This window comes from Burkholderia sp. JPY481 (genome assembly GCF_038900515.1).
GTDB classification, from domain to species: Bacteria; Pseudomonadota; Gammaproteobacteria; order Burkholderiales; family Burkholderiaceae; genus Paraburkholderia; species Paraburkholderia youngii.
On sequence record NZ_JAYMRT010000022.1, the window covers coordinates 1 to 57671 of the forward strand.

50 protein-coding genes and 3 pseudogenes (1 of these 53 running past the window's edge) are annotated in these 57671 nt (G+C 64.4%); 25 read left to right on the forward strand and 28 right to left on the reverse strand.

Annotation, left to right across the window (positions count from 1 at the left end):
* Positions 1 to 904: 904 nt before the first annotated feature.
* The 4 genes and pseudogenes from VSR82_RS33155 to VSR82_RS33170 form a co-directional block, all read left to right on the forward strand.
* Complete coding sequence (locus VSR82_RS33155; protein WP_498858438.1) at positions 905 to 1546, forward strand: glutathione S-transferase family protein; 642 nt, start codon at positions 905 to 907, stop codon at positions 1544 to 1546.
* A 229-nt stretch (positions 1547 to 1775) separates the two neighbouring features.
* The gene (locus tag VSR82_RS33160) at positions 1776 to 2348 is read left to right on the forward strand and encodes a TetR/AcrR family transcriptional regulator (RefSeq protein WP_498858439.1); all 573 of its coding nucleotides are present in this window, start codon (positions 1776 to 1778) and stop codon (positions 2346 to 2348) included.
* A gap of 34 nt (positions 2349 to 2382) precedes the next feature.
* Positions 2383 to 3297, forward strand: a complete 915-nt coding sequence (locus VSR82_RS33165; RefSeq protein ID WP_498858440.1) for an alpha/beta fold hydrolase — start codon at positions 2383 to 2385, stop codon at positions 3295 to 3297.
* Positions 3298 to 3454: 157 nt separating this feature from the next.
* A pseudogene (locus VSR82_RS33170) lies at positions 3455 to 3670 on the forward strand (SDR family NAD(P)-dependent oxidoreductase); the annotation flags it as partial.
* 462 nt (positions 3671 to 4132) lie between these two features.
* Here VSR82_RS33170 and VSR82_RS33175 read toward each other — a convergent pair.
* On the reverse strand, positions 4133 to 4510 hold the full coding sequence (locus VSR82_RS33175) for a hypothetical protein (protein ID WP_410853000.1): 378 nt from the start codon (positions 4508 to 4510) through the stop codon (positions 4133 to 4135).
* Between the two features lie 345 nt (positions 4511 to 4855).
* On the opposite strand from VSR82_RS33175, the gene VSR82_RS33180 reads away from it, so the two are divergent.
* The 3 genes from VSR82_RS33180 (at position 4856) to VSR82_RS33190 (ending at position 7069) form a co-directional block, all read left to right on the forward strand.
* On the forward strand, positions 4856 to 5314 hold the full coding sequence (locus VSR82_RS33180) for a hypothetical protein (RefSeq protein ID WP_498858441.1): 459 nt from the start codon (positions 4856 to 4858) through the stop codon (positions 5312 to 5314).
* A gap of 360 nt (positions 5315 to 5674) precedes the next feature.
* Complete coding sequence (locus tag VSR82_RS33185; protein ID WP_429455872.1) at positions 5675 to 6058, forward strand: nuclear transport factor 2 family protein; 384 nt, start codon at positions 5675 to 5677, stop codon at positions 6056 to 6058.
* Positions 6059 to 6442: 384 nt separating this feature from the next.
* Positions 6443 to 7069, forward strand: coding sequence for a tyrosine-type recombinase/integrase (locus VSR82_RS33190; protein WP_429455873.1), 627 nt, complete (start codon positions 6443 to 6445; stop codon positions 7067 to 7069).
* 977 nt (positions 7070 to 8046) lie between these two features.
* On the opposite strand, the pseudogene VSR82_RS33195 reads toward VSR82_RS33190, so the two are convergent.
* The 9 genes and pseudogenes from VSR82_RS33195 to glnT form a co-directional block, all read right to left on the reverse strand.
* Positions 8047 to 8310 (reverse strand): annotated as a pseudogene (locus VSR82_RS33195) (ISKra4-like element ISBte2 family transposase); the annotation flags it as partial.
* Positions 8311 to 8898: 588 nt separating this feature from the next.
* On the reverse strand, positions 8899 to 9096 hold the full coding sequence (locus VSR82_RS33200) for a hypothetical protein (protein ID WP_429455875.1): 198 nt from the start codon (positions 9094 to 9096) through the stop codon (positions 8899 to 8901).
* A 191-nt stretch (positions 9097 to 9287) separates the two neighbouring features.
* Positions 9288 to 10081 (reverse strand): annotated as a pseudogene (locus tag VSR82_RS33205) (ABC transporter substrate-binding protein); the annotation flags it as partial.
* Positions 10082 to 10220: 139 nt separating this feature from the next.
* Positions 10221 to 11963 (reverse strand): bifunctional protein-serine/threonine kinase/phosphatase, encoded by a 1743-nt coding sequence (locus VSR82_RS33210; RefSeq protein ID WP_429455876.1) that lies wholly within the window; start codon positions 11961 to 11963, stop codon positions 10221 to 10223.
* A complete protein-coding gene (locus tag VSR82_RS33215) occupies positions 11960 to 13393 on the reverse strand; it encodes an APC family permease (protein WP_368587659.1) in 1434 nt (477 codons plus the stop codon). The genes VSR82_RS33210 and VSR82_RS33215 overlap by 4 nt, the downstream gene beginning before the upstream one ends.
* A gap of 28 nt (positions 13394 to 13421) precedes the next feature.
* Entirely contained in the window at positions 13422 to 14783 is a 1362-nt protein-coding gene (locus VSR82_RS33220; RefSeq protein WP_410851826.1) for an FMN-binding glutamate synthase family protein, read from the reverse strand.
* Between the two features lie 27 nt (positions 14784 to 14810).
* A complete protein-coding gene (locus VSR82_RS33225; RefSeq protein WP_410851825.1) occupies positions 14811 to 15500 on the reverse strand; it encodes a GltB/FmdC/FwdC-like GXGXG domain-containing protein in 690 nt (229 codons plus the stop codon).
* On the reverse strand, positions 15488 to 16396 hold the full coding sequence (locus tag VSR82_RS33230; protein WP_429455878.1) for a class II glutamine amidotransferase: 909 nt from the start codon (positions 16394 to 16396) through the stop codon (positions 15488 to 15490). The genes VSR82_RS33225 and VSR82_RS33230 overlap by 13 nt, the downstream gene beginning before the upstream one ends.
* A gap of 11 nt (positions 16397 to 16407) precedes the next feature.
* The gene (gene glnT / locus VSR82_RS33235) at positions 16408 to 17802 is read right to left on the reverse strand and encodes a type III glutamate--ammonia ligase (protein ID WP_429455879.1); all 1395 of its coding nucleotides are present in this window, start codon (positions 17800 to 17802) and stop codon (positions 16408 to 16410) included.
* 161 nt (positions 17803 to 17963) lie between these two features.
* Between glnT and VSR82_RS33240 the strand changes: the two genes are divergently transcribed.
* Complete coding sequence (locus VSR82_RS33240) at positions 17964 to 18566, forward strand: helix-turn-helix domain-containing protein (RefSeq protein ID WP_410851823.1); 603 nt, start codon at positions 17964 to 17966, stop codon at positions 18564 to 18566.
* 250 nt (positions 18567 to 18816) lie between these two features.
* Here the strand turns inward: VSR82_RS33240 and hutG are convergent, their stop codons facing one another.
* The gene (gene hutG / locus VSR82_RS33245) at positions 18817 to 19611 is read right to left on the reverse strand and encodes an N-formylglutamate deformylase (RefSeq protein ID WP_429455880.1); all 795 of its coding nucleotides are present in this window, start codon (positions 19609 to 19611) and stop codon (positions 18817 to 18819) included.
* Between the two features lie 26 nt (positions 19612 to 19637).
* Positions 19638 to 20603 (reverse strand): LysR family transcriptional regulator, encoded by a 966-nt coding sequence (locus VSR82_RS33250; RefSeq protein WP_429455881.1) that lies wholly within the window; start codon positions 20601 to 20603, stop codon positions 19638 to 19640.
* 192 nt (positions 20604 to 20795) lie between these two features.
* Here VSR82_RS33250 and VSR82_RS33255 point away from each other — a divergent pair, with 192 nt between their 5' ends.
* Genes VSR82_RS33255 through VSR82_RS33270 form a run of 4 tightly spaced genes read left to right on the forward strand, consistent with a single transcriptional unit; the run spans position 20796 to position 25632 of the window.
* Positions 20796 to 21983 carry an NAD(P)/FAD-dependent oxidoreductase gene (locus tag VSR82_RS33255; RefSeq protein WP_429455882.1) on the forward strand — a complete coding sequence of 396 codons (1188 nt, stop codon included), beginning with the start codon at positions 20796 to 20798 and terminating at the stop codon, positions 21981 to 21983.
* A gap of 21 nt (positions 21984 to 22004) precedes the next feature.
* Positions 22005 to 22793, forward strand: a complete 789-nt coding sequence (locus VSR82_RS33260) for an electron transfer flavoprotein subunit beta/FixA family protein (RefSeq protein WP_429457714.1) — start codon at positions 22005 to 22007, stop codon at positions 22791 to 22793.
* Positions 22790 to 23722 carry an electron transfer flavoprotein subunit alpha/FixB family protein gene (locus tag VSR82_RS33265; protein WP_429455883.1) on the forward strand — a complete coding sequence of 311 codons (933 nt, stop codon included), beginning with the start codon at positions 22790 to 22792 and terminating at the stop codon, positions 23720 to 23722. The genes VSR82_RS33260 and VSR82_RS33265 overlap by 4 nt, the downstream gene beginning before the upstream one ends.
* The gene (locus tag VSR82_RS33270) at positions 23719 to 25632 is read left to right on the forward strand and encodes a HutD family protein (protein WP_498858442.1); all 1914 of its coding nucleotides are present in this window, start codon (positions 23719 to 23721) and stop codon (positions 25630 to 25632) included. The genes VSR82_RS33265 and VSR82_RS33270 overlap by 4 nt, the downstream gene beginning before the upstream one ends.
* 15 nt (positions 25633 to 25647) lie before the next feature.
* On the opposite strand, the gene VSR82_RS33275 is transcribed toward VSR82_RS33270, so the two are convergent.
* From VSR82_RS33275 to VSR82_RS33295, 5 genes are all read right to left on the reverse strand, one after another.
* Positions 25648 to 26028 (reverse strand): helix-turn-helix domain-containing protein, encoded by a 381-nt coding sequence (locus VSR82_RS33275; RefSeq protein ID WP_368624218.1) that lies wholly within the window; start codon positions 26026 to 26028, stop codon positions 25648 to 25650.
* 94 nt (positions 26029 to 26122) lie between these two features.
* Entirely contained in the window at positions 26123 to 28081 is a 1959-nt protein-coding gene (locus tag VSR82_RS33280) for an ABC transporter ATP-binding protein (protein ID WP_429455885.1), read from the reverse strand.
* Positions 28081 to 29073: an ABC transporter permease gene (locus tag VSR82_RS33285; protein ID WP_429455886.1), complete on the reverse strand. Its 993-nt coding sequence runs from the start codon at positions 29071 to 29073 to the stop codon at positions 28081 to 28083. Before VSR82_RS33285 ends, VSR82_RS33280 begins: the two co-directional genes overlap by 1 nt.
* On the reverse strand, positions 29070 to 30023 hold the full coding sequence (locus tag VSR82_RS33290) for an ABC transporter permease (protein ID WP_176110762.1): 954 nt from the start codon (positions 30021 to 30023) through the stop codon (positions 29070 to 29072). Before VSR82_RS33290 ends, VSR82_RS33285 begins: the two co-directional genes overlap by 4 nt.
* Before the next feature lie 74 nt (positions 30024 to 30097).
* The gene (locus VSR82_RS33295) at positions 30098 to 31678 is read right to left on the reverse strand and encodes an ABC transporter substrate-binding protein (protein WP_429455887.1); all 1581 of its coding nucleotides are present in this window, start codon (positions 31676 to 31678) and stop codon (positions 30098 to 30100) included.
* Between the two features lie 495 nt (positions 31679 to 32173).
* Here VSR82_RS33295 and VSR82_RS33300 point away from each other — a divergent pair, with 495 nt between their 5' ends.
* The 3 genes from VSR82_RS33300 to VSR82_RS33310 all read left to right on the forward strand — a co-directional run bounded on the left by VSR82_RS33300 (position 32174) and on the right by VSR82_RS33310 (position 35252).
* Positions 32174 to 33064, forward strand: coding sequence for a GNAT family N-acetyltransferase (locus VSR82_RS33300; protein ID WP_429455888.1), 891 nt, complete (start codon positions 32174 to 32176; stop codon positions 33062 to 33064).
* 195 nt (positions 33065 to 33259) lie between these two features.
* Positions 33260 to 34660, forward strand: a complete 1401-nt coding sequence (locus VSR82_RS33305) for an aspartate aminotransferase family protein (RefSeq protein ID WP_429455889.1) — start codon at positions 33260 to 33262, stop codon at positions 34658 to 34660.
* A gap of 88 nt (positions 34661 to 34748) precedes the next feature.
* On the forward strand, positions 34749 to 35252 hold the full coding sequence (locus VSR82_RS33310; RefSeq protein ID WP_176110758.1) for an Lrp/AsnC family transcriptional regulator: 504 nt from the start codon (positions 34749 to 34751) through the stop codon (positions 35250 to 35252).
* Positions 35253 to 35287: 35 nt separating this feature from the next.
* On the opposite strand, the gene VSR82_RS33315 is transcribed toward VSR82_RS33310, so the two are convergent.
* The 11 genes from VSR82_RS33315 to VSR82_RS33365 all read right to left on the reverse strand — a co-directional run bounded on the left by VSR82_RS33315 (position 35288) and on the right by VSR82_RS33365 (position 45687).
* Positions 35288 to 35692: a helix-turn-helix domain-containing protein gene (locus tag VSR82_RS33315; RefSeq protein ID WP_429455890.1), complete on the reverse strand. Its 405-nt coding sequence runs from the start codon at positions 35690 to 35692 to the stop codon at positions 35288 to 35290.
* 11 nt (positions 35693 to 35703) lie between these two features.
* A complete protein-coding gene (locus VSR82_RS33320) occupies positions 35704 to 36876 on the reverse strand; it encodes an NAD(P)/FAD-dependent oxidoreductase (protein WP_498858443.1) in 1173 nt (390 codons plus the stop codon).
* The gene (locus tag VSR82_RS33325) at positions 36873 to 38249 is read right to left on the reverse strand and encodes an FAD/NAD(P)-dependent oxidoreductase (protein WP_498858444.1); all 1377 of its coding nucleotides are present in this window, start codon (positions 38247 to 38249) and stop codon (positions 36873 to 36875) included. The genes VSR82_RS33320 and VSR82_RS33325 overlap by 4 nt, the downstream gene beginning before the upstream one ends.
* The gene (locus VSR82_RS33330) at positions 38228 to 38539 is read right to left on the reverse strand and encodes a (2Fe-2S)-binding protein (protein ID WP_368585188.1); all 312 of its coding nucleotides are present in this window, start codon (positions 38537 to 38539) and stop codon (positions 38228 to 38230) included. The genes VSR82_RS33325 and VSR82_RS33330 overlap by 22 nt, the downstream gene beginning before the upstream one ends.
* Complete coding sequence (locus VSR82_RS33335) at positions 38536 to 39312, reverse strand: amino acid ABC transporter ATP-binding protein (RefSeq protein WP_018435684.1); 777 nt, start codon at positions 39310 to 39312, stop codon at positions 38536 to 38538. The genes VSR82_RS33330 and VSR82_RS33335 overlap by 4 nt, the downstream gene beginning before the upstream one ends.
* 18 nt (positions 39313 to 39330) lie before the next feature.
* Positions 39331 to 39987, reverse strand: a complete 657-nt coding sequence (locus tag VSR82_RS33340) for an amino acid ABC transporter permease (RefSeq protein ID WP_368585186.1) — start codon at positions 39985 to 39987, stop codon at positions 39331 to 39333.
* A gap of 114 nt (positions 39988 to 40101) precedes the next feature.
* On the reverse strand, positions 40102 to 40914 hold the full coding sequence (locus VSR82_RS33345) for a substrate-binding periplasmic protein (protein ID WP_368585185.1): 813 nt from the start codon (positions 40912 to 40914) through the stop codon (positions 40102 to 40104).
* Positions 40915 to 40989: 75 nt separating this feature from the next.
* Positions 40990 to 42267: an NAD(P)/FAD-dependent oxidoreductase gene (locus VSR82_RS33350; protein WP_368585184.1), complete on the reverse strand. Its 1278-nt coding sequence runs from the start codon at positions 42265 to 42267 to the stop codon at positions 40990 to 40992.
* 79 nt (positions 42268 to 42346) lie between these two features.
* On the reverse strand, positions 42347 to 43015 hold the full coding sequence (locus VSR82_RS33355) for a haloacid dehalogenase type II (protein WP_368585183.1): 669 nt from the start codon (positions 43013 to 43015) through the stop codon (positions 42347 to 42349).
* Between the two features lie 105 nt (positions 43016 to 43120).
* Positions 43121 to 44614 carry an aldehyde dehydrogenase family protein gene (locus VSR82_RS33360; RefSeq protein ID WP_429455894.1) on the reverse strand — a complete coding sequence of 498 codons (1494 nt, stop codon included), beginning with the start codon at positions 44612 to 44614 and terminating at the stop codon, positions 43121 to 43123.
* A gap of 458 nt (positions 44615 to 45072) precedes the next feature.
* Positions 45073 to 45687, reverse strand: a complete 615-nt coding sequence (locus tag VSR82_RS33365; protein WP_368585181.1) for a cupin domain-containing protein — start codon at positions 45685 to 45687, stop codon at positions 45073 to 45075.
* Between the two features lie 290 nt (positions 45688 to 45977).
* Here VSR82_RS33365 and VSR82_RS33370 point away from each other — a divergent pair, with 290 nt between their 5' ends.
* The 10 genes from VSR82_RS33370 to VSR82_RS33415 form a co-directional block, all read left to right on the forward strand.
* Complete coding sequence (locus VSR82_RS33370; protein WP_429455895.1) at positions 45978 to 46859, forward strand: GNAT family N-acetyltransferase; 882 nt, start codon at positions 45978 to 45980, stop codon at positions 46857 to 46859.
* Between the two features lie 6 nt (positions 46860 to 46865).
* Positions 46866 to 47789, forward strand: a complete 924-nt coding sequence (locus VSR82_RS33375; protein ID WP_368585179.1) for a 2-hydroxyacid dehydrogenase — start codon at positions 46866 to 46868, stop codon at positions 47787 to 47789.
* Between the two features lie 93 nt (positions 47790 to 47882).
* Positions 47883 to 48977: a tartrate dehydrogenase gene (locus tag VSR82_RS33380; RefSeq protein WP_429455896.1), complete on the forward strand. Its 1095-nt coding sequence runs from the start codon at positions 47883 to 47885 to the stop codon at positions 48975 to 48977.
* Positions 48978 to 49066: 89 nt separating this feature from the next.
* Positions 49067 to 50545, forward strand: coding sequence for an NAD-dependent succinate-semialdehyde dehydrogenase (locus VSR82_RS33385; RefSeq protein ID WP_429455897.1), 1479 nt, complete (start codon positions 49067 to 49069; stop codon positions 50543 to 50545).
* A gap of 2 nt (positions 50546 to 50547) precedes the next feature.
* The gene (locus VSR82_RS33390) at positions 50548 to 51540 is read left to right on the forward strand and encodes a M14 family metallopeptidase (protein ID WP_429455898.1); all 993 of its coding nucleotides are present in this window, start codon (positions 50548 to 50550) and stop codon (positions 51538 to 51540) included.
* Positions 51537 to 51881: a cupin domain-containing protein gene (locus tag VSR82_RS33395; RefSeq protein ID WP_018435672.1), complete on the forward strand. Its 345-nt coding sequence runs from the start codon at positions 51537 to 51539 to the stop codon at positions 51879 to 51881. Before VSR82_RS33390 ends, VSR82_RS33395 begins: the two co-directional genes overlap by 4 nt.
* 55 nt (positions 51882 to 51936) lie before the next feature.
* Positions 51937 to 53265: an NAD(P)/FAD-dependent oxidoreductase gene (locus tag VSR82_RS33400; protein WP_429455899.1), complete on the forward strand. Its 1329-nt coding sequence runs from the start codon at positions 51937 to 51939 to the stop codon at positions 53263 to 53265.
* Between the two features lie 116 nt (positions 53266 to 53381).
* A complete protein-coding gene (locus tag VSR82_RS33405; protein WP_429455900.1) occupies positions 53382 to 55421 on the forward strand; it encodes a hydantoinase/oxoprolinase family protein in 2040 nt (679 codons plus the stop codon).
* A 30-nt stretch (positions 55422 to 55451) separates the two neighbouring features.
* Positions 55452 to 57461: a hydantoinase B/oxoprolinase family protein gene (locus VSR82_RS33410; RefSeq protein ID WP_429455901.1), complete on the forward strand. Its 2010-nt coding sequence runs from the start codon at positions 55452 to 55454 to the stop codon at positions 57459 to 57461.
* A gap of 94 nt (positions 57462 to 57555) precedes the next feature.
* Positions 57556 to 57671, forward strand: partial view of a P-loop NTPase family protein gene (locus VSR82_RS33415; RefSeq protein WP_429455902.1) — the 5' portion only. Its footprint extends 64 nt past the window's final position; only the first 116 of its 180 coding nucleotides appear in the window; the start codon lies at positions 57556 to 57558; its stop codon lies off the right edge, out of view.

Consider the following 57671-nt stretch of genomic DNA (forward strand, 5'->3'; position numbering starts at 1 on the left):
TGTTCCAGTACCATTCGCACAGCCCGCTCACGAACTTCCGGCGAGTACCTCGGGGACTTCTTCTTCGTGTTTTCCATAGCTCCATTTTCTCAAGAAGTGGAGTCTCCGGAAAACCCGGGGCGCTTCACTGCCTGACAATGCGGCCTACTTGACACGTGAGCAGATCAAGCAAGCTGAAGCCGCAGCTGCCGTCTGGAAAACAGGAAAAGACGTCGAACTCGCACCGGAACCGCCGGGATACGTCGGACTGGGTGGGGGCAAGTGAGCTTCTTTCGATCAAGAGCGCGAAGGACCGTTGTCCAAGGCCTAGCAGCCGACCGAATGGTCCTTGGCAGGCGGAGCTCAATGGCATCTCCTGGCCGATTGGGTTAAGTCGCCGACGGTCGTTTATGGGCACTCCGGTTGACAGAAACTGAACTTAGTTGACTGACCGGTGTGGAGAAGGTCATCTGACAGGAGTGGGTCGCGTGCGGCCGATCGCCGTCAGGCGACTCGAACGGGTCGTGTCCTGCGGAACCGCCCCAAGGCAGGACCCGGCCACCAACGCCATTCAACACTGTCGCCACGAGGTCATTCGAGCGGCAATCTCACTCTTGGAGCGGACCTTCACGGATGCGAAAATCCCCCGCAGCCCGCACATACGCGCTGCGCGCGTGCGGATTACGGATCGCCGAAGCGCGGGTGGCCGGCCCGGTCATCCGCTACAACCTAGGGGCGCTAGCTGAGCTCTGCCAATCCAGCAGCGGAAAGCTCGCAATTCACCATTTTCTGCCCGCGAATGACCGTTGTACGGCCGGCGAAGCAGCGTAAACTGGGTGACGACAACGGGTTGCGCCGACCGGCGCCCCTCCCCTCGGCCGCCTGAAATCGGCCAGTGTTTGCCGGTGGCCTAGCGTGAGGCAGCATGGACCCAAATGAGGCAGGGCGCATTTTGCAAGGTTCGATCGAACTGTATGGAGCGTTGACTGGCAACTGTATCCGTGCCGCGATCGCGCTTGACGAGGCGGACCTCCTCTACACGGTCAGGCGGAGCAACCTGGCTGCGGGCGAACAGCGCAGCGAGCAACATCGCGTCCTGAATGCCTTCGGCAAGGTTCCGGTACTTGTCGAGTACCGGAACGGCGGCAATTTCGTGTTGACGCAGTCGAATGCCATCATGCTGTTTGCGGCCGAGCGCTCCAAGAACAAGCTCCTGCCCGCCGATCCGGTGGCACGCGCCAAGGTCTATGAGCGCTTTTTCTATTTTCTGACTGAGGTGATCGCGGTAAGTCACAGTGCATTCCGGCTTGAGCAAACCGGCGCGAGCGCCCAGGCCTCGCACATCCATGAACTAGCAAGAGCTGCACTCATCGAAGCGGAGCAATTCCTGGCGTCGACGGCATTCATGGCTGGCGATGCGTTTTCGCTTGCCGACATTGCGGCGTTCACCATCGCCCGTGCGCTCAGCGGCAATATTCAGTGGCCAGATCACCCGGCCCTGATGCGGTGGTTTCAGGCTGTCGCGCAGCGTCCTGCCGTAGTGAAGGGACTGCAGGCCTTCGAATAGGATGCTCTTCCGCCTCGTCTTGCTGCGCGCATCGCAATAAAAGCGCCGCAGCGGCTACTTTCTCCGCCTGAAATCCGACGGCAGCCGCTAGGCGGGTCCGTGCCCTCTCGTGCTCCTGCAGTTCCAAGACCGCGATCCCGCAGGTTTCTTTCTTGACTTCTGTTTAGATGTTACCTACCATCTAAATAAGATGGTTAGCGACCACGCAAAAACGACACGGAGCAAGCTGATGCGCAAGTCCAAGGTTGAAGCAGCGGATACCCGCCGCCGCATTGTCGAGGCCGCAGCGCGAGAGTTCCGGCTCCACGGCATCCAGGCGACGGGATTGAACGACGTGATGTTGCCGTTAGGCCTCACGCAGGGTGGGTTTTATCGGCATTTTTCGTCGAAGGATCAATTGGTCGCAGAAGCGTGTTTGCAGTCGATGACCGAGGTCATCGACGGGCTCGAGGCCGCCGCGCGAGATAGCGATGCGGACAGCGGACTTTCCGCTGTCGTAAATGCCTATGTCTCTGAGGACCACCGCGACACGCAGACAGGCGGGTGTCCGCTGGCAGCGATGGGGAGCGAACTCGCCAGGGCTGATGAGCAGACGCGGGCAGCCGCCGCGCAAGGTTTTGAAGAGCTGGTCGATGTACTGGCGAAGCGTATGGGCGGTCAGCCGCCAAAGGCCGCCAGGTCGTCCGCTGTGTTCGCAGTGGCGGCCATGATTGGGGCCGTAACGATGTCAAGAGTCGTTGAAGATTCCGACGCTTCAACGGCGATTCTGGAGGATGTGAAGCAGCACCTCAGGGCGATTTAAACCTGTCGGACACATTCACAGATTGGAGCAACTCATGGAACAGCGTAAAAATCTCATCACTGGCGCCACCGGGAAGACCGGGGTCCACGAGCTTCGCATCGAGAAAGCAGGTCAGTCCATCTACGTGAAAGACTATCCCGGTGCGGAGCCGGCAATGGTCATGGTTCATGGCTTTCCAGACAACCATCGAATTTATGACGAGTTGGCGCCCATCCTTTCCGAGCGCGGCCAACGTGTCATCACGTTTGATTTCCTAGGCTTTGGAGATTCGGAAAAATCAGGCACCTTCCAGTATTCATTTGACCAGCAGGAATCCGATCTTGCGGCGGTCGCCGACGCATTGCACCTGAAGTCCTTCATTCCAGTGGCACATGACGCAGGTGGCCCGGCGGTGATCAACTACGCACGCAAGCACCAAGACCGTGTCAGCGCGATCGTCCTGCTCAACACCTACTACGCCGATACGCCGACCCTGAAGCTGCCGCAGTTGATCCGACTGAGTTCTACTGGATGGCTCAAGCCCGCCGCCGAAGCAGTCATGAGCAACACGACTCTACGGAACTGGCTGTTGAGCTACCAGGCCAACCAATTCGTGGCGGATGCGCCTGAAAAAATCCGAACAAAATTGAAGAGCAGTTTGCTACCGATGATCGAAGACAACTTCGAAAAACTCGATTCGATCCGTGGATTTAACTTGATGACCGGAGACCTGAACAAGAACGTTGAGGAGAACCGCAAAGCAGTGGACAAACTGGCAAGCCTCGAAATGCCCGTGACCCTGATTTGGGGTGAAGGCGATCCGTTCCTAAACGTAGGTGTTGCCAAAGACTTAGCCAAACAGTTCAAGCACGCCGAACTTCACCTTCTGCCGCTTAACCACTGGCCTCAAGTTGATGACCCGAAAGCAGTTGCCGACATTCTTTCGCCTGGGGCGGCGGTTAGCCATTGAACCCCGTCAGGTTGGAGTTTCAAAATGTCCAAGCCACTCGTTGTTTTCGTCACAGGGGTTTCCTCAGGGATTGGCCGAGCCACAGCGAAGCAATTCGCCGACCGCGAGCATATGGTCTTTGGCTCTGTACCGCAGGACTACGCGAACTGGACACAGATTCCTGCCAGCGCCCTATATGGGCCTCTACTCGGCAACTAAACACTCCATCGAAGGGATGTCGGAGAGCCTGGACCATGAGACCCGACAGTTTGGCGTGCGAGTGGTCCTGGTCGAGCCTTCGTGCACCCGGACGAATCGTGAACTGAATGCCCCGAAGGCAGCGGGGCTCTTGACCGCATATGACACCGAGCGTCGCGCGGCAACAAGCTCTGTGGCAAACCACGTCAACACGGCCTCAGATCCAAGGCTCGTCGCCGATGCTACGGCAGATTGAATACTGCGCGTGACTGCACCTCGGTCTAACCTGTTTCTCACCAACGGCCTCTCATCGAGTGGAAAGTCCGATGGCGGCGCACGACCGCTACGGCAGAGCATTTGCCGTCCGGGCCGACGACTTGACGGGCCGTAATACCTTGGAAGCGGCCTTCCGCCTGTCGCGACCGCGTATGACCGCTCGGGGTCGGTTTGGTGCATTCCCCGGCGCGGCGGCGGCGGCCGGGAGCCAGCGTTGGCCGGCTGGCAGGACCCGGCCACTTTCTGCCGCCGAAGGCGTGCAGTCGTCACTCGAACGGCCGACGTACTCTGAAACTCGGCAGATGCGCGACGCGCGCTCGTCGGTCACGGCTAACAAATGTGCTTTGACGCTGGCATGCCTGCTTACGGCTTGACTGTCCTATCAGGACCAGCCTGCGCCATGACGATGCGTGATGTATTCACCGCAAACTGCCAATATTTTTTTGACGTCGGCTTTGCGATAGTCAAGACGGTTCAGGGCCAAGATCATTTGAATTAAACTCGCTTCATCGTCGAACGGCGGCAAGCCGACAAACTGTTCAGCCGCGGCGACCGAAAGCCGCGACAACTCAGAGCGTTCCCGGGCACCGCAATTGCCATCATTAGCCGAGAGCCAAAGCAGTACAGATTCGCAGACATCCGCTGCTTCAAGCCATTGCCCCGTGCTTGCTCGCGCGATGAGTTGAGCAACCACTAGATACCCTAGCAGTTCCGTTCGCGCTTCATCGTCCAGATTGTAGTGCTGAAGCCGCATTTCCATTGCGCCGTTTTCTGTCGCGTCACTTCGATGAAGCCTTCGACAGCCGGACGGAGTTATCAAACTGATAATTTACCCGCCTTTTCCCTGAACAACGGGAGACCTGCGACCGTCCCCAACCGGTGCCCAACCGAACGACTGCCTCCCTTGGCGTGCAGTCATTGCCGCCGCGAGACATCAGAAGTCCGCTCAGGCCGGGTACGGCCGACCGCACGGGCGGCGGTCGGCCATGACCGGCCGGTCGACGTACCTGCACGAATCGCTGACAATTTGGCTACTTCACATACCGGAAGGCTAGCGATGAAATGTCGGATATGTGGGCGGTCACTCGACCAGCCCGACGACCCCTTGTCGATGAACTGCGGCGGCGACTGCTGGGGCTGCGTCGGTGAGATTGAGGCCGATCTGGGCAACGTGGAATCGATGGAACAGGTCCGAAAAGAACACATTCGCGGGCTTCGCCCGGAATGGATAGACCCGGATAAGTGGCCGGCACCAGCCCTCTTTTTCAGGTCAGTGTCGGCCAGGCTTGACGACCCTCCAAACACTACGTTCAACGGACGCGAATTACCTATGCGGATTTGGGCACCGACACGGACATCTCTTGATGGCCGAGGCGCAAGCCAAGGCACGACCTGGAAAGTCGAGATTGAACAGCTTAACGACGGAAGCTTTCTGCTGATGCGGTACGAATCCACAGAAGAGGCATCTCCGACCTCCGATCATTGGTATGCCACGCTCGAGGAGGCATACGACGAGTGCGATCGCATTTATGGCATTGGTCGCGGCGATTGGCTTCAACGGTGACTGCGTGCGGGCCGTGATGCTCGATCGCGGGACACAGATCGGGCCATCAGCGGCCGTTCGAGGCTGTCGTCCAGTTTGGCTAGCAGATGTCTTGCGCGCCTTCCCTCAATGGCCGGTTTCCGGCGAGCGAGTTACGCAGGGCGCTGCCTCAACCCGGCCAGAAACGGTCGTTCGACACCGACTCGAAGTTCGTACACAATTCGTGAAGTCGTCCCCTTGCTAACAGATGCCCATCACTATGAAGTTGAGACCCCGATTGAGCACATGCTTCGTGGAGTCTCGATGTCGTCAGGACGGGCGCCCGGGTTTATTCCACGACGCCCGCAATAGGTGAACGTAAACGGCAGCCGGAGGCACTCCATGCAGGAAGAGAAAATACGTGAAGCCCTGAATGCGCACTGGCAAGCGTCGGCGGCCGGCGATCTCGACGCAGAACACGATATTTACGATGACGATGCCATCTGTGACTATCCCCAGTCGGGTGAACGAATCCTCGGGCGAATGAATTTGCAGGCACTGCGGAGTCATCATCCAGGCAAGCCAGCAGGTTTCGATGTCAGGCGAATTCAAGGAGAAGGTAATCTATGGATCACGGAATACTCCATCACCTATAACGGGCGGCCGGCTTACACGGTAAGCATCATGGAGTTCCGCAACGGGAAGGTCATGCACGAGACCCAGTACTTTTCAGATCCCTTTGAAGCGCCGCGTTGGCGGAGTCAATGGGTTCAGCAGATCGCATGACAATGCATTGCGGGGATATAAGCACAATCACTTAATGGTCGCCTCGCTGGAATTTGGCTTCCTCGAATTCGCAGTTCAGCGAATCCTTGCGGAGACGTCGGACAACACGGCGGCGATAAGGCTCTGCAAAACGGTTGGAAAGCGTGTTCAATCAGAACGCGTCAATGATCGACGCTTCAAGGGCCGCGAGTGCACCACGACAGTATTGGCCATCGCGCGGAACGAGTGGGGGCCAATCGGGCTCTGCTCAAACCGCACTGGGCGTCGTTTGTCGCCAATCTGAATGGCCGCTGTGGGGGATTGTGAGTGTCGCCTCCGGGTCGGGTATTGCGCGGCGGCGCCGGGTGCAAACTGATTCTCCCGTCCTTCGAAAGGAGATTCGTCATGGAAGCCACCATCAACCCGGGCGTCGGCCGTGTACCGCGGAACAAGGACAAGCTGACGGGGCAGAAGCTGCCACTGAAGCTGAGGGAGATTTGGGGAATCCGTATCCGCCTGCAGCTTGCTGGAAGAGCGCGCGAGCTCGCGCTGTTCAACCTCGCGATCGACAGCAAGTTGAGAGCGTGCGATCTAACGAAATTGCGAGTGAGGGATATCTGTCTTGGCTCGCGTGTGGCACCAAGGGCGACCGTAATGCAGCAGAAGACCCAGCGGCCGGTCCAGTTTGAAATCACTGAACAGACCCGGGAGAGCGCCGCTGCGTGGATTCGAGAGGCGGGACCGTCGTCGAGCGACTATCTCTTCCCAAGCCGCATTCACGGCTCAGCCCAACTTTCGACGCGCCAGTACGCCCGCCTTGTCCATCGCTGGATACGGTCGATCGGGCTCGACGATACAGCTTACGGAACGCATTCAATGCGTCGAACGAAAGCGTCGCTGATTTACCGGCGCACAAAGAACCTGCGCGCGATACAGTTGCTGCTCGGTCACGCAAAGCTCGAGAGTACCGTTCGATACCTTGGCATTGAGGTCGACGACGCTCTCGAGATGGCGAAACAGACAGAGGTTTGAACGACAGGCGGCCGGACGGCACTCGGGCGCTGTCCGGTCACCTTCGGCCATTCGACATCAGTGCGTAGATCGTTGACAATTTCGATGTCGTCCTTCGAAATCGACTACCAAAGTGAATAGAATGGTCGGGGCTCTCCTGACGGTGGCCCTCGTTTCATGGGGAATATGCATTGCATACCCGATCAACGGTATCCATTTCGGCTGGATCGGAACTCTCGTCGGATCAGCGGGCGGCTTAATCGCGACGCTATCAAGCTATCGAACGGAAGAAAAGGTCCATGGACGTTTCGGGGGCGACATATACAAGTCCGAATCACCGATCAAATTCCTCCTCGCTTACGTCTTGGTCGGCTCGCTCCTCGTCGCTTTCGCGGTTGTAAGCATCTTCGGCTGTATGGGGCGACTGGGGCGGTAAGTCGCAAATCTCCCGGATTTCTCTACCGGCTTTACTCGATTTTTCTTGTACTCGACGCGCGTCGTTGATTGTAGAGTCTGCGTCGCTGTCAGGGCGCGGCCGAGGGTGTGTCAAAACGTGCGGCTTCGACGTCGGGCGCAAAAGTCGACCCATCAGAATGCTCTGTACCGGCTTCGTTGCACTTGGGGAGGGGTAAAGTGACATCCGAAAGCCGGGTAATTTCGAGTTTTGACACACCCTCGGCCAGTTTCGGACATTCGGCGTTTCAACCAGAATCGTCGACAATCGGCGATCTTATCCGACTGACGAACAAGAATAAAATTCGATCCGATTCGAGTGCGGGAAGTCTCCGATAACGCTGTGAGGCGGGCTCTGAGCACTGAATTCGACGAGTCCCGGCCAATGGGAAACGTGGCCGCAAGCACGCTCGGTGAGGTAGTACGCGCGTGGCTCGTCGGTTATGCACAGCAAATCGCGCCAGTGACTGCGCGCGCCAATCATTGGCTTGATGTAGCGATAACGCGTCAATGTATCGTGATGGCATGCAACCGTCCCGCGAAGTGAAGCACCAGCGCAGCTTGTCAACGCGGGACATCAGCACACGTCGGGTGGCCTTTTCCGCTTCGGATTGTGCGTGTATGCCCTTGATGATCTGCTTGAGATACGTCACTCTCATTGATATATGGAACGAGTCCAGAACAGGGGTAGGAGAAAACGATAATCGACAAGCGATTGAGTGGAGGCATTTGGCACCATCGGTTATGACCGACGGTTTCGTTTGATTGCTTCCGGTTGTGGCCTTCACGAGGGTGGTGAACCGGTCCAAGGCTCACTGAAGGCCTGCAACGGTCGCAAGGACGCGTTGGCGACAGCGAGACGAGTCGCTCACGACCGCTGAGGTGCGAACGGCCGGAGAGTGCCGTGAAGCCGACCGACCTAAGCCATCACCTGAACGTCAGCTATGGCCGAATTCTGCGCGTAGCTCATCCGTCCGGTTGTGGAGTAATGCAGCCAGCGCGACGGGAGGTTCCCCGGTGCAGTGCGAGACGGCTTGGGACCGCCTGACGGCCTTCGTCTGCTGCGACCTCGCGTGCCGACTGGTCGCGGTTGACTTTCACCGGCGCGACAGTGTGTGACTGCAGTCCCGACGACGACGTTCAGTGTCGCGACCGGGTCCAGCGACACCAGTCGTGGTGATCAAGGTTGCGCAGCAGATCGGCACCGCGCCGTTGACGGCTGTAGTGCGCAATCACGCCACACGCCGCCATCACCAGCACGATCGGGCCCATAGCCCCATACCCAACCAAAATTGGTCCACGTCGGCCTCCTCAGATACACCCGGATTGCCACCCCGCCAGCGAAGACGGCTCGACAGACGACTATAGTTCGTCTCAACAGAATGTCGGTGCACCAGTCAACCTGCACGTGCAAACGCACGCAGTACGGCGTCGCCACGCGCCGTCACGCGAGGAAACCGCAGTCCCGGCCCAGCTGGCTCATTCGCAATCAATTGCAATTCGCGGAGTGTGCCAAGCTCTGCCCGATCCGAATCGATCCGCTCAGGCGCATCTTTCGACAGCAACAATGTGGCCAATTCGTGCGGGCTCAACATGTCGTTTACCTCGCGGCGAGAACGAAGAACGGGTGACCAGATCCGGCTACGGCTGCATTGGCAGCACGCGAAACCAGACCTGGCAGATTTTGTCGCCTATCGGCTTGACGAGCGACGTGCGCGAGGCGGACTTCGGCGTTCCGAAGGATCAAGGGTCGGCTTTGCGACGCGCTCGAGAATGTCACGGACCATTTCGCGCCCTTTGGAATCACGAGCATGTCGGCGGCGGTCAGGTTCTGGTTCCACGAAATGCCGACCGGCACACCGGTCTGCGCGAGCGCATGCAAACGTCCGTTCCAGAACATGCCGATCGGCGCTTCGCCCGATGCGAGCAGTTGCTGCGACTGCGCGCCGCCGCTCCACCAGACGATGTCGCTCTTGATCGTGTCGAGCTTCTTGAACGCGCGGTCGAGATCGAGCGGATAGAGTTTGTTCGGCGGCACGCCGTCGGCGAGCAGCGCGATTTCCAGCACGCCCGGTGCCGACCACTTGTAGAACGTGCGCTTGCCGGGGAATTTCTTGGTGTCGAACAGATCCGCCGCACGTCTGCGGCTGTGCGCCCGTGTACTTCGACTTGTTGTAGCCGAGCACGAACGAGTAATAGAAGCTGCCTACCGCGTCCGGCGTCGCGAAGCGCGGGTCCAGTTCGTCCTTCTTCACGACCGAGTAGTCGATCGGCTCGATCAGGCCGGCCTTTTGCGCGGCGTACGCGAAGTCGCCCTCCACATCGACGACGTCCCAGCTCACGTTGCCGCTATCGACCATTGCCTTTAGCTTGCCGTAGTCGGTTCGGGCCATCCATCAATACGGTGATACCGCTCGCCTGCGTGAACGGCTGCGCCCAGTTCTTCTGTTGCGACGATTGCGTGGTGCCGCCCCAGCTCGTGAAGACGATCGGGTCGGCGGCGAGTGCGGGCGCTGCCGCGAGCGTCATCAAGCACGCAGCAGTCAGCGGCGCTGCAAACACAATCCATTTACTGCTCATGTCGATCTCCAGAAACGTTTAAGGGACGTACAGCGCCGCGGTAACGGTGCAGTAGACGATGATCACAGGACCATGAATCCCGTCTTCTGAGATGATGGAATGCCAAGAAATTAGAAAAAATAAAAGCCGCCGGGACCTTTCAGGCCGCTCCCGAACCGTGCGCCAACGCAATCAGCAGCAGGATCAGAAGGATCAACGCCACGCTTTTCCAGAAGGTCACCGGACTGCGCTCGATAAATGGCAGCCTCGCTGCCGTTGGCGTTTCGCCGCCGCCCGCGGCGAATCGGTCCAGCTCGGCACAGAGCTCGAGCGCATCCTGATAGCGACGCTCCGGATCGGCCTGCATCGCCTTCTCGAGCACGAGGTCAAGCCATGCTGGCAGGTCGGGTCGGTGATGCTGCAACGGAACCCGGCTATTGAAGCCGTACGGCGAGCGTCCGCCGCTGAACATGCGATACAGGGTGACGCCGAACGCAAGGACCTCGGAGCGCGCATCGCCCTTCCCGCCTTTGAGAAGCTCGGGCGCCATGTAGGCGGGCGTGCCCGGCGCAATAGACGGCCCCGGCGCGAGCAGGCCGGGCATGTAGGCAAAGCCGAGGTCCAGCAGCCTCACGCTGCCGTCGGGCAACACCAGCACGTTCTCGGGTTTGATGTCGCGATGGAAGATGCCCTGGCGATTCAGCGCGTGGATCGCGCGGCCGAGCTGACGCGCGATCGCGAGGCCGCGCGTCAGCGACATCAGTGCCGGCGTCATCAAGGTTTCGAGCGGCAAGCCGTCGAGGAACGGCATCACGACATAGAGGCGGGTCTGGCGCGCGGGATCGATCGCGCTCGGCGCAAGTACGTTCTCGCTGTCAATCTTCCCCGCGAGCCACCGTTCCCGGACGATCGACTGGCGCACGTTGGCGTCTTCGTCGACGCGCGGCTTCGGGAACTTGAGCGCGAGCCGCTTTTGCGGGTCGGCAAGGTCGTGGCCGATGAAGATCCGCGAGTAATGTCCGTCGCTCAGTACCGTGGTCAGCGCATAGCCGTCGATCACCTCGCCACACGCGGGAACCGCGAGAATCGGCAGGTCGCCGAGCACGCCTTCGAGATAGCGATAGTCGAGGTCCGGCACCTTGCGCACGTCGACCACGACCGCCGAGACGTCGTCGGTCGAGCCGCGCGAGCGCGCCATCTGGACGAGCCGTTCAGCCACCGCGGCCGCGGACGCCTGCGCCGACAGCACGGCCCGCAACTCGCGCCACGGTGTGCGTCGATAGAGCCCGTCGGAGCACAGCAGCAGGCGGTCACCTTCCTTTAGCGCCCAGCTCTCGATGCGTGTCACCAGCGCACTCTGCATGCCGACCGCATGCGCGACGAAGGCGCCGAACGGCACGTCGATGACGTCGTCGCCGCCGAGTTGCGACACTTCGCCATCGCGCAGCTGATAAAGCCGCACGTCCCCCGCGCCGACGAGCCAGGCCGTGGCGCCCCTGATCACGAGCGCCGCAAAGCACGCCGCCATCTGACTGAGCGCCGCGTCGCTGCGGCCGATCTGGTGCAGCCAGCGGTGAATCGCATCGAGCGCGCGCGACGCCGCGGCTTCGGGCGCCAGCGTGTGAGGCGGCGCATAGTAGCCGTCGATGAAGCTTCGCACGGCGAGCTCGGCCGCCACGCGCCCTCCCCGGCCGCCGCTCATGCCGTCAGCCAGCGCGACTACGCTCCCCCGCGCCGAGCGTTGCATCAGATCCCCGAGCATGATGCCGACGTAGTCCTCGTTGCGCCCGCTGCGGCCCGGCTCGGAAACAAAGGCGATGTCGAGCTCAGGAGATTCGCCGCGCTCGGGCCGCAGTGTCATGCACGCTGCTTCGATGGCATTCGCGAGGGGTGTGTCGGTCATTTCCTGTCGAAGATCGCAGCTTCGCTCGATTCGAGATCATGCTCGATCTTATCGAGAACCTGCGGCGCACGCTTCTTCAGCATCGCGAGCCAGCCGAGGCCGAACAGCATGTAGGCCGCGAACAGATAAGGCAGGATGTTGTACGGCCAGTCCGGAACCGGATAGACGCTGCCGAAGAACCCGCCGATCATCGCCACGGCGCCGAGGATGCCCACCACCAGATTGGCAAGCTTGAGCTGCCCCTGCTTCTTCAGGTAGAGCGGCGCGGACACCGAGATCAGGAAGTAGGCCACGATGAAGCCGAATGTCGCGAACGTGCTCGTATAGCCGAACGTATTCAACGCGCCCGTGCCCAGCAACGCGAGATTCACGGCCAGCGAGAGGAGCGCGGCAAAGGCCACCGCATAGTGCGGCGTCTGATGCTTGGTGTGCACCATGCCCATCGAGCGGTGCACGAACTGATAGCGGCCCATCGAGAACAGCAGCCGGCTCGCGGCATTGATCGAGGCCAGCACGCAGGCGAACGCGCTCACCGACGCGATCAGATAGAACAGCGGCGCCAGCGCCGGTGCACCGAGTCCGCTCAGCAGCGTCTGCAGTGGTGCGGTATCGGCGCCGAGCTTGCTCACGTTGCCGCCGTAGGCGACGACCATCGAGTAGGCGACGAACATGAAGAAGGCGCCGGCCAGCACCATGCTCCAGATGATGGCGCGAGGAATCGCCTTCAGCGGGTCCCTGGTTTCCTTGCCGAGCGACGCGGCGCTCTCGAAGCCGACGAACGAGAAGATGCCGAGCACCATCGCCTCCGCCATCCCTTTGGGCGTCGTGCCCTGCAGCGACAGCTGCGCATGATCGACGATGCGCTCGGGATGCTGATAGAAGACCACCAGCAGCACGCCGCCGACGATCGTGATCGAGGCGGCCTCGATCGCGAGGCTCAGGCGCGAAGACAGCTTGATGTCGCGCGACGACAGGAACCAGGCCAACCCCGCGCTCACCACATAGATCAGCCAGGTCGGCACGGCGATGCCGAACGGCGTGAACGCGTTCTGCACGAAGATGGCTTCGCCGGCGAGCACGCCCATCGCCGTACCGGTGTAGGCGGCAATCAGCCCCCATCCGGCGATGCCGCCCGCCATTGGCCCGAGCGAGCGCGAGATGAAGATGAAGAACGATCCGGCCGCGGCGAACCGGCTGGCCAGCACGGCGATGTTGAGACTGACGAACATGAGCCCGAGCGTCGACAGCCCGTAGACCAGCCAGCTGCCCGCACCCGCGAGTGCCGCGACGGCCACGACGTTGATCGACGGCGTTAGAGTCGGAGAGATGTTGGCGAGAGACTGGCCGATCGTCTCCATGAAGCCCAGGCTCGACGATCGAAGATCGGCGGACTGCGAAGGAACAGCGGTAGGTTGCGGTGTTGCGCTCATGCTGGGCTCTCCTGCTTACGTTGGTGGTTCAGTAATTCGCTAGTCCTGGTATCCACGAGGTGCCGGCGAGCGGCACGCGCGCCATCGCGGCCGCCTCCACCGTCAGCGCCACGAGATCCTCCGGCTCCAGGTGATGCACGTTCTGCTTGCCGCAGGCGCGTGCGATCGTCGTCAGTTCCATGTTCAGCGTCTTCAGGTAGTTGCGTACCCGGCGCGAGCCTTCCTCCGGCTGCACGCGCTGCTCGAGCATGGCGTCCTGGGTCGTCACGCCGACCGGGCACTTGCCCGTGTGGCAGTGGTGGCAAAAACCCGGCGACGTGTTGAGCGCCGCGTAATCGGCGGTGGCCGAATGCAGCGCGCCATCCTTGAAATAGGTGTCGCTGTTGCAGCCGAGCGCCATCAGCACGCCCTGCCCGATCGCCACGGCATCGGCGCCGAGCGCGAGCGCCTTCGCCACGTCGGCCCCGGTGCGGATGCCGCCCGACACGATTAGCTGCACCTGCCCTTTCATGTTCAGGTCCTCGAGCGCGTCGACGGCCTGCCGCACCGCGGCGAGCGTCGGAATGCCGACGTTCTCGATGAAGCACGTTTGCGTCGCCGCGGTGCCGCCCTGCATCCCATCGATCACCACCACATCCGCGCCGGCATGCACCGCCAGCTTCACGTCGTTGAACGTGCGGGTCGCGCCGACCTTCACGTAGATCGGCTTTTCCCAATCGGTGATTTCGCGCAACTCCTGAATCTTGATCGCGAGGTCATCGGGGCCGGTCCAGTCCGGATGACGGCTCGCCGAACGCTGGTCCACGCCCGCGGGCAGCGTGCGCATCGCGGCGACCCGCGGGTTCACTTTCTGGCCCAGCAGCATCCCCCCGCCGCCCGGCTTCGCGCCCTGGCCAATCACGATTTCGATCGCATCGGCGCGGCGCACGTCGTCGGGGTTGAAGCCATAGCGCGACGGCAGGCACTGGTAGACCAGCGTCTTCGACGAACGACGTTCTTCCTGCGTCATGCCACCGTCGCCCGTCGTCGTCGAGGTGCCGGCCGCCGTCGCCGCACGTCCCAGCGCTTCCTTCACGTTCGCCGAGAGCGCGCCGAAGCTCATACCCGCAATCGTGATCGGGATGTCGAGCACGACGGGTTTGCTCGCAAAGCGTGTGCCAAGCACCGTTTTGGTGACGCACTTCTCGCGATACCCTTCGAGCGGATAGCGCGACAGCGACGCGCCGAGGAACAGCAGATCGTCGAAGTGCGGCACGCGCCGCTTGGCGCCAAGGCCGCGGATTTCATAGAGACCGCGCTGCGCGGCCATGTGGATGTAGTCGATCGTCTTGCGGTCGTAGCCTTGCGACTCTTCCTGCTGCAAGCGGGCGAAATGAACGGGCTTTTCCATGGGGACCTTCTCGATGATCTTGGGTGTTCAATATTCCTGGTCCGCGTCGGCGTTCCAGTGGTAGAGCGTGCGAGCCGAGGCGATGCGTTTGAACGCGCGCGGATCGTGCTGCAGTCCGGCCGCATCGAGCAGCGCGGCGACGGCCATGACGTCCGCATCGCTCATCGGCTCGAACTGCGCGTCCGCGCCGAGCGATTTCACTTCACCCTTCACATACAGCACCGCTTCGTAGAGCGAGTCGCCGAGCGCGTCGCCCGCATCGCCGCAGATCACCATGCGGCCCGCTTGCGCCATGAACGCCGAGAAGCTGCCCACCGATCCGCCGACGACGATGTCGCCCCCCTTCAGCGAAATCCCGCAACGCAGGCCCGCGTCGCCGTGGATGACGAGCAGCCCGCCATGCGCCGAAGCACCCGCGCCGTTCGACGCAAAGCCCTTCACGTGCACCTTGCCACTCATCATGTTTTCGGCGACCCCGGTGCCCGCGCTGCCCTCGATGACGATCTTCGCGTGCTGGTTCATGCCGCCCGCGTAGTAGCCGGCATGGCCCTCGATCGTGATGCTGACGTCGGCATCGACGCCGACCGCGATGTTGTGCGCGCCGTTGGGCGAACTCACCGTGATGCGCTGACCGGTAAGCTCAGCGGCATCGCCGTGCAGGTACTGGTTCAGCGCCCTGACCGGCGAGCGTTCAAGGTCGAATGTCACGCTTTCCATACATACATCTCCTCAGGTGCGGGTTCGAAGACCTTCGCATTCTTGATGTCGGGCAGATGCGCGAGCGAACGGAACTCCGAGGCAATCGCCACGTACTCGTCGTTCTCCGCGACCACGGCGGGCTTGCAGGCGAACGGATCGCGGATCAGCGCGAGCTCGGTCGTCGTGCCCATCAGAAAGGTGTAGAAGCCGTCGAGCTCTTCGAAGCCTTTTTGCAGCGCGTCCGGCAACGTGTCGCCTTCGCGCAGGCGCCATTCGAGAAAGCGGCAGGCCGCTTCCGTATCGTTGTCGGTATCGAAGTGAATGCCCTCGGGTTCGAGCTTGCGCCGCACGCCGTGCGCATTCGACAGCGAGCCGTTGTGCACTAGGCAGAAGTCCTCGCCCGCCGTGAACGGATGCGCGCGATCCGGCGTGACCGCCGATTCGGTCGCCATCCGCGTATGCCCGACCAGATGCGAGCCCTTCAGGTCCGCGAAGCCGTAGCGTTGAGCAACCTGCGCGGGCGAGCCGATGTCCTTGTAGAGGTCGATCGAGCGGCCCGCGGACAGCAGATAGAGCTTCGGATAATGCTCGCCGAGCCAGCGCTTCACGTTCTCGACGCTGCCTTGCAGCGTCAGCACGGCATGATTGCCCTTCGCTTCGATGCGCGGCGTGACATCCATCGCGGCGTTCAACGCGTCGACGAGCGGTTGCCAGGCGAAACGCTCGCCTTCGTCGGTGAAGCCCGAGTAGAGGCTGAGCTTGCGCTGGTGCGCATCGACCGCCGTGCCGAACACGGCCAGCCCGGCCGAGTCGGGGCCGCGCTCGGTCATGCCGATCAGCATCGGCACCATCAGTTCGCCGAGCCGTTCACGTAGTGCCGGCGTCTTGACCAGCAGCCCTACGATTCCACACATAGTGCGTCTCCTTAGAAAAATTCGAGGTAGCTCTTCAGCTCCCAATCCGATACGTGGCGCATGTATTCGAGCCATTCCATGCGCTTCAACTTGAGGAATTCATCGGCGACCGGGCCGAGCGCATCGCAGATCAGGCGGTCCGCTTCGAGCGCGTCGAGCGCCTGTTCGAGGTTCTGCGGCAGCACGCCGATGCCGTGCTCGCGCAATTGCCGCGGTGTCCAGTCGTAGAGGTTTTCGTTGGCGGGGGCGCCCGGCGACAATTCGCGCTCGATGCCGTCGAGCCCGGCCGCGATCACGGCGGCGGTCGCCAGATACGGATTGCACGAGCCGTCCGGCAGGCGCAGTTCGATGCGCTCGCCCGGCATGCGCACCATCGTCGACCGATTGTTGTCGCCGTAGCTGATATAGGCAGGCGCCCAGGTCGCGCCCGTCAGAGAACGGCCCACTACCAGCCGCTTGTACGAGTTGACGGTGGGATTGCACAGCGCCGCGAGCGCCGGCGCATGGGCGAGCAAGCCGGCCGTGAACTGGTAGCCGAGCTTCGAGAGGCCCATGCCGAGCGGATCGCCCTTGTCGGCGAACAGATTGCGCTCGCCGTCGCCGATCGACATGTGCATGTGCATGCCGTTGCCGGGACGATTCGCAAACGGCTTGGCCATGAACGAGCAAATCATGCCGAGCTCGTTGGCGATCTCGGACGCGGCCATCTTGAAGAACACGTAGTGGTCGCATGAAGTCAGGCAATCCGTGTACGTGTAGTTGATCTCGAACTGGCCGTTCGCATCCTCGTGGTCGATCTGATAGACGTCGATGCCGACCGCGCGCATCGATTCGGTGAGCTTTTCCAGGAACACGCGGGTGCGCGAGAGGCCTTTGTAGTCGTAGCACGGTTTCGCGAGCGTATCGCTCGGATCGCATGGCTCGAGCAGGCCCGACGCCGAGCGGCGCAGCAGCGAGAACTCGGGTTCGAGCCCCGTGTAGAGCGTCCAGCCGCGCCCGGTCATGCGCGCGACCTGTTTCTTCAGCGTCACGCGCGAATCGAACTGCCAGGGCTTGCCGTCGACATGGCCATCGCACGCGATGCGCGCAATGCCGGGCTGCCAGGGCACCGGCGTGAGCGTCGACAGATCGCCGACAGCCATGAAGTCCGGCCCGTTCGGCTCGATCCCGACACCCCAGATCGCAAAGCCGGCGAAACCCGCCCCCGCGGTGAGCACGCTTTTCAGATGCGCGACCGGCACCGACTTTGCCTTCGCCACGCCGTGAATATCGACGAACTGCGCCAGCACGTATTTCACGCCCTGTTGCGTGAGCCAGGCCTGCGCGTCTTGTGCCGTGTCGAAGCGCGGCACGCTCCCGAGCTCGTTGACGGTGACCGGCAGCTTGCTCGCATCGTTCAGGTTCATTGCCACTCCTTGCAACAATTTATTAACATGCAAAAATATTTCCCACCAGGAAACTCTGCGCGCACGCGTTCCCGCTTTCAAGGCCCGCTTCAAAGGCCCGCTTCAAAGGCCGGCAAACCAGTGCGATCTGCTAACCTTGCTTCCTTTTTCCGAGGTCATCCATGCAAACCGCGGACGACAACAAATCACCGCTCGAACGCCATCTCGGCACGACGATCCGCGAGCTGCGCCAGTCTCACGAACTGACCATCGCGCAGGTCGCCGAGCAGGCCGGCATCAGCCGCGGAATGCTCTCGAAGATCGAGAACGCGCAAACCTCGGCCGGGCTCGACGTGCTCCACCGCATCGCCATGGCGCTCGGCGTGTCGATGTCGGCGCTGTTTCGCAACTTCGACGTCCCGCAAGGCGGCGCCCAACTGGTCAAGAAAGGCGCCGGCATGGAGGTCGTCCGCAAGGGCACGCAGCGCGGCCACACCTACCATCTGCTCGCGTACGATCAGGGCCCGCGCAAGCTCTTCGAACCGTTCCTCATCACGATGGACGACGAGTCGGAGCGTTTCCCCGTCTTCGAGCACCCGGGCACCGAGTTCATCCACATGCTCAAGGGCGTGATCGAATACCGCCACGGCCAGCAAACCTACATCCTGCATCCCGGCGACACGCTCACGTTCCGCGGCGATATCCCGCATGGCCCAGAACGCCTGATCAAGACGCCGATCCAGTTTCTTTCGATCTTCGTCTACGCTCAGTCCGCCGCCGAGTGAGCGGCCTCCACCTCGGCTCCGACCTCGCGGCCGCATTCCGGGCAACTGTCCCACTGTCATGCAACGTCCGTGCCATGTTTATCAGTGAGAATCAAAAGTTCCTGTCAATAAACACTGGCGGCGCACCGCGGTCTTGCCCCCTCTCCCGGCTTCTCCTGCTTCTGCTTGCCTGCGGTGCGCCCGAATCGTGAATGCGGTGCAAAGCTGCACTGAAACGGCCAGGCGGGTTACGACGGTGTATCAACACAACTTATAAAGTCGCCAAGGCGCGCAGCACGTCCTCGATCATTGCGCGCAATACCGGCTGCACGCGTGCCGCACGTACCTCGTCATAGGCAAACGGCGCGCGCTCGCTCATGTAGGTCGACTGGCACATCTCGAGCTGGAGCGCGTGCACACCGTCGTGCGGCGCGCCGAAGTGACGCGTGATATAGCCGCCCTTGAAGCGTCCGTTCGCGACCCAGCTGAACGAGCTCGCTGCGGCGGCGGCAACGGCGGCTGCCTGCAAGGCGGGTGCAGCCGTGCGGCCGTCCTGCGTGCCGAGGTTCAGGTCCGGCAGCTTGCCGTCGAACAGGCGCGGCAGCACGCTCGCGATCGAATGCGCCTCCCACAGCACGACGTGAGCGTGACGCTCGCGCAGACGCGCGAGTTCCGCGCGCAGCCGGTCGTGATAAGGCTGCCAGTAGTCCGTCACGCGCCGCGCTTTGTCCTGCGCGTTAGGCTCGCAGCCAGCGCGGTAGACCGGCTCGCCGCGAAACGTCTCAGCCGGGCACAGGCCGGTCATAGTTTGCCCCGGATACAGGCTCTCGTCGTTCGGCGGCCGGTTCAGGTCGATCACATAGCGCGACAGCTTCGCGCCAAGCACCGTCGCTCCCAATTCCGCGGCGAAATCGTACAGACGGTCGAGATGCCAGTCGGTATCGGCAACCGTGAGCGCCTGTTCCGTATAGAGCGGCTGAAGTTCGGCGGGAATCCGGCTGCCCAGATGTGGAATCGAGATCAGCAGCGGCGCCTCGCCGCTTTGCAACGTATATAGATCGTCCAAAGACGTTCTCCATGAAAACGACGCGACTAGAGCAATGCGTCGGCGGGAAGCTGCGGCAACGCACGCGCCAGCGCCGGCTGGATCGAGCGATCGATGACCGTGCGCGTCAAGGTGACGATTTCGCTCGCGAAATCGTCCCACTCGCCCTGCCGGTGCAGCAGGAAGAAATCGCGCCGTCCGAGCCGCCCGGACGGCAGCGGCAACACCGCGATCTCGTCGAGATAGTGCCGTGCTTGCCACAGGCACAGCGGCGTCGAGATCGCAAAGCCGAGCCGGGCCGCCACCAGACTCAGCAGCGGATCGGTCGCGTCGAATTCGTAGCGGCGCGGACTGTCAATGCCGAGATGCCGCGCGAAGCGCTCGACCTGCTGGCCGATCACCGAGCGCGCCGTATAGCGAATCAGCGGCAGCTCCGTCTTGAGCGTGCGCCAGTCGAGCGGCGCACGGCCGGCGAGATGGCTGCGCGCGACGACCGCGACGAACGCTTCCGAAAAGAGCGGCACTTCGACGATGCGCGCATCGTTCAGCGTCGTCTGCGTGCAGACGGCGAGATCGAGTTCCCGCTCGTGCAGCTGCTTCGACAGCCCCGGCGTGAGACCCGACCACAACGCGATCTGCCGGGCCGAATTCGACACCGCGCGAATCAGCTCCGGCCCGACCGTGGCCGCGAACGAATCGACACAACCAAGCCGCACAGGCAGCGTGCCCGCGTGCGACGCGTCGCCGATGCGCGTGCTGACCATCTGCGCATGCTCGAGCAGCGGCCCCGCGAGCTCGAGCAAGGCGCGCCCGGCAATATTGGGCCGCGGCGGCCGGCTCTCGCGGTCGAACAGCGTCATGCCCTGATCGCGCTCGAGCGCCGAGACCGCCTGGCTGATCGCACTCTGGCTCACGCCCAACTGCCTGGCCGCGCCCGTCATCGAGCCGGTCTCGCACACGGCGATGAAGGCCTGCAGCGCGCGCAGATCGATTGGCGGTTGAGTTCGTCTCATCATGACTCCAGTGTCCGCGGCGCCCAGCGCATGTCGCGCGACGATGTCGAATGCTGCTTGCTCAAAATTCGCCCACGCTCATGATGAGCAATGTCGGACCCACGCCATAAGTTTGCCTAATACAAAATTCCCCCGCGTTTCGGCTTTCTAGAATCCGTTCCATCGCCCCTACAGGAAAATCGGAACGCTCCCATGAGCCACTATGACTTCATCGTGATCGGCGCCGGCGTGATCGGCGCCTCGGTCGCGCACCATCTCGCCGCCGCCGGCGCGAAAAGCGTGCTGGTCCTCGAGCGCGACACGATCGGCGCCGGCACGACTTCGCAATCATCCGGCCTGCTGCGCACGCACTATTCGGTTCGCCAGAACGTCGAGCTCGCGCGCTCGTCGTGGTCGGCGTTCAACCACTTCGCCGAGTATGTCGGCGACGACGAAGCGTCGTGCGGGCTCGTCAAATGCGGCTACCTGATCTGCGCGCCCGAAGGCGACAAGCTCGAACCACTGCGCGCGTCGCTCGCCGCGCAGCAGGAGATGGGCATCGAAGTGCAATTGATGAACCGCGCCGAAGCGCGCGAGCGCCTGCCGATCGCGCAGTTCGACGACGCGGCGCTGATCGGATTCGAGCCCGAGGCCGGCTTCGCCGACGCCTATCTCGTCGCGACCAGCTTCGCCAGGTCGGCGCGCCGCCGCGGCGCGAAGATCATGGAAGGCGTGAGCGTGACGGGCGTGATCCGCGAAGGTCGCCGCGTGACCGGCGTCGAGACGAGCGCGGGCCGCTTCAGCTGCGGCACCCTCGTCAGCACGCAGAACATCTGGACGCCCGAGCTGGCCGCCTGGATCGGCGTGCCGCTGCCTGTGAAACCCGAGCGCCACACGGTGCTCGCCCTCGAATGCGAGACGGGGGCATACACCTTCGGCATGCCGGCGTTCAAGGACCTCGGTTCGCCCGGCATGCTCTATTTTCGCAGCTACGGCGGCAGCCAGATGCTGGTGTCCGAAGGCGTGGTCGGCGAAACGCTCAACGCGCCGGAGACCGAGCAGGGCGAGATCTCCCTCGACTATGTCGTCGAAGTCGGCGCGCAGGTCGCCGAGCGGTTTCCCGCCTACGAGACGGCGGGGCTCGCGTCGTCGTGGACGGGCGTCTACGACGTCACGCCCGACTGGAATCCGGTGCTCGGCGGTGTCGGCGATGTCGAGGGACTGGTGGTCGGCTTCGGCTTCTCCGGACACGGCTTCAAGCTCTCGCCGGGCATCGGCAGGCTGCTCGCGCAGCATGCGCTCGGTCAGCCGACCGATGTGTCGCTCGCGCCCTATGCGCTCGAGCGCTTCTCGACGGGCGCGCTGCTGGTCGGCAAATACGGCTCGGGCGCGGTGTCCTGATTCATGGAGACGATCATGTCCATCAAGGTTCTCGTCCCCGTCAAGCGCGTGGTCGATCCGAACGTGCGCGTGCGAGTCGGCGCCGGCGGCGCGATCGACACGAACGGCCTGAAGATGTCGCTCAATCCCTTCGACGAGTGCGCGCTGGAAAAAGCGTTGCAACTGAAGGAAGCGGGACACGCCTCGCAGGTGACCGTCATCACCTGCGGGCAGGCCAATAGCCAGGACGTGCTGCGCACGGCGCTCGCGATGGGCGCGGACAACGCGGTCCTGCTCGATACGGGCGCGGCTGCGACATCGCAGGACTCGCTGGACTCGCTGGCTGTCGCGCGCCTGCTGCGCGCGTATCTGTCGGCGCACGGCGATGCATTCGGCCTCGTGATCTGCGGCAAGCAGGCCATCGACGACGATACGGGCGGCGTCGCCGCGATGCTCGCGGGCCTGCTCGACTGGCCGCAGGCGCTCGACGCGAGCGCCATCGTCGCCCACGGCTCCGGCTGGCGCGTGACCTGCGGCGACGACTCGGGCACCGCGACATGGCAGCTCGACGGCGCGGCGGTCGTCAGCGCGGACCTGCGCCTGGCCGAGCCTCGGCGCGTGAGCTTGCCGAACATCGTGAAGGCCAGGCAGAAGCCTCTCGCGACCCTCGACGCGGCCACGCTCGGCGGCACGCTCACGCCGCAAAGCCGGATCGTCGAGCTGCGCGATCCGCCCGCGCGGCAGGCGGGCGTGAAGGTCGCGAATACCGCGGCTTTGCTCGATGCGCTCGCGGCGCATCGCGTGTTCGACCGCGCAGGAGCCATCGTATGAAAACTCTGGTACTGGCTGAATCGGATCACGGCTCGATCAGCGACGCCACGTTGCGCGTAATCGGCGCTGTCTCTCAGCGAGGCGCGCCGCTCGACGTGCTTACGTTCGATGCCGAGACCGCCAACGAGGCCGCGCAGATCCCCGGCGTAGCACGCGTGCTGAGCAGCCGCTACGACGGCGTGGCGACGCCGGAAAGTCTCGCCGCTCAATTGCGCAGCGTGTGCACCGGCTATTCGCTGATTGCCGCCGCCCATCGGCCGCTGGCGCGCGGCGCGTTTCCGCGCGCGGCCGCGTTGACCGGCAGCGCGTTCGTGCCTGACGCGCTCGGACTCGCGAACGATGGCTGTTTCGTGCGTGGGCTGTATGCGGGCAGCGTGCTGGCGACCGTGGCAAGCGAAACGGCGCTCACGTTCGCGACGTTTCGCGCGTCGTCGTTTGCGCCGGTCGAACGTGCGGGCGGGAACGCGTCGATCGTGACGCTCGATGCCGTGCCTGCGTTTGAAAAGACAAGCCTCGTGGAACGACAGGCGGCGCAGCAAACGGGCCACGATCTATCGACTGCGCGCGTCGTCGTGGCAGGCGGCCGGGGCCTCGCGTCGCAAGAAAACATGGCGCGGCTCGGCACCCTGGCCGAGCGCATCGGCGCCGCTCTCGGCGCCTCGCGCGCCGCCGTCGATGCCGGTTACGCGCCCAACGCCGCACAGGTCGGACAGACCGGCAAAACGGTCGCGCCCGATGCTTACCTGGCCTTCGGCATCTCCGGCGCGATTCAGCATCTGGCCGGCATGAAGGACTCGAAGCTCATCGTCGCCGTCAATAAGGACCCCGACGCACCGATCTTTTCCGTCGCCGACATCGGGTTCGTCGGCGATTTGTTCGAGACGATGCGCGACCTGGAAGCGTACGTCGGCGCACGGGGCACCTCATGACGGACTTCACGCATCCGGATCAACGCGGCGCCCCGCTCCGTGCCTCGGCGAGCTTCGGGAAGCCACCCTCGCAGCACTCGATTCATTTCTTCGACTGCGCGCAACTCGCGCCCGAAACGTGGGCGAACGGCGGCGGCATCACGCGCACCATCGCCAAACGCGCGAGCGACGATGGCGGCATCGAGTGGCGCGTCAGCCTCGCCGCACTGAATGGTCCCGCCAGGTTCTCGCAATTTCCGGGACTCGATCGCACGCTGCTGTTGCTCGATGACGGCGCGCTCGATCTGCATTCGCAGGATGGCGCGTGGTTCGCGCGCCCGGGACAGCCCGTGCAGTTTTCCGGCGATCTGCTGATCTGGGCGAGCGTGCGCGCCCGACCGGTCGAGGTACTGAACGTGATGACGCGGCGCGGCGCTTGCCAGGCCCGCGTCAATGTCGCCTCGCACTCGCTGCGGATCACCGCAGCTTCGACGCAGCTCGTCTTGTGCGTCGAAGGACAATGGGGCGTGACGAGCGCGCTGCTCAACGGCGTGTCGCTGCAGCCGATGACAGGCATCTGGATCGACGGACGACGCGAGGAAATCGACCGCAGCGCCGTTTATGGCGGCGCACTGAATCTCGACGGCGTGCTGCGCATCCAGGTCACTCACGCCGGCAAGGATTCGACGCTCGGCAAGATCATCGCGCTGATGCAGCATGCGGAGCAGGCGAAACCGCCCGTCACGCAGGTACTCGAGCGGCATATGGGCGCGTATCTCGCGCTCGTCCTGCTGATCGCCGCGATCGTCTGGTTCACGTCCGCCAATGCATCGGCGATGCTCGCGGTCATCGTGGCCGCGTGCCCGTGCGCGCTGGTGCTCGCCGCGCCGTCCACGGCCATTGCCGGGATCGCGGTCGGCGCGCGGCACGGCATTCTGTTTCGCAATGCCGCGTTCCTCGACAAGATCGCCGAGGTCGATTCGCTCGTGATCGACAAGACGGGCACGCTCACCCGCGCGGAATTGCAGGTCCGGCAGGTGTGGCCGCAGCCCGGTGTCGACGCCGCGCAGGCGCGTGCGCTGGCCGCGCGGCTCGGCGAAAGCAGCGCGCATCCTGCGAGCCGCGCGCTCGTCCGTGATGCCGTTGCGTCCGGCCTCACGAGCGCCGATGTTGCGCCGTTCGAACGCACGCGGGAATTGCGCGGGCTCGGCGTCATCGCCGACACGCCGGCCGGCACGGCGGTACTCGGCCGGCCCACACTGCTGGCCGACCATGCCGGTGACTTGCCGCCGGCGCCTGACGGTTTCGACGGGCCGCTCGTCGGACTCGTGCTCGGCGGGCGGCTGCTCGCGTGGTTCGGTTTTGCCGACACGTTGCGGCCCGACGCGCGCGAAGCGCTCGCCGAGCTGCGAACGCTGGGCCTCGCGCGGCAGACGCTGCTGACGGGCGACCTCGAGCGCGTCGCCGGCAAAGTCGCGGCCGAGACGGGTATCGAGACGGTGGTCGCGCAGGCGCTGCCGCACGACAAGCTCGATTACGTGATGCGCGAGATCGGGGCGGGCCTGCATCCGCTCGTCGTCGGCGACGGGCTGAACGACGTGCTGGCGATCAAGGCCGGCTCGACGAGCATCGCGATGGGCGAGCGCGGCGTCGACATTGCGATCGCGTCGGCCGACATCGTGCTGCTGGGCGACGATCTGCGGCGGATTCCGACCTGCATCCGCCTCGGCCGGCAATGCCGGCGCACGGCGACGACCAATGCGGCGATCGGCCTCGCGTGGACGCTCGCGGTGATCGCGCTCGCCGCGACCGGCATGCTCGGCGCAGTGTGGGCAGCGATCCTGCACAACGTCGGCACGTTCATCGTGATCGCCAACGCGGGCCGTCTGCTGCGGATCGACGACTCCGCTAGCTCGGCGTTCGCTCCTTAGCTTCTGTCCAGGACCTTATCGGCACGCGCTGACCGCCTCCGGCGAAGCGACGAAATGCCCCGGCGTCACGCCGACCGCGCGCCGGAAATGTCGGCCAAGGTGACTCTGATCGAAAAACCCGACCTCGGTCGCGACCTCACACGGCGGGACGCCGTCGCGCAATAGCCGCTTGGCGTGTTGGATCCGCACCAAACACACATAACGATGCGGCGAGATTCCCACTTCTTTGCGGAACAGCGTCGCAAAGCGCGACACACTCAAGCCCGCCGTCGCCGCGAGCGTCGCAAGACTGACGGGCTGCGCGAACGAGCTTTCGATAAAAGCCACGGCCCGCCTGATCGCACGCGACATCACCACGGTCGTGCCGCTGGCGGTGTAGTCGAAGATTCCAGTCATGTCGTATCCCCTCGGGCCACAAAATCATGCGCGCCGCTTCGACGACACCGATTCGGCACGGCGGATGCCGTCATCGCGAAGCGCGAGTTGGCCATCAGACGCGCAGCGTGACGGACTGCGCGAGCCCACCAGCCGCAGTAGCGCCGTCCGGCGGTCCGTTCTGGTACTGCTGCAGTTCCGCTTCGCTGCGATGGCACAGCACCTGCGCGCCGCTCTCGAGCGTGCGCGCGGCCGGCGGCGTGCGGTTGCAGACCCCATCGATGCGCATCGGACAACGTGCGAGAAACGTGCATAGCTGCGGCTCATTGGCCGGCTCGCCGATCGGCGGCAGCGTCTGATGACAGCGCTCGCCCGCTTCTTCGAGCCAGCCGGCGCGAAGTTCCGGCGCGGACGACACCAGCAGATGCGAATACGGGTGGTACGGCGGCGCCGACAACGCGTCGCGGTTACCCGCCTCGACGCGGTGCCCTGCGTACAGCACGACGATGTCGTCGCTGATCGCGCGCACCTTGGCGATGTCGTGCGTGATGAACAGATACGACACGCCGAGCTTTTTCTGCAGATCGCGCAGCAGTTCGAGAATGGCTGCGCCGACCACCGTATCGAGCGCGGAGGTGACTTCGTCGCAAAGGATCAGCTTGGGTTCGGCGGCCAGCGCCCGCGCGAGATTCACGCGCTGTTTTTGCCCGCCCGACAACTCCCCGGTGCGACGTTGCGCCAGTTCGGCTGGCAGGCGCACCAGGCCAAGCAGTTCGGCGACGCGGCGCCGCGCGGCCTCGCCCTTCATACCGTGATAGAACTTCAACGGGCGCGCCAGCGTGCGCTCGACGGTATGGGTCGGGTTGAGCGCCGTGTCGGCGTTCTGGAACACGATCTGGATACAGCGAAACTGTTCGCGGCTGCGACGGTTCAGGTTGGCGGCAAGCGGCTCACCATCGAGCAGCAGCTTGCCGCGCGCCATCGGCACCAGCCCCGCGATCACCTTCGCGAGCGTGGTCTTGCCCGAACCCGACTCGCCGATCACGCCCACCGTCTGGCCACGGCCGATTGCGAGGTCGACGTCGCGCAGAATGACCTTGTGCGGCCAGCCGTGCGCGTCGGTGCCGCCGTAGCCGGCCGTCAGCCCGCGCAGTTCGAGCAGCGGCGCCGCGTTGCGTTGCGACGCGTCCAGCGCGGCCGCGGTCGATGCAGCGGGAGCGACTGGCGTCACCGCGGCTATCAGGCTCTGCGTATAAGGATGGGCCGGCGCATGCAGAATCTGCTCGGTGCGGCCCGTTTCGCGAATCTCACCGTTACTGAGCACCACGATCCGATCGGCCATCTGCGCGACCACCGCCAGATCGTGCGACACATAGACGGCGGTCATTCCGCATTGCCGGATCACGCCGCGAAACGCTTGCAGCACGTCGATCTGCGTCGTGACGTCGAGCGCCGTGGTCGGCTCGTCGAGGATCACGAGGGCGGGGTCGGTGATCAGCGCCATCGCCGCCATCAGCCGCTGCAACTGGCCGCCCGACACCTGGTGCGGGTAACGCTGGCCGATCTTCTGCGGGTCCGGCAGCGCGAGCGCGCGGAACAGTTCGACCGCTTTTGCCTGCGCGGCGCGCTTGCTGAGCGTGCCGTGAATCAGCGCGCTTTCGATCACCTGGTCCATGATCGAGCGCGCCGGGTTGAACGCGGCCGCCGCGCTTTGCGCGATATAGGCAACCTTGCGGCCACGCAATCCCTCGAGCTGTTTCGGCGACAGTCCGAGCACGTCAGTGTCGTCGACCCGGATCGACCCGCCCGCGATGCGGCAGCCGCTGCGAGCATGGCCCATCAGCGACAGCGCGATCGTGGTCTTGCCCGAACCCGATTCGCCGATCAAGGCGAGCACCTCGCCGCGCGCAATCTCGAAGTCGATGTCGTGCACGATCGTGGTATCAGGCTCGCCGGGGCGGCTTCCCACCACGCGCAGGCCCCGCACTTCGACCAGATTGGACGAAGGTAACGACGCGGTCTGCGAGGCGGCCGTAAAGTCCGCGTGAGCACGTCTGAACAGGTGTCCCTTCATCAATGGCCTCCATCGGCATCGGGCATGTTCTTGCGGCGCCCACGATGCGGCAGTCCGTCGATCAGCAGGTTCACGCCGACCGTCAGCACCGCGATTGCGATCGCGGGCAGGATCACCACGGGCACGCCTTCACCGAGACCGGCGATGTTCTCGCGCACCAGCGAACCGAGATCGGCATACGGCGGCTGCACGCCCAGGCCGAGAAAGCTCAGGCTGCTCAGCAGCAGCACGACGAACGTGAAACGCAGCCCGGTGTCGGCGAGCATCGGGTGGATCATGTTCGGCAGCATCTCGAAGCACGCGATGTAAAGCGCGCTTTCTCCGCGCGCCCGGGCGACCTGCACATATTCGAGCGTGCCGATATTGACCGCGAGCGAGCGGGCGATCCGGTACGAGCCCGGCATGTAGCTGATGGCCGCTGTCGCGATCAGCAACGGCAGCGACGAGCCGAACGCGGCGACGATCATCAGCGCGAACATCTTCGACGGAATCGAGGTGACCGCATCGAGCAGCCGGCTCATGGTTTCGTCGATATGGCGGCCGGCGACGGCCGCGAGCAAGCCCAGCATCGTCCCGGTGAGCGCCGCGAGCAGCGCCGCGGCGAGCGCCAGCACGACCGTCAGCCGCATGCCGTAGATGATGCGGGTCAGCATGTCGCGGCCCAGGTAGTCGGAGCCGAGCGGCAGCTTCGCGCTGAAGCCAGCGAAGACGTCGGGCGTGACGATCGCGCCCACCGCGTGCGGCGCGATCCACGGCGCGAACGCCGCGACGAACAGCGCGCAACTCACCATCGCGAGACCGATCCAGCCGCCGGTCGACAGATTCATGCGCTGAGCGACGCTGCGACGGCGCACCGGCCGCGGCGCCGGAGCGCCGCCGCCACGCCATGACCGTGGTGGCTCCGCGCCCTGCGGCAGCATGCTGCTGCGCTGCACCGGCTCGAGCGCGCCGAGTGGGTGAGACGAATCGGAAGAAGGTCGAAGAGTCGTCATGTCCGCAGCCTCGGGTTCGAGATGATGGCGCACAGGTCGGCTAGCAGCACGAGCATCAGATAGCCGAGGCAGAACAGCAGCGTGCAGGCCTGCACGAGCGGGAAGTCGCGGTTGCTCACCGCGTCGACCATCAGGCTCGCGAGGCCCGGATAGTTGAAGATGGTCTCGACGACGATCACTCCGCCCAGCAGATAAGACAGGCTCAGCGCGATCGCGTTGGCAATCGGGCCGATCGCATTCGGCAGTGCGTGGCGCAGTACCACGCGCGCGGGGCTCGCGCCCTTCAGCATCGCCATTTCCACATACGACGAACTGAGCTGCTCGATCACCGCGGCGCGGGTCATGCGGGCCATCTGCGCAATCACGACTGCGCAGAGGGTTACGACCGGCATTGCATACGCGCGCAGAAAGTCGTGCAGGCTCTCGATGTCGCCGCTGTACGACAGCGCGGACAGCCAGTGCAGCTTGACGGCCAGCACCAGCACCGCGAGCGTCGCGATCAGGAACTCGGGCGTGGCGACCAGCGACAGCGTACCAAGGCTCACGATGCGGTCGATCAGCGAGTCGCGCTTGACCGCCGCCAGGATGCCCGCCGACACCGCGATCGGCACCGACACCGCGGTGGTGATCGCCGCGAGGGTCAGCGACTTCGGCAAGCGCCCTTCGATCAGCTCGGAGACCGGCAGATTATTCGATAGCGACACGCCGAAGTTCGCGTGCAGCAGACCGACGAGCCAATGGAAGTACCGCAGGTAAGCCGGCTGGTCGAGACCGAACTGCTGGCGCAGTGCCGCGACCGTTTCGGCCGTTGCCGACTGGCCGAGTGCGGCCTGCGCGGCATCGCCGGGCAACAGATTGGTGATCACGAAGATGATGATGGAGACGATCACCAGCGTCAGCGCAGTGACCGCAATGCGCCGGCCGATCAACTGGGCGATATTCCCGTTCATAGGCATGAGCTCCTCGGTTGAGGCTTTGGGGCACGCGCCGTGCGTCGCCCGGCGCGTGCGCGCGCTTCAACGTGTTACGCGTTCCACCATACGTACTCGGCGAAGTTGAAGCCCATCATCGCGCCGGTAGGTATGGGTTGAAGCCCTTCCAGGCGCTTGTCGTTCGCATCGAGCAGGCTCAGGAAGGTCGGAATGCCGATGCCGCCCTGCTCCGCTACCAGCACCTGCATGTCGCCGTACATCTGCTTGCGCTTCGCATCGTCGGTTTCCGAGCGCGCGGCGACCAGCAGCTGGTCGAACTTCGGGTTGTTCCAGCCCGACTCGTTCCACGGCGCGTCCGACTTGAAGAACTGCGTGAACAGCACGTCGGCGCTCGAGCGGGGATTGACGCTGCCGAACCCGAGCGGATGCTTCATCCAGTGGTTCGACCAGTAACCGTCGGCCGGCACGCGGTTGATGTTCAGGTTCACGCCGATCTTCGCGGCGGACTGCTGCAGCAGCACGCCCATTTCGATCGAGCCGTTCGCGTCGGTCGTCGCATAGATCGGCGGCAACGCCGTCCCGATCGCTCCGGCTTTCTGGAAGTAGAACTTCGCCTTGTCCGGATCGTGCGGCCGCTGCGGCAGCGACGCATTGAAGTAACGGTGGCTGGGTGGAATCGGCTGATCGTTGCCGACCACCGCATAGCCGCGGAACACCGCCGTGCGGACCTGGTCACGATCGAACAGATACTTCATGCCCTGCACGAAATCGGGGTTGCCGGTCAGCGGATTGTCGCGTCGCATGATCAGATCGGTATAGAGACCCGACTTGGTCTCGCGCACCTCATAGCCCGGCGTCGCGGCAATGCGCTGCGTCGAGCGCGGATCGACCGCGTTGATCAGGTGGACATCGCCGGACAGCAGCGCATTGATGCGCGCCGCGTCGTCGCCGATACCGATCAGCTCGATCTGGTCGAGGTAGGGGCCGCCGCCCGTCTTCCAGAAGTTGTCATTGCGCACGCCGACTGTCGAGACGCCGGGCTTGAACGTCTTCACCTTGTACGGGCCGGTACCGACGGCCGTCGTGAACTCCGTCGTGCCGTCCTTGATGATCACGAATTGCGGCGTGGCGAGAATCACCGGCAAGTCCGCGTTGGGCGACGCGAGCGTGAGTGTGACTTCGTTGGGGCCGGTCTGCTTCGCTTCCACGAACTGATCGGCCAGCGTCTTCACCTTCGAAGCAGTCGCCGGATTCTTATGACGCATCAGCGAGTAGACGACATCGGCGGGCGCAAGCGGCTTGCCATCGTGGAAGGTCGCGCTCTTGCGCAGCTTGATCACCCACACCTTCGCATCGCTCGTGTCCACCGCTTCGGCGAGATTCATCCGCGGCGTCAGCGAACTGTCGAGTTGCGTCAGGCCGCTGTAAAACATGAAGAAGCGGATGTAGTCAGCACCTGCCGATCCCTTGGCCGGGTCGAGCGTATCCGCGGTCGACGATGAGTCGTAGGCGACCCGGATCTTGCCGCCTTTCTTCGGCGCGGCTGCCGCAAGCGCCGGGCGAGCGCCCGCCAGCAAGCCTCCCGCGCCGGTGGCGAGCAAGCCGCCGGCAGCCAGCAAACGCATCATGTCGCGGCGGCTGAAACCGCCCGTTTTGATTTCGTCGTCGTACATGCGAACTGCTCCTCACTGGTGATTGAACGCGGGATATCCAGCATTGGTGTTCGACGGCGCTCCGCGTGCTGGTCGCGGCGCGGCGGCACTGCATGAATCGATTTAAGCACTGCAAAAAATGGCGTTGATCGCGTATCGCTGGATTCGACCATTCGAAAACATGGTTTTGCGTGGTCCAAACAGCATGATTTGCCGCCCCTGGCATTGACCCTGACGCGCGAGCCCGGCGCCGTGTGCGATCTTCGAAGCGAGGCGTCGGTGCATGCACATCATCGTAGCGGCGAGCGCACCGCGGATTGCACCGACAAAATTGGCCGTTTCAGCACGCCGCACGCAATCTGCACGACCGAACCACACATTTCGCGTGGCATGCCCGGCACGGGCGCAGCGGCGCCTCGCCGGGCGCGGCACGCACGACGATGAGAAGTTCGTACTAGTCAACGCGCGAGCAACGTGCAACAGTCGCGGCACGGCCGACAAATCACGGAGCACCCCGTGCCCGATTCAACCACGCACGCACTTGTCACCTACCGACGCCTGACCGCCAACGACCTGCCCGCCGCACAACGCCTGTCCGCCGCGATCGGCTGGCCGCATCGCCGTGAAGACTGGGGATTCTCCGCGCACACGGGAATCGGTTTCGTCGCCGAGACGGCAGGCGCATTGGTCGGCACCGTCGTGTGCTGGAAGTTCGGCGCGGATCAGGCGACGCTCGGGATGCTGATCGTCGCGCCGGAGCACCGCGGCCTGGGTATCGGCCGCACGCTGCTCGCTTACGCACTCGACGAGATCGGCAAGCGCGACATCACGCTCTATGCGACCGACGCTGCCCGGCCGATGTGCGACGCGCTCGGCTTCGAGGCCTGCGGCGCACTCGACCAGATGCAGGGCGCGGCGTTCCGTCCGCCGCTCGTCGCGCTGGCCGCCAACGAGCGGCTGCGCCCGCTCGGCGCGAGCGACGCCGTGCAACTCGTCGAGCTGGCATCGCGCGCGAGCGGTCTCGACCGCAGCCACGTGCTGCCGCCACTGCTCGACCTCGCCGACGGTATCGCGCTTGATCGGGACGGCGAACTACTCGGCTTCTCGATGTTCCGTCGCTTCGGGCGCGGTTTCCTGATCGGCCCCGTGGTCGCCGGCGCGAGCCCGGGCGCCGTGCACGCCAAAGCGCTGATCCGTCATTGGCTCGCGCTGAACGAAGGCGCGCTGGTCCGCATCGACGTGCCGCACGGGCAAGGCCTGCGAACGTGGCTAACCGGCCTCGGCCTCGCACCCACGGAGACGGTCGTCAGGATGCGGCGGATCGCATCCGCGCAACCCCGTTCCGAGCCCAGCCGCGGCGACGGCCCGCTACGTCAGTATGCGGTGATCACGCAGTCGCTGACCTGACGCGGCCACGAACGCTCGGCTGAACTCGCGTTTGCGTCGCTATTAAGCACGCGCGGCAGAAAATGCCGTCTGTGGGGTAGAAAACGCTGCGCTTGCGCTCTTTGCGCATTTTTTTGGCGGAACGGCTCGCATGCGGCTCTCGCTACTATCAAGGGGTGACGCTCACCTGATCGCAACCTGCGGGGAAATACCACCATGTCAAGAACATCGCTCATCGACGCCGACCGCAAGCATCTGATTCACCCGGTCATCAACTACCGCGCGCACGAAGCGCGGGGCACCACCGTACTCGAATCCGGACACGGCGCTTATCTGCGCGACATCGACGGCAACGAACTGCTCGACGCGTTTGCGGGCCTGTGGTGCGTGAACGTGGGTTACGGCCAGCAGAGCATCGTCGAGGCGGCGACGCGGCAGATGACGAAGCTGCCCTACGCGACCACCTACTTCCACTTCTCGTCGGAACCCGCCATCGAACTGGCCGAAAAGCTGGTTGCGCTCTCCCCCGCTTCGCTGCACCACGTCTACTTCACGCTCGGCGGCTCCGATGCGATCGACTCGGCTGTCCGCTTCATCACGCATTACTTCAACGCGACGGGGCGTCCGGCGAAAAAGCAGATGATCGCGCTCGAGCGCGGTTATCACGGATCGTCGAGCGTCGGCGCGGGGCTCACCGCGCTGCCCGCGTTTCACCGCAACTTCGATCTGCCGCTGCCGCACCAGCACCACCTGCCGTCGCCCTATGCATACCGTCAGCCGCAAGGCGACAACGCGCAGGCACTGATCGCCGCGTCGGTCGCCGCGCTCGAAGCGAAGGTGGCCTCACTCGGCGCGGAGAACGTCGCCGCGTTCTTCTGCGAGCCGATCCAGGGGTCGGGCGGCGTGATCGTGCCGCCGGTCGGCTGGCTTAAGGCGATGCGCGACGCGTGCCGCCGTCTCGACATTCTGTTCGTCGCCGACGAAGTCATCACGGGCTTCGGTCGTACCGGCCCATTGTTCGCATGCGAGGCGGAACAGGTCGAGCCGGATCTGATGACGGTGGCGAAGGGGCTGACCTCGGGCTATGCGCCGATGGGCGCGGTGCTGATGTCCGACGAAATCTACCAGGGCATCGCGGGCGATGCGCGCGATACCGCAGTGGTCGGTCACGGCCAGACCTACTCCGCGCATCCGGTCAGCGCCGCGATCGGCCTCGAAGTGCTGCGTCTCTATCAGGAGGGTGGTCTGCTCGCTAACGGTATTGCGCAGGCGCCGCGTTTTGCCGCCGGACTCGACGCGCTGCTCGATCATCCGTTGGTCGGCGACTCGCGTCATCGGGGCCTGCTCGGCGCGCTCGAACTCGTCGCCGACAAGGGTTCGCGCGCACGCTTCGATGCGTCGCTGAAGCTGCCGGACCGGATCGCCGAAGCGGCCTACCGCAACCGGCTCGTGTTCCGCGCGTTCGGCGACAGCATCCTCGGTTTCGCGCCCGCGCTTTGCTTCGGCGAGGCGGAATTCGACCAGCTGTTCGGCCGTTTGCGGCGCACGCTCGACGAAGTGCTCGACCATGCGGAGGTGCGTGCCGCGTTGCGCGGCGCGAGCCGCGCAGCCGCCTGAGCGCGTGATAACATCGGCCTGCGCGTCGCTTGACTCACGCGAAGCGCGATGCAGCGAAAAGCAGAACCTTCGACGGGCAGACCGATACATGACGACAAGCGGCGACACGAAGCTGGACCGGATCGACCTGCGTATTCTTTCGCAACTGCAGAAAAAAGGCCGCATCACGAACGTCGAGCTTGCTGACGCCGTGGGGCTCTCGCCGAGCCCCTGTCTGATTCGCGTGAAAAGGCTTGAAAAGGCCGGCTATATCGTCGGCTACGGCGCACACATCCAGCTGCAGAAACTCGGCGACGTGCAGATCGTGTTCACCGAGGTCACACTTGCCGACCATCGCCGCGAAGACTTCGCCAAGTTCGAGGCGGCGATCCGTCCCGTGGAGGAGATCATCGAATGCCATCTGGCGAGCGGCGGATACGATTATTTGCTGAAGTTCGTCACGCGCAGCGTCAACCACTATCAGAGTGTGATCGAAGGACTGTTGGAGCGCGACATTGGCATCGAGAAGTATTTCAGCTACGTGATCATCAAGACGCCGTTCGTGAAATCCGAATACCCGCTGGAAACACTGTTCTCGCAACGGCATCAATGAAGCGGTCGCGGGCCCGGTGAGCTTTCAGCTTGCAATCAGCCGTTGGTGCTCAGCCACTCACCCGGCGTTCTGCCCAGCACGCGCTTGAAATGCCGGCATAGATGGCTTTGATCGAAGAAGCCCACCTCGGCCGCGACGATCGACGGCGGCATGCCTCGCCGCAGCAGGCGTTGCGCATGCCGTACCCGCACCAGCCTCACGTATTGCTGCGGCGACACGCCAATCTCCGCGCTGAAGCGCACCGCAAACCTCGAAATGCTCAGCTCCGCGACGGCGGCCATTTCGGCCAGGCTGATCGGCTCGGCGAAACATGCATCGATGAAGTTGACCGCGCGTTCGACGGCGCCGCTCACTCGATCCGGCACACGTCGCGCATGGCGGTTCGCGCCCGCGAGATCGGGCGCCGATGATGACGACGAGGTTCGGCTCGGGCTCAGCATCGACGCTCCGCTCACGCAACGCGCGACGCGGCAGGAGCCGCCGGCGAAGCGCCCCGGCCGGCCGCGAAGCGGCGGATGTCGAACGGCTCGAGCGGCGTGCTGGTCGCGCCCGTGTCGATCAGTTCAGCCATCGTGTCGCCGACGCCCGGCCCGAGCTGGAACCCCGCGCCGCAAAAACCGAACGCATAGAACAGGCCGCTCGTCGTACCGCTCGCGCCCATGATCGGCAGGTCGTCGGGCATATAGCCTTCGACGCCGCTCCATACCCGGATGATGTTCAGCCTGCGCAGCATCGGCGCGACGCGCTGCAACTGCCTGAACTGCAGCAACGTGCTTTGCGGCAGGACTTTCGCGCGGCGTTCGTCGAGATACGCCGGCGCACGCGCGCAGCCGCCGATCACGATATTGCCGCGCGCGACCTGGCGGAAGTACACGACCTCCTCGATTTGCGGCGACGACACGCTGACCACCGGCTGGATCGCATACGGCACAGGTTCGGTCACAGCCATTTGCGGGCCGTTGACGGCGATCGGCACCGCTTCGCCAAACTGCTCCGAGAGCAGATTGCCCCACGCGCCCGCTGTGATCAGCAGCACCGGGGCATGGAAGGTACGGCCCTCTGCGCTCGTCGCGCGAAACTCGGCGCCCTCTTTTTCGACGGTCACGACATCGCAGTTTTCGACGATCTGCGCGCCGAGCCGCGCCGCCGCGCGAGCAAACGCGGGCGCCGCGAGCCGCGGATTCGCGTGCCCGTCCATTTGCGAGTACGAGCCCGCCAGCACCTCGGCACCGAGAAACGGAAACCGTGCGCGCAGCGCGTCGCCGCGCAGCAGATCGAGCTTGAGACCGTAGTGCGCGGCCTCCTTCGCATACGTTTCGAACTGATCGGCCTGCTCTTCGCGATAACAGACGCGCACATGGCCGGACATCAGAAACTCGGCGTCGTGCTGGATCAGTTCGGGCAGACGCCCCCAGATTTCGCGCGAACGGTTCGCAAGCGGCAGTTGCGGCAGAAAGCGCCCTTGCCGGCGCACGTTGCCGAAGTTGGTACCGCTCGCCTGCTGACCAACGAGCTGGCGCTCGAGCAGGATCACCGAGCGGCCCCGTTGCCTCAGAAAAAATGCGGCGGAGGCACCCATGAACCCGCCGCCCACGATCAGCACATCGGCTTGTGCGCGGTTCATTCGGTATCCTCCACGGTTGCGATGGCCAGCGGCTTCACGGGTGCCTGCCCGCGAAGCCTGCCAACCTGCTCGAGCGGCACGTGCGCGGCCGCCGCGATCACCTCGGCGCCCGCATGGCCGCAGTAACGTCCCTGGCAGCGTCCCATGCCGACGCGGCTGAACGCTTTGGCGCGGTTCGCTTCCTGCGCGCCTTCGTCGCGCACCACGCGGCGCAGTTCGCCGGCGGTGATGCCTTCGCACCGGCAAACGATCGTATCGTCGGACAGACGGGCCGCCTGCCCGCCAGGCCACGCAAACGCTTCAGCGAGACCGCGCCGGAAGCGCTCCATTTTGCGCTGTTCGCGCGTCAACGTGGCGAGCGTCGCGGCCGGCACCGCACGCCCGAGATCGCTCAGTGCAGCGTAGGCTGCGAGCCGTCCGGCGATCTCCGCGCCATCCGCGCCGAGCACGCGCGCACCATCACCGGCGATGTAGACGCCCTTTTCGGTAGCACGTCCGAGTTCATCGATTTGCGGCACCCATTGCCGCGTCGGCGCATCGAAACGGAACGCGCAGCGCGCAAGGTCGGCCAACTGGGTTTCCGGACGCAGGTGATAGCCGAGCCCCACCGCGTCGCAATCGATCTGCGCGACGTTGCCGCGCGCATCGCGAAAGCGTACGCCAAGCACGCCGTCGTCCGGCGTGCCGACAATTTCGAGCGGCTCGATGCCGTTTTCGACCCGCACGCCCGAGCGCTTCAACGCCGCCACGAGCGCGCGGCCCTTGCGCAACACGTCGACGCGCGCCAGCAATTTGGGCAGCGCACGCAGCCGCGCACCGGTCGTCGACGTGTCGAGTACCGCTGCTACCTTGGCGCCCGCCTGCACATACTGGTTCGCAACCAGATACAGCAGTGGGCCGGTCCCGATGAATACGACCTGGCGGCCAATCGCGCAGGCCTGCGACTTCAGTGCGATCTGGGCGGCACCGAGGCTGTAGGTCCCGGCGAACTGCCAGCCTTTGACCGGCATGAGCCGGTCCGTCGCGCCGGGGCACAGGATCAGCGCGTCGTAGCCCAACGAACTCGCGTGTCCTTCGTGCACGATATGCAGCTTGCCTTGCGCAACGTTCCACGCGAGCGTCTGAGGACGGTAATCGATCTGCGCGCGCAGTCGCTCGAAGCTGCGATGCAGGTCCTCCGCGCGCGCGGCTTCAGTGCCGTACAGCTTCGCGTACGGCCGCCTGAAGCCGTCGGGCTGGCGCCGGTAGATCTGCCCGCCATCGCGCCGACCTTCATCGACGACGATCGGGCGGATGCCGGCCGCCAGCAATGTCTCCGCGCAGCGCACCCCTGCGGGTCCTGCGCCGACGATTACGATGCGAGGTTCGCCCATGGGCCCTCCGGTTGCGTCGTGACGACGCGCATGCCTGCTTCGACCACGGTGGTGCAGGCGCGCAGCCGCTCGCCGTCCGCGGTCCATACCCAGCAATCCTGGCACGCGCCCATCAGGCAAAAGCCGGCGCGCTTTTCAGCACCGAATTCGGACCGCCGCACATGCCGCACCGAGCACAGCATCGCGGTGAGCAACGTGTCGCCGGCCAGCGCTTCGACGGTCTCACCGTCGATCGTCAGCTCGACTTTGGCGCGAGCCGTCTCGCCCAAGCGTACGAATCTGCCGTTCATGCCGCGGCTCCCGCCATGCCGTCCGGTGACACGTGAGCGTCGCTGCGATTGCTCAGCACGTGGCGCAGGAATTCGCGGGTACGCGCCTCGCGCGGCGAACCCAGCACCTGCTGCGCGGTGCCCTCCTCGATGATGAGTCCCGCGTGCAGAAAGCACACGCGGTCTGCCACTTCACGCGCAAAGCCCATTTCATGCGTGACGACCAGCATCGTCATGCCTTCGCGCGCAAGGGTGCGCATCACGCCGAGCACTTCGCCGACCAGTTCCGGATCGAGCGCCGAGGTCGGCTCGTCGAACAGGATCGCCTTGGGCTTCATCGCGAGCGAGCGGGCAATCGCCACCCGTTGCTGCTGCCCTCCCGAAAGCTGATGAGGATAGGCGTGCAGCTTGTGGCCGAGCCCGACTTTGTCGAGCAGTTCGGACGCTTCGCGTTGCGCTTGCGCACGCGCAAGGCGTTTGACGTGCACGGGCCCTTCCATCACGTTCTCGAGCGCGGTGCGGTGCGGAAACAGATTGAAGCGCTGAAACACCATGCCGACCTGGGTGCGCAACTGGTTGATGTTGCGCGCGCGCTGCTCGACGCGCTCGCCGAGCAGGCGTATCTCGCCTTCGTCGTAGGACTCCAGCGCGTTAATGCATCGCAGCAGGGTTGATTTTCCCGAGCCCGACGCACCGATCAGGCAGACCACTTCGCCCTGGTTCACGTTGAGCGAAATGCCCTTGAGAACAGGTACGGAGCCAAAACTCTTGTGCACATTCGTGATTTCGATCATCGCATCCTCGCTTCGCACTTACCTGGCCCTGTGCCGACCGAATCGTCGTTCCAGATTGCGGGTCATGCTCATCAGCGGCAGGCTCATCGCCAGGTAGCCGAGCGCGACGAGTGTGTACACCGTCAGATTCTGAAACGTCGACGACGCGATCAGTTGGCCTTCGCGAGTCATTTCGGCGACCGTGATCGTCGATGCAAGCGACGAGTCCTTCAGCATCATCACGAGCGTGTTGCTGTACGGTGGCAGAGCCACCTTGATCGCCTGCGGCAGGATCACCCGTACCATCGTCTTCACGCGACCCATGCCGATCGACTGCGCGGCTTCGTACTGGCCCGGATCGACCGCCTCGATACCCGCGCGGAAGATTTCCGCGACGTAGGTCGAGTAACCGAAACCCAGCCCGATGATGCTTGCCTGCAACGCCGATACCTGGATGTGGATATCCGGCAGCACGAAGTAGATGTAAAACAGCAGCACGATCATCGGCAGACCGCGCACGACGTTGATCATCGCGCTCACACCGCGTACCACGTGCGGATAGCGCGACATCTTCAACAGCGCCCAGGCCAGGCCGAGCACGGTGCTCAACAGCAGACAACCCAGCGTGATGATGATGCTCATCATCGCGCCTTGCAGCAGAATCGGTACAAAGTCGGCTATATCTTGCCAGCGCATGTCGTGCCTTCCCTTGCTGTTTGCATTCGTTCAGTCCGCCGCGCCGCTGGGCGGCGAACATCGCGGGGCGGGTCCCGTGTCGTGGCGGGCCCGCCTCCTGTCACGAGAAGCGAATCAGCTCGTGAGGTGCCACTTCTTCAGGATCGTGTCGAGCGTGCCGTCGGCCTTCATCTTCGTCAGTGCGTCGTTGATCTTCGCCATCAGCGCACTGTTGCCCTTCTTCACCGCTATCGCGATGTCGAACTTTTCCATCGGCACATAGGCATCTTCGACCCGCGTTCCCGCCATCGCGCCCGCCGCCTCCTGGGCCTTCAGGATCGGATAGTCGTTGAAGCCTGCGACGATGCGGCCAAGCGCGACGTCACGCGTCATGTCGGCCGGGCTGTCGTACATCTTCACTTCGGTGAAGATCCCGAGCTTCTTCAACTGATCGCCATAGTCGGTGCCGGTCGGCGCACCGACCGTCATGCCCTTCATGTCCTGCACCGAGTGATAGACGGCCTTGTTGCTCTCCTTCACGATGATGCCTTCGCCGAACGCCGTAACCGGCTGCGAGAAATCGACCACTTCGGCGCGCTTCGGCGTCGGCGTCATGCCGGCCACGATGATGTCGATCTTGCCCGATACCACCGACTGGATCAGCGCCGAGAACGGCACCGCGTCGTACGACACATTGAAGCCCTCGCGCTTGCCGATCTCCTTCACGACGTCCGGCATCAGACCTTCGATCTTCTGGGTCTTCACGTTCATGAACGTGGTCGGTGCGCTCGACGGCGGCGAGCCTGCAGTCAGCGTCGCCCCTTCGGCCGCGTGGGCGGCGTGGGCGGCGCCGAACATCATCGTCATCGCGAGGCCCGCGCCCGCGGCAAAGCGCTGCACGGTGTTGAAACGGACGGCGGAAGCAGGCTGGAACATGAAACGCAACATGGGGATTTCCTTTGGGAATAGTGTTTTTCAATCTGCGCTGCCCTGCCATCTGACAGTCGCGATCAGTCGATCCGTTCAATGCAGTACATCCTGCAACCTGTAATACGCGCCGACCAGCGGCAGAAACCACGCGCGTCCGAAGTGTCCTGGAATCGCGGGCCATTCGAGCGTTCGCCACGGATTGCGCGCGGCGGCGCCGAACATCACGTCGGCCATCAGTCGACCCATGTGCACGGACATCTGCACACCGTGACCGCTGTAGCCCATTGAATAAAACAGTCCTTCATGCTGTCCCGCGCGCGGCAGGCGGTCGGCCGTCATGTCGACGAGGCCGCCCCAGCAGTAATCGATGCGCACATCGGCCAGTTGCGGGAAATATCGGGCGAGCCCGTCACGCAGAATCCGCCCGCTCTTTTCGTCCGAACGCGGGTTCGACATCGCAAAGCGCGCGCGGCCGCCGAACAGCAAACGCTCGTCAGGCGTGGCCCGAAAATAGTTGCCGATGTTCAGCGTCGTCACATACGAGCGACGCGTCGGCAACAACGCATCGAGGCGGTCCTTGCCGAGCGGCTCGGTCGCGACGATGAAGCTGCCGACCGGTGCGATGCGGCGCCGGAACCATTGCAGCGGACCGACCTGCGACGCGCCCGTGGCGATCAGCACGCGTTCGGCGCGGACCGTGCCGAGCGGACACTGCACGTCGAACGCGCTGCCGCCGAGTGGTTCCAGGTTCGTCACCGGCGCGTTCTCGTAGATCTGCGCGCCGCGGCGTGCCGCCGCCGCGCCGAGACCCACGCCGAATTTGCCCATGTGCATCTGCATGCCGTTGCGCTGCACGAGACCGCCGAAAAAGCTGTCAGACGCGATCTCCTTGCGGATCTGCTCGGGCGGCACCAGTTCGACATCAGGATCGACCTCGCGCCGCAACACCTCGTACGACTTCGCAAGCGACGCGAAATGCTGTGGCTTCGCCGCGAGCTTGATCTTCCCGGAGTGGCGCAAATCGCAGTCGATCCGCTCTTCCGCGATGATCGATTTCACCGTCTCGACGGCGCCCGCATACGCGCGATAGAACTCCGCCGCGCGCTCGCTGCCGATGCGCGCGGACAACGCGGCGTAGTCCTGCGCGACGCCCGTATTGCAATGGCCGCCGTTACGGCCCGATGCCTGCGCCGCGAGCCTGCCCGCCTCGAACACGATCACCGACTTGCCGCGTTTGGCGAGTTCCAACGCCGCCGACAGTCCGGTGAAGCCGCCGCCGACCACGGCCACGTCCACCCGCTGCGGCAGTGGACTCTGGGTGCCTCCGGTAAACCGTGGCGCGGTGTCGAGCCAGTAGGAGTCGAGCTTCATCGTGATGCATTCCTGTCGGTTGGGTGCGCCGCTCACTTGCGCACGGGAAGCGATGTCGCCATAGGGCCGAAGCTATCGATCAGAGACCGAGCAGCGACGCCAGTTGCGGAATGCCCGACACTTCGTTGACGCCGTAGTACGGGTTCAGCGGCTCGTGGCTACGGTTGACGAACGCCTTGTGCTTGATGCCCATGTCGTACGCGGTCATCAGGTCATAGCGGAAGCTCGACGACACGTGCAGCACGTCTTCGGGATTGCAGTCCAGTTGCGAGAACATGTACTCGAAGGCTTTCTGCAGCGGCTTGTACGCCTGCGCCTGCTGCGCGGTGTAGACCTTGTGGAACGGCGCACCGAGCTTGTCGACGTTGCTGTGGATCTGGTCGTTCGACGCGTTCGAAAGGATCACCAGCTTGTACTTCTTGGCCAGTCGCGACAGCCCTTCGGGCACGTCCGCGTGCGGGCCCCAGGTCGGCACGGCTTCGTAGATTTTCTGCGCGGTCGCTTCGTCGAACGGCACGCCGGTGCGTTCGCAGGTGCGGCGCACCGAGTTCACGACCACGTCGCGGTAGGGTTTCCATGCGCCCAATACTTCGTCGAGGCGGTAGCCACGGAAGAATTCGACGAACTCGTCCATCTTCGCCTTGTCCAGCTTGTCGCCGTAAAGCTGCCGCGCGGTCTGGCCCATCTGGAAGTTGGTCAGCGTGCCATAGCAGTCGAAAGTGATGTACTTCGGTTCGAAATCGATCATGGTCAACATCCTGTCGTCGTGGCGAACCTGTTCGCAGGCTCGGGGTTCAGTTTCGGTTGAATCGATGCGGTTGCTGCTTGCGTGAAGCCGGTGTAACGCGATTGTTCACAACGTTTCGAAATCGATCAGCACACTCTTGTGCCGCATGCAGGCCACCATTGCCTCGCGGCCGAGATCCTTGCCGATACCGGATTGGCCGAAGCCGCCCGTCGGAATGATCATGTCGCCGCTGCGGCCGTAGCGGTTGATCCAGATCGTGCCCGCCGCGATGCGGCGCATCGCCCGCAGCGCCTGGCCGATGTCGCTGCTATGGACACCCGCCGCGAGACCGTAGATCGGATGTGCGGCGAGCGCGATGCCCTCTTCCTCGTCTTTGAATGTCTGTACCGTCAACACCGGGCCGAACAGCTCCTCGCGCACGGCGGGTGTCTCCGCAGTCACATTGGCGATCAGTGTGGGGCGGTGGAAATAGCCTTCTGCGGTGCCTTCGTAAAAGCCGCCGCCGAAGATCACTTCAGCGCCGCCCTCGCGGCTCTGCTCGACCAGCGCTTCGATGCGCCGCGCCTGGGGCGCACTGATGATCGGCGAATAAGCAGTGCGGCTGTCCCACAGCGGACCTGGCTTGATCGGCCGCAGTTGCCGTTCAATCGCGGCGATCAGCGGCTCGGCGATGCGCTCGTGCACGATCAGCCGCGTACCGGCCACGCAGGCCTGCCCGCCGTTGGCGGTAAAGCCGCGGGCGACGCAGCGCGCCGTATGTTCGAGGTCCCGCACATGCTCGAACACCAGTTGCGGGCTCTTGCCGCCGAGTTCCAGCGTGACGGGCTTGGTGCCGTGCATCGCGGCGTCGCTCATGATCGCGGCGCCCGTGCGGGTCGAACCCGTGAAGCTCATCTTCGAGATGCCCGGGTGACGCGTCAGCGCCGCGCCCGCCGTCGCGCCACGGCCGTTCACCACGTTGAAGATGCCGGGCGGCACGCCGGCTTCGATCGCGAGTTCCGCAATTCGCAGGGTCGAATAAGGCGTCATTTCCGACGGTTTCATCACGACCGCGTTGCCCGCCGCGAGCGCGGGGCCGCACTTCCATGAACACATCGACAGCGGGAAATTCCATGGCGTGATCGCACCGATCACGCCGTACGGCTCCGATGCGATAAAGCCGAGACTGTCGCGACGCGTGGCCGCGATATCGCCACCGAGCTTGTCGGCCAGCTCCGCGAAAAAGCGGATCGCTTCGGCGGTGAACGGCACGTCGGACGCGTAGCTTTCCGCCACCGGGCGCGTCGAGCTGACCGTCTCGAGTTGGGCGAGGCTCACCGCATCCCGATCGATCAGTTCGGCCCAGCGGCTCAGCGCCTTCGCGCGTTCACGCGGAGAACGCGTGCCCCAGCCGCTCGTCTTCCATGCAGCAAGCGCATTGCTCACTGCGTAATCGACGGTCGCGTCCGACGCATCCGGCACATGGCCGAGCAGAGCGCCATCCGAGGGCCGTTGAACGGCGATCTGCGCCTCGCCCGCCGAATAGTACGCACCGCCAATGAAATGCCCCTGCGGCAACTGAACGGTTGAAGGATCGAAATCGAGTGACGGAATGGACATGCCTGGCCTGATCTGTAGGTTCAAGTTTGTGGGACCGCGTGCGTCAACGCACTGATGATTCCGGCACACCCGGCACTGCTGTTCGCCCTCGCGACCACCGAATGAACGAACATCGGACGAAGTTCATTTTAATGAACATCAAATGAAATACTAGTGGTCAAAAATAAACTTTATGAAAAGTTCGTTGTGCGCTGCGATAGGTTGCCTGCCGCGCAGAAGGCGCTGCGGCACCGGCGCACATAAGCGGCAGGCCCGTGCGAGCGCGGCGAGCGAGCAAGGCCATGCGACACGTCCCGCCGTTCGTGCAACGCAAAACCGAAAAGGGCAACAGGGAATGAAAGGCGTCGAGGTCAGCCGAGGTCCAGCTGAACCGGACGCAACGCATCGGAACGATCGGGGGAAAGAGAGGAAGGACAGAGTCGCGCGCCACACGGCACGCGGCTCGAACTACAGACGGATCAAAGATGAATCACGGGCGGCTGCGTATTCATGATCCATAGCAAACGCGCGGTCTTCTTGCTTTCGTTGTGCACACTGTGCGGCACCGTGCTCTTGAACTGGAAGCTGTCGCCCGCGCGCAGTTCGGAGCGCCGGTCGCCGACGTTCAGCACGACAGTGCCTTCCAGCACCAGCCCCGCCTTCTCGCCGATGCCGACCAGCACTTCCTCCGAACGGGAACCGGCCGGCAGCATGATGATCATCATCTGCAAATCGTGATCGCCGTGCGGCGACAACAATTCTTTCTGCATGCCGTTCGTGCCGACTTCGAACAGCGGCCGCTCGGCCGCCTTGCGCACGAAATCGCCGGTGACCGGGTCCGAGACCGCGTCGTCTTCTTCGAGCAGCGCGGTGAGCGGAACCTCCAACGCCTGGCGCAGGCGTTCGAGAATCCGCACCGACGGATTGGCCTTGTTGCGCTCGACCTGGCTGACCGTGCCTACCGATACGCCCGCGCGCATCGCCAGCTCGTTGATCGACAGCCCCTGCGCGACGCGCAGCGCGCGCAGACGAGTGCCGACGTCGCCGTGACCCGGGTCGGCCGCGCGTTTCCTGCTGATCTGTGTTCGCTGCATGGGTTTCCTGTCGATGACGTTGCGATTGTTGTGCCGGACACGCGCCGTGGCATGCGAAGAAGCTTTGGCTGCTTCACCACACCGAACGGTCGTGCAATTTCCATCATTATATTGAATATAGCACCATCGGAGTGAACGACAAAATACCTGCGCGGTTGCGCTGCGCGTGACTGGCCGACGCGGATCGAGCCCGACCACGCGCGCGCTCGAATAACAAAAAGATCGTCCTATGAAGCGAGCGCTGGGAATGCGAAAGTCTAGGCTGACCACGCCGCCAGCAGGAGTTTGCAGTGTCCAAAATAGTGAAGAAATCACCACACTACCGCCGTTTCACGTCCGATGACATCGCGGCCGCGCATGGCCTCTCCGTTGCGGTGCGTTGGCCGCACCGCGCCGAGGACTGGCGCTTCATGTACGACGCCGGATGCGGCTTCGTCGCCGAAGACAACGGCACCGTGATCGGCACCGCGCTGTGCTGGAAATTCGGCGCCGACCGGGGCACGCTGGGCCTCGTGATCGTGTCGCCGGACGAACAGGGACGCGGCATCGGCCGCAAGCTGATGGAACTGGTGCTCGAAGAACTCGGCAACCGTGTGACCTTCCTGCATGCAACGCTCGCCGGCAAGCCGCTTTACGAAAAGCTGGGCTTCGTCGCCTGCGGCGGACTCACCCAGTATCAGGGAACGCCTGGCAGCGTGGCCGCCGTCGCGCCGCCGCCCGGCGAGCATCTGCGCGCGGCGACGCCTGCGGACACGCCCCGCCTGATCGAAATCGCGTCGCGGGCGAGCGGCCTCGAGCGCAGCGCGACGATTCCGTCGCTGCTCGAATTCTCGCAAGCCGTGGTGCTCGAACGCGACGGCGAAGTACTCGGCTTCTCGCTGTTCCGCCCGTTCGGACGCGGCTACTCGATCGGGCCGGTCGTCGCGCAACGCTCCGCCGACGATCAGCGCGCCCACGCGCTGATCTCGTACTGGCTCGCGCAGCATGCCGGCGATTTCGTGCGGATCGACGTGCCGGGTGACGCCGGCATCAACGACTGGCTGACGAGCCTCGGCCTGACGCGCGTCGATTCGGTCGAAAAGATGGTGCGCAACGCTTCTGCCGACGCGCGCGAGGCGGCCCCCGACGCGACCTGGCGCGCGTACGGCATCATCAATCAGGCGATGGCATAAACGGCGATGACCGTCCTCTACAAAGCCGATCCGGTGCGTGGCGCGCTATGGGCCGAGCGCTTCGCGCAGCTCGCGCCCGAGATCCGCTTCCGCGTCTGGCCCGATCTCGGCGATCGCACGGCCGTGCGCTATCTGGTCGCGTGGCAGCCGGGCGACCTCGCGCTCACGCTGCCGAATCTCGAAGTCGTGTTCTCGGTCGGCGCGGGCGTCGACCAGCTGGATCTCTCGCAGATTCCAGCCCATCTGCCGGTGGTGCGCATGCTCGAACCGGGCATCGCCGAAGGCATGGTCGAGTATGTGACCGAGGCGGTGCTGGCGATTCACCGCGATCTGTTCGACTACGCGTCGCAACAGCAGGCGCGCGCCTGGCAGCCGTTGCCGCTGCGCGCCGCCGCGTCGCGCCGCATCGGTGTGCTCGGTCTGGGCATGCTCGGCACCGCGGTACTGCATCCTTTGCGGCTGTTCGGCTTTGCATGCGCGGGCTGGAGCCGCTCGCAGCACGACCTCGAAGGTGTCGCCTGCTACGCGGGCGAGGCGGGGCTCGATGCGATGCTGGCCCGCACCGACGTGCTGATCTGCCTGCTGCCGCTGACCGACGCGACGCGCGGGCTGCTGTGCCGCCGGGTATTCGACAGGCTGCCACGAGGCGCGTCGCTGGTGCACGTCGGGCGCGGAGCCCAACTCGTCAGCGGCGATCTGCTCGGCGCGCTGCAAAGCGGGCAGATTCATAGCGCGGTGCTCGACGTCACCGACCCCGAGCCGCTCCCCGCGGACCATCCGCTGTGGGCGCAAGCGCGCGTGCGCATCACGCCGCATATCGCGAGCGCGACGCGGCCCGAATCGGCTGTCGATGCGGTGCTGGAAAACCTGCGTCTGCATCGCGCCGGCGAGCGCATGAACGGCCTGATCGACCGGACCCGCGGCTACTGATACCGATGCACGGCCCGACACCAGAACGCCCCCCAATTGGCGATCCGCGCGGTGTCGGCAGACAGCGCGCGATCAACGCAAGGAGAGACACGTATGACCCGCAAATACCGCATTGCCGTCATTCCCGGCGACGGCATCGGCACCGAAGTGATGCCCGAAGGCCTGCGCGTGCTGGACGCCGCCTGCCAGCGCTTCGACATCGGCATCGACTACCGCCATATCGAATGGGCGTCGTGCGAGTACTACGCGCAACACGGCCAGATGATGCCCGACGACTGGAAGCAGCAGTTGCAGGACTGCGATGCGATTCTGTTCGGCGCGGTCGGCTGGCCCCACAAGGTGCCCGACCATATTTCGCTGTGGGGATCGCTGCTGAAGTTCCGCCGCGAATTCGACCAGTACGTGAACCTGCGCCCGGCGCGTCTGTTCGACGGCGTGCCGAGCCCGCTCGCCAACCGCAAGCCCGGCGACATCGACTTCATGATCGTGCGCGAGAACACCGAAGGCGAGTATTCGTCGGTGGGCGGCACGATGTTCGAGGGCACCGAGCGCGAAGTCGTGATGCAGCAGTCGATCTTCACGCGCCACGGCACCGAGCGCGTGATGAAGTTCGCGTTCGAGCTGGCGCAGCGCCGCGCGAAGAAGATCACGGTTGCGACGAAGAGCAACGGTATCGCGATCAGCATGCCGTGGTGGGATGCGCGCGCCGATGAAATGGCCGCGCGCTACCCCGACGTCAAAATGGACCGTCAGCACATCGACATTCTGTGCGCGCGTTTCGTGCTGAACCCCGACCGTTTCGACGTGGTGGTTGCGTCGAATTTGTTCGGCGACATCCTCTCCGACCTCGGTCCGGCGTGCACCGGAACGATCGGCATTGCGCCATCAGGCAACCTGAATCCTGACCGGCGCTTTCCGTCGCTGTTCGAGCCGGTCCACGGCTCGGCGCCCGACATCGCCGGCAAGGGCATCGCCAATCCGGTCGCGATGATCTGGTCGGCCGCGATGATGCTCGACTTTCTCGGCGACGGCGCGGGCGTCGAGCGCGATGCGCACGATTCGATCGTCGCCGCGATCACGCAGGTGCTGAAGGATGGCCCGCGCACGGGCGACCTGGGCGGCAGCGCATCGACCACGGAAGTCGGCGTGGCGATCGCGGCGCACGTCGCCAGCGCGAGCCGTCGATAGGCACCGATCACTGACAGCGCAGACCGCATGACTGCCCGGCGCGTGTCGGGCGCTCTGCCGTCGCACGCCAACCGCACTGGAGACCTCATATGAGCACGAATCTCGAACAACAGGCCCGCGCGCTGATCCGCACGGACAACTTCATCAACGGCGAGTGGGTCGCGGCCGCGAGCGGCCGCCGCTTCGCGGTCACCGATCCGGCAACCGGCAAGCTGATCGCCGAGGTGGCCGACAGCGGTCCCAGCGACGCGCGCGCCGCCACCGACGCCGCCGCCAAAGCGCTGCCCGCATGGCGTGCAAGGCTCGCGAGCGAACGCGCGGCCGTGCTGCACCGTTGGCACGCGCTGATCGTCGCGAATCGCGACGCGCTCGGCGCGCTGATTTCGCTCGAACAGGGCAAGCCGCTCGTCGAAGGGCGCGGCGAGGTCAGCTATGGCGCGTCGTACGTCGCGTGGTTCGCCGACGAAGCCACCCGCATCTACGGCGATCTGATTCCACAGCAGCAGCGTGGCAAACGCATGAGTGCGATCAAGGAACCGATCGGCATCGTCGCCGCGATCACGCCGTGGAATTTTCCGCTCGCGATGATCGCCCGCAAGATCGCGCCGGCGCTCGCGGCAGGCTGCACGGTCGTCGCGAAACCTGCTGAGGATACGCCGCTCACCGCCATCGCGCTGGTGATGCTGGCGCACGAGGCGGGCGTGCCAGCCGGCGTGCTCAACCTGATCTCGGCCTCGCGCGCCGGCGCGGCGGAGACGGTCGGCGAATGGCTCGCCGACAGCCGCGTGCGCAAGATCACGTTCACCGGATCGACGCCCGTCGGCAAGCACCTCGCGCGTGAATCGGCTGGCACGCTGAAGAAGCTTTCTCTGGAACTCGGCGGCAATGCGCCCTTCATCGTATTCGACGACGCCGACCTCGATGCCGCGGCCAATGGCCTGCTCGCCGCGAAGTTTCGCAATGGCGGGCAGACCTGCGTGTGCCCGAACCGCGTGTACGTGCAGCGCGGTGTCTACGAGCACTTCTCCGCGCTGCTGTGCGCGAAGGTGGCCGAGCTGCGGGTCGGCCCCGCGAGCGATCCCGCTTCGCAGATCGGGCCGATGATCAACGAACGGGCGGTGGACAAGATCGCGCGTCATGTCGACGACGCGCTCGCGAATGGTGCGCTCGTGCTGACTGGCGGACGGCGGCTCACCGAGTTGGGACCGCACTACTACGCGCCCACGGTGCTGGGCAACGCCACGGCGTCGATGGCGTTGTGCGGCGAGGAAACCTTCGGCCCGGTCGTGCCGCTGTTCCCGTTCGACAGCGAGCAGGAGGCGGTGCAGGCCGCGAACGACACGCCGTTCGGGCTCGCGTCGTATTTCTATAGCGAGAACATGCGCCGGATCGAGCGCGTATCGCGCGCGCTCGAAGCGGGCCTCGTCGGGATCAACGAAGGCACGCTCGCTTCTGAGGCGGCGCCGTTCGGCGGCGTGAAGGAATCCGGCTATGGTCGCGAAGGATCGAAGTACGGACTGGATGACTATCTGTCGATCAAGTATCTGTGTCAGGGAGGACTGGAGTAAATATGCAAGCCTATCCGATCGAAGTCGAATTCCCGGACATCTCGGCGCACGCCGACGGCAACACCGGCATTGCATACGTGCACACGTTCGACTCCGGCCAACCCGGACCGCATGTGATGATCAACGCGCTCACGCACGGCAACGAAGTGTGCGGCGCGATCACCGTCGACGCGTTGTTGCGCGGCGGGCTGCGGCCGCGCCGCGGCAAGCTCACGCTGTCGTTCGCGAACGTCGCCGCCTACGCGCGCTTCGATCCGGCAACGCCCGACAAGGCGCGCTTCATCGATCAGGACTTCAACCGCGTATGGACCGCCGCGAAACTCGACGACGTGGCAACGCGCTCGTCCGAACTCGATCGTGCGCGCGCGATGCGGCCGGTGATCGACACGGTCGATCTGCTGCTCGATCTGCATTCGATGCATGAAAAAAGCGCGCCGCTGATCGTCGCGGGCCCGCTGCGCAAAGGTGCGGAACTGGCCGAGCGGCTCGGCGCGCCCGCCACCGTGATCCAGGACGAAGGCCATCCCGAAGGCCGCCGGATGCGCGACTACGAAGGCTTCGGTGACGACGCGAGCGCGCAGAACGCGCTGCTGATCGAATGCGGCCAGCATTGGGAAGCCAGCGCGGTGACGGTCGCGCGCGACTGCACCGCGCGTTTTCTGCTGCTGTCGGGCATCGTCGACGCGGCGGATCTGCCGTCCGGCTGGATTAGGCCGCTGCCCGACGAAATGCGCATCGTCCGCGTGACCGAACCGGTCGTTGCAAAGAGCATGGACTTCCGCTTCGCGGGGCCCTACACCGGGCTCGAAACCTTCGAGCACGCCGGCACCGTGATCGCCTGGTCCGATGGCCAGCCGGTCGCGACGCCGTACGACGACTGCATGCTCGTGATGCCGTCGCTGCGCCAGTTGCGCGCCGGCGTCACCGTGGTCCGGCTAGGCCGGATCGAACGCCGTATCGACCTGCGCTCACGCCAACAGGAACAAACCACATGAAAGTTCAGCAAATCAGGCAAGCGGCGGAAGTCACCGCCCTCGAGGATTGGGGAACCGCCGGCCTGCCCGGCACCGAGCCGTCACGCGTAGCGGGACGCCAGTACGTGATTCCGGGTCATGACGCGGTCGACACCGGGCTGTTCGAGTGCTCGCCCGGCACCTACAGGCGTTCCGTCAAGCAGGCGGAGGTCATGCATTTCATCAAGGGCAGCGGCACCTTCACACCCGACGGAGAAGACACGATCCGCTTCGCCGCCGGCGACACGCTGTTTTTCGAAGCCAACACCGAAGGGCTTTGGAACATCGACGAAACGCTGCGCAAGATCTACGTGATCTTTTGACTGCAACGACACGCACCCGGTATTCGCCGCTCTCATCCATCATGGTGGCTCGAACATGCTAAGAATCGACGAAGTTTCGAATAGCGACGGATTCCCCGCTCGCTGTGACGTCGCAGTGATCGGCGGCGGCATTATCGGCGTCAGCACCGCTTACGAGCTTGCGCGGCGCGGCGTATCGGTGGTGCTGCTCGAGAAAGGCATCATTGGCGCCGAACAATCGGGACGCAACTGGGGCTGGGTGCGTCAGCAGAACCGCGATCTGCACGAGTTGCCGCTCGCGATGCAAAGCCTCGCGCGCTGGAGCGAGTTGAGCGACGAACTCGGCGAAGACATCGGCTTCAGGCGAGCCGGCATCCTGTACGGAAGCGAGCAGTCCGCGGACGTCGCGCAATGGGAAACATGGCTCGGCCGGGCCCGTGCGCTCGGCTTCGACAGTCAGCTGCTGTCGGCTCGCGAACTGGCGGCGCGCGTTCCCAATGGTCAGGCAAAGTGGGCAGGTGGCGTGTGGTCGCATTCCGATGGACGCGCGGAGCCGTCGAAAGCGGCGCCCGCCATTGCAAGAGGCGCGCAACGACTCGGCGCGCGCGTGCATCAGACCTGCGCGGTTCGCGGACTCGATATCAGCGCGGGCCGTGTCTCCGGTGTATGGACCGAGCGCGGCCTGATCGGCGCGAGCAGCGTCGTGCTGGCCGGCGGCGCGTGGAGTGCCCTCTTCTGCCGGCGTCATGGCATCGATCTGCCGGCGGTCAATGTGATCGGCACCGCGCTGCGCACGGCCGAAGCGCCGGCCGTGATAGACGGTTGCTTCTCCGGCCCGAACTTTGCGATGAGGCGGCGGCTCGACGGCGGCTATACGATCGCGGTCCCCGGCTACGGACGCATGGAAATCGCGCCGCAGAACCTGCGGCACGCGGTCAAGTTTCGCAAGATGTTCCGCAGCAAACTCAACAAGAAGCTCAAGTTCCGGATCGCGCAACCGTTCTTCGGCGGCCCCGAAGGGAGTGCCGACTGGCGTAACGACGACATCTCGCCGTTCGAGCTAACGCGGGTTCTGAATCCTGTGCCCGATGCCGAGTGGCCGACCCGTGCGCTGGCAAACGTCGCGACGGTGTTTCCCGAGCTGTCGGGACTGCGTGTCGCGCATGCTTGGGCCGGCGCGATCGACACGACGCCCGATCTGGTGCCGGTGATGTCGCGTGTGGACAGCACGCCCGGCCTCGTGATCGCGTCCGGGTTCAGCGGTCATGGCTTCGGACTGGGACCGGGCGCCGGCATGCTGGTTAGCCGCATCGTGACCAACGACGCGACCGGGATCGATATTCAGCCCTACCGGTTGACGCGCTTTAGCGATGGAACCCGGCTGGCGAGTCCCGAGATGATGTGACGACCCCGCGTGCGCTGCAAAGGCTGCTTTTTCATTCACCAAATCGCTGTGGGAATCAGAGTCGCTGACGCGACGCAGACCCGAATGGTCTGCGAGGCATACCTAAAGGGACGGCAATGGGCTTGAGAATTGGAGTGGATATCGGCGGATCGTTTACGGACTTCGCCGTGCTGGACGACGAGACGCGCACCACGCGCACGCTGAAGGTGTTCTCGCGGCCGGATTCACCGGGCAGCGAAGTGATCGACGGCATGCAAGGCCTGAAAACACGCTTCGGAATCGATCCGCACGAAGTCGTGTACTTCACGCACGGCACAACGGTCGGCGTGAACTCGGTCGTGCAACGCAAGGGCTTGCGCCTCGCGCTGATCACGACGCGCCATTTCGAGGACGTGCTGGACATCGCGCGCCTGAAGATCCCCGACATGTACAACCTGATGTCGCGGCGCCCCGAACCGCTTGTCACGCGCGATCGCGTGTTTGGCGTCGATGGCCGCATGCGCGCCGACGGCACCGAAGAAGCGCCGATCGACGAAGCGAGCGTGCTCGCCGCGCTCGAAGCGCTGCAGGCGGCGCAATGCGAAGGCGTCGTGATTTCGCTGCTGCATTCTTATCGCAATCCCGCGCACGAGCAGCAGGTCAAGGCGATCATCGAGAAAGCCGCGCCCGGGTTTTTCGTATCGTGTTCGCACGAAGTGTGGCCAATCATCCGCGAATACGAGCGCACGGTCACCGCGACGATCGGCGGCTACGTGCAGCCGCGCGTGTCGCAATACCTGACGCGCTTGCAGGCCGCACTGGCCGAAAGCGGCGTCGGCGCGGACCTGAAAGTGACGAAGTCGAATGGCGGCGTGATGAGCGCCGAGAACGGCAAGAGCAATTGCGTGCAGATGATCCTGTCGGGCACCGCCGCGGGCGTGATCGGCGCGTCGTATCTGGCCGGCATGTGCAGGATCAAGGACTGCATGAGCCTCGACATCGGCGGCACGACGGCGGACGTCGCACTGATCGTCGATGGCAAACCGCAGTACGCGACCGGCGAGTACATCGGCGACTTCCAGATTCATATCCCGTCGGTGTCGGTTTCGTCGATCGGCGATGGCGGCGGCTCGATCGCATGGGTCGACGATTTCGGCGTATTGAAGGTCGGTCCGGAAAGCGCCGGCTCGAACCCCGGTCCGGTCTGCTATGGCCGCGGCGGCACGCGCCCGACCATTACCGACGCGTTCGCGGTGATCGGCGTGCTGGGCCGTGCGTCGCTCGGCTATAACGCGGTGCAGGTCGACGTCAAAGCGAGCCGCCGCGCGATCGAACCGCTCGCGCAGCGGCTCGGCATCGACGTGCATCAAACGGCGGCCGCGATCATCGACGTCGCGGTGTCCGGCATGTACGGCGGCGTGAGCCGTATCGTGTCGCGCTTCGGCATCGATCCGCGCGCGTTCTCGCTGATGCCGTTCGGCGGCGCGGGCCCGATGCTCGGCGGTTTCCTTGCGCGCGCGCTGAACATGCGCCATCTGATCGTGCCGACCACGCCGGGCGTGCTGAGCGCGCTGGGCGGCCTGATCGCCGACACGAAGAACGACTTCGTGCGCACCACCTACTATCCGCTCGACGCCGCTTCGCTCGACAAACTCGCCGGCGACCTCGCGACGCTCGAAGCGCGGGCGCGCGAGTGGATCATCAACGAAACCGGCTCCGACGCAGGCGCGGAAATGCTCGTCTCGGCCGACATGCGCTACCGCGGCCAGTCGTTCGAAGTCGACACCCCGCTGGATCCGCAAGCCATTCGCAACGGCGACATGGCGACGATCGGCGCAGCGTTCCACCGCGAGCATCATCGGCTGTATGGCCACAGCGAGGCGAGTTCGCCCGTACAGGTCGTGGCGCTGCGCCTCGTGATCAGCCTGCCGACACCGAAGCCCGAGATGCCGAAGATCGCGCTCGGCGAAGGCGCACCGCGCGTCGAGGCGCTGATCGACGTGTATCTGGACGGGGCCTGGCGCAAGGTGCCGCTGTACCACCGCTCGATGCTGCTCGCCGCACATCGCTTTCACGGCCCCGCGATCATTGCGCAGGACGACACGACGACCTGCGTGCTGCCGGGCTTCGAAGCCGTCGTCGACGAATACGGCAACCTGCTGCTGTCGGCCCAGTGAAGCGCGAGTGAAATCCGAAGGACTCAGACCATGACATTCAATCGATCCGTTCTACAGATCTTCGCCAATTACTGCGTCGCGGCTGCGGAAAGCATGGCCCACACGCTGATGCGCACCGCGCACTCGGCCTTCGTCAAGGAAACCGAAGATTTCTCCTGCACGATCATGACGCCCGCAGGGCTCACGTTCGCGTCGCCGAAAACGCTCGGCGCGACCTGGTACCCGGGCCTCGACTTTGGCTCGGTGATCGAGGCGATCGATCACTACGAGCCGGGCGACATCGGCATGACCAACGACGCGTACAGCGGTTACGTCGCCACGCACACCCCCGACGTGATGATGTGGAAGCCGGTGTTCTACAACGGCGAGATCGTCTGCTACGTCGGCGGGCACATCCACAACACCGACATGGGTGGCGCGGTGCCCGCGTCGCTGTCGCGCACGCTGACCGAGATCTATCAGGAGGGCATTCGCTGGGCGCCGACCAAGATCGTGCGCGCCGGCGTGCTCGACGAGACGCTGCTCGAGCACATGGCGATCAACGTACGCGCGGCCGAGCAGAATCGCGGCGACCTGAAGGCGCAAATCGCGATGCTGATGACCGGTGAGCGGCGTGTGCTGGAAATCATCGAGCGCTTCGGGATCGACGATTTCAAGGCCGGCATGCACGCGATGATCGACTACTCGGAAGAGCAGGCGCGGGCGATCGTCGCCAGCATGCCGGATGGCGAATACTTCTTCGCCGAGTACGCCGACGAGGATTCGGTCAACGGCAAGCCGCTGCGTGTCGCGCTGAATCTGAAAGTGCAAGGCGAATCGCTGGTGCTCGATTTCACCGGCAGCGACCCGCAGCTCAATTCGTCGCTGAACATGCCGACCGGTGGCAAGGAGCGGCACGTGCTCGCGCTCGTCGGGCTCAATTACGTGCTGTATTCGCTGCACCCGGATCTGCTGCTCAACGCGGGCATGCTGAAGGTCGCCCGCTGTGTGCTGCCGGAAGGCACGATCATGAACTGCCAGCCGCCCGCCGCGGTCGGCATGCGCAGTCTGACCTGCAAGGTCGCGCAGAACGTCACGTTCGGCGCGTTCTCGATGGTCTGTCCGGACCGGCTGCCCGCGTGCCCGGCCGGCGGCATGTCGATTCTGAACGTGCGCACCGTCGATAGCGACGGACGCACCGTGATCGCGGCAATCGGTCCGGTCGGCGGCGGCGCGGGCGGGATGATCAACGGCGATGGCTCGGATGCGTCAGGCGCCAACGTCGCTTTCCTGCGCAACACGCCGGTCGAGATCAACGAAGCCGAGGTGCCGATCCGCATTCTGAAGTACGGCATGGTGCCGGGCAGCGCGGGCGCGGGACGCTATCGCGGCGGACTCGGCACCGTGATGGAGTTCCGCGTATTCTCGCCGGGCACGCTGGTGACGGCGCGCAATCGCGACCGCTCACGCTTCGCGTCGTGGGGCGTGCTCGGCGGCAAGGCGGGATCGACGTCGCGCTTCACGCGCAATCCGGGCACCGGGCACGAAGAGAATCTTGGCGTGACCGATCTGGTCGTGTGCGGCCCCGGCGACGTGATCCGCCTCGAAGGCTGCGGCGGCGGCGGTTATGGCAACCCGTACGAGCGCGATCCGCGGATGGTCGCGACCGACGTGACGCGCGGCTATCTGAGCGAAGCGGATGCGCTGGCGCTGTACGGCGTCGTACTGCGCGCGGGCGAAGTGGATACGCAAGCGACCGCCGCGCGGCGCACCGAACTCGAAGCTAACGCACCGCGCACGCCGGCCGCGCACTTCGATTACGGCGCGGCGCGCACCGCCTATGAAGCGCGCTGGACGCGCGAGCGCTACGCGGTGTTGACGGAAATTCTGGCCGGCGTGCCGGTCGTGTGGCGGCACTTCCTGAAGCACAAGATCTTCGACGCGTTCGATGCATGGGAAGCCGACGGCCGTCTCGAACCGGGCGGGCAGACGATCAGCGACATCTTCCGCGAGGTCGCGGCCAAATATCCGCAATTGCTCGAAGCGCAGCGAGCCGCATAGCGGCAAGCGCCGCGCCTCGCTGGCGGCGCCGCGTGCGGGGGATCAACACAAGCAGGCTGCCGTCTGCCGTGACCACGTCAATCAAGGTGATTCGATGCTGCAATCCGCCAATCCGTTCTTCGGCGCCGCGGCGAGCGCCGAAGCACCCGCCGTGCCGCTGCGTTCGCAGCCGCTGTCGCTCGATGGGCTCAGCAAGCGCTTCGGCGCACT

Coding starts and splice junctions, on each gene's coding strand:
- VSR82_RS33155 (WP_498858438.1), top strand. CDS start 905: ATGGACCCAAATGAGGCAGGGCGCATTTTGCAAGGTTCGATCGAACTG.
- VSR82_RS33315 (WP_429455890.1), bottom strand. CDS start 35,692: ATGCTGAGCCCGAGCCGAACCTCGTCGTCATCATCGGCGCCCGATCTC.
- VSR82_RS33380 (WP_429455896.1), top strand. CDS start 47,883: ATGACCCGCAAATACCGCATTGCCGTCATTCCCGGCGACGGCATCGGC.
- VSR82_RS33185 (WP_429455872.1), top strand. CDS start 5,675: ATGCAGGAAGAGAAAATACGTGAAGCCCTGAATGCGCACTGGCAAGCG.
- VSR82_RS33190 (WP_429455873.1), top strand. CDS start 6,443: ATGGAAGCCACCATCAACCCGGGCGTCGGCCGTGTACCGCGGAACAAG.
- glnT (WP_429455879.1), bottom strand. CDS start 17,802: ATGAACCTGAACGATGCGAGCAAGCTGCCGGTCACCGTCAACGAGCTC.
- VSR82_RS33165 (WP_498858440.1), top strand. CDS start 2,383: ATGGAACAGCGTAAAAATCTCATCACTGGCGCCACCGGGAAGACCGGG.
- VSR82_RS33285 (WP_429455886.1), bottom strand. CDS start 29,073: ATGACGACTCTTCGACCTTCTTCCGATTCGTCTCACCCACTCGGCGCG.
- VSR82_RS33345 (WP_368585185.1), bottom strand. CDS start 40,914: ATGTTGCGTTTCATGTTCCAGCCTGCTTCCGCCGTCCGTTTCAACACC.
- VSR82_RS33240 (WP_410851823.1), top strand. CDS start 17,964: ATGCAAACCGCGGACGACAACAAATCACCGCTCGAACGCCATCTCGGC.
- VSR82_RS33360 (WP_429455894.1), bottom strand. CDS start 44,614: ATGTCCATTCCGTCACTCGATTTCGATCCTTCAACCGTTCAGTTGCCG.
- VSR82_RS33405 (WP_429455900.1), top strand. CDS start 53,382: ATGGGCTTGAGAATTGGAGTGGATATCGGCGGATCGTTTACGGACTTC.
- VSR82_RS33365 (WP_368585181.1), bottom strand. CDS start 45,687: ATGCAGCGAACACAGATCAGCAGGAAACGCGCGGCCGACCCGGGTCAC.
- VSR82_RS33310 (WP_176110758.1), top strand. CDS start 34,749: ATGACGACAAGCGGCGACACGAAGCTGGACCGGATCGACCTGCGTATT.
- VSR82_RS33175 (WP_410853000.1), bottom strand. CDS start 4,510: ATGGAAATGCGGCTTCAGCACTACAATCTGGACGATGAAGCGCGAACG.
- VSR82_RS33410 (WP_429455901.1), top strand. CDS start 55,452: ATGACATTCAATCGATCCGTTCTACAGATCTTCGCCAATTACTGCGTC.
- VSR82_RS33385 (WP_429455897.1), top strand. CDS start 49,067: ATGAGCACGAATCTCGAACAACAGGCCCGCGCGCTGATCCGCACGGAC.
- VSR82_RS33335 (WP_018435684.1), bottom strand. CDS start 39,312: ATGATCGAAATCACGAATGTGCACAAGAGTTTTGGCTCCGTACCTGTT.
- VSR82_RS33395 (WP_018435672.1), top strand. CDS start 51,537: ATGAAAGTTCAGCAAATCAGGCAAGCGGCGGAAGTCACCGCCCTCGAG.
- VSR82_RS33215 (WP_368587659.1), bottom strand. CDS start 13,393: ATGAGCGCAACACCGCAACCTACCGCTGTTCCTTCGCAGTCCGCCGAT.
- VSR82_RS33355 (WP_368585183.1), bottom strand. CDS start 43,015: ATGATCGATTTCGAACCGAAGTACATCACTTTCGACTGCTATGGCACG.
- VSR82_RS33330 (WP_368585188.1), bottom strand. CDS start 38,539: ATGAACGGCAGATTCGTACGCTTGGGCGAGACGGCTCGCGCCAAAGTC.
- VSR82_RS33250 (WP_429455881.1), bottom strand. CDS start 20,603: ATGAGACGAACTCAACCGCCAATCGATCTGCGCGCGCTGCAGGCCTTC.
- VSR82_RS33220 (WP_410851826.1), bottom strand. CDS start 14,783: ATGGAAAAGCCCGTTCATTTCGCCCGCTTGCAGCAGGAAGAGTCGCAA.
- VSR82_RS33225 (WP_410851825.1), bottom strand. CDS start 15,500: ATGGAAAGCGTGACATTCGACCTTGAACGCTCGCCGGTCAGGGCGCTG.
- VSR82_RS33325 (WP_498858444.1), bottom strand. CDS start 38,249: ATGGGCGAACCTCGCATCGTAATCGTCGGCGCAGGACCCGCAGGGGTG.
- VSR82_RS33295 (WP_429455887.1), bottom strand. CDS start 31,678: ATGTACGACGACGAAATCAAAACGGGCGGTTTCAGCCGCCGCGACATG.
- VSR82_RS33200 (WP_429455875.1), bottom strand. CDS start 9,096: ATGTTGAGCCCGCACGAATTGGCCACATTGTTGCTGTCGAAAGATGCG.
- VSR82_RS33280 (WP_429455885.1), bottom strand. CDS start 28,081: ATGAAGGGACACCTGTTCAGACGTGCTCACGCGGACTTTACGGCCGCC.
- VSR82_RS33265 (WP_429455883.1), top strand. CDS start 22,790: ATGAAAACTCTGGTACTGGCTGAATCGGATCACGGCTCGATCAGCGAC.
- VSR82_RS33390 (WP_429455898.1), top strand. CDS start 50,548: ATGCAAGCCTATCCGATCGAAGTCGAATTCCCGGACATCTCGGCGCAC.
- VSR82_RS33160 (WP_498858439.1), top strand. CDS start 1,776: ATGCGCAAGTCCAAGGTTGAAGCAGCGGATACCCGCCGCCGCATTGTC.
- VSR82_RS33305 (WP_429455889.1), top strand. CDS start 33,260: ATGTCAAGAACATCGCTCATCGACGCCGACCGCAAGCATCTGATTCAC.
- VSR82_RS33375 (WP_368585179.1), top strand. CDS start 46,866: ATGACCGTCCTCTACAAAGCCGATCCGGTGCGTGGCGCGCTATGGGCC.
- VSR82_RS33230 (WP_429455878.1), bottom strand. CDS start 16,396: ATGTGTGGAATCGTAGGGCTGCTGGTCAAGACGCCGGCACTACGTGAA.
- VSR82_RS33350 (WP_368585184.1), bottom strand. CDS start 42,267: ATGAAGCTCGACTCCTACTGGCTCGACACCGCGCCACGGTTTACCGGA.
- VSR82_RS33320 (WP_498858443.1), bottom strand. CDS start 36,876: ATGAACCGCGCACAAGCCGATGTGCTGATCGTGGGCGGCGGGTTCATG.
- VSR82_RS33255 (WP_429455882.1), top strand. CDS start 20,796: ATGAGCCACTATGACTTCATCGTGATCGGCGCCGGCGTGATCGGCGCC.
- VSR82_RS33400 (WP_429455899.1), top strand. CDS start 51,937: ATGCTAAGAATCGACGAAGTTTCGAATAGCGACGGATTCCCCGCTCGC.
- VSR82_RS33290 (WP_176110762.1), bottom strand. CDS start 30,023: ATGAACGGGAATATCGCCCAGTTGATCGGCCGGCGCATTGCGGTCACT.
- VSR82_RS33275 (WP_368624218.1), bottom strand. CDS start 26,028: ATGACTGGAATCTTCGACTACACCGCCAGCGGCACGACCGTGGTGATG.
- VSR82_RS33340 (WP_368585186.1), bottom strand. CDS start 39,987: ATGCGCTGGCAAGATATAGCCGACTTTGTACCGATTCTGCTGCAAGGC.
- VSR82_RS33270 (WP_498858442.1), top strand. CDS start 23,719: ATGACGGACTTCACGCATCCGGATCAACGCGGCGCCCCGCTCCGTGCC.
- VSR82_RS33210 (WP_429455876.1), bottom strand. CDS start 11,963: ATGACCGACACACCCCTCGCGAATGCCATCGAAGCAGCGTGCATGACA.